This window comes from Holzapfeliella floricola DSM 23037 = JCM 16512, from assembly GCF_001436605.1.
Taxonomy (GTDB): Bacteria; Bacillota; Bacilli; order Lactobacillales; family Lactobacillaceae; genus Holzapfeliella; species Holzapfeliella floricola.
In genome coordinates this window covers 1-57671 of sequence record NZ_AYZL01000010.1, presented here as the reverse complement: position 1 = coordinate 57671, position 57671 = coordinate 1, and the positions used below count along the sequence as shown (strand labels likewise).

The 57671-nt window shown below is 34.5% G+C and carries 47 protein-coding genes, 6 tRNA genes, 1 rRNA gene and 1 CRISPR repeat array (1 of these 55 running past the window's edge); of the genes, 6 read left to right on the top strand and 48 right to left on the bottom strand.

Annotated elements, in window-relative coordinates:
- The 3 genes from FC86_RS01980 to recX form a co-directional block, all read right to left on the bottom strand.
- Positions 1-421: the 5' portion of a DNA/RNA non-specific endonuclease gene (locus FC86_RS01980; protein ID WP_056974353.1), read on the bottom strand. 398 nt of this gene lie to the left of the window's left edge; 421 of the gene's 819 nt are visible here — the first part of the coding sequence; its start codon is at positions 419-421; the stop codon falls past the left edge of the window.
- 71 nt (positions 422-492) lie between these two features.
- Positions 493-1062: a nucleoside tri-diphosphate phosphatase gene (gene ntdP, locus FC86_RS01975; RefSeq protein WP_082618826.1), complete on the bottom strand. Its 570-nt coding sequence runs from the start codon at positions 1060-1062 to the stop codon at positions 493-495.
- Between the two features lie 68 nt (positions 1063-1130).
- Positions 1131-1946, bottom strand: coding sequence for a recombination regulator RecX (gene recX, locus FC86_RS01970; RefSeq protein ID WP_056974351.1), 816 nt, complete (start codon positions 1944-1946; stop codon positions 1131-1133).
- Positions 1947-2024: 78 nt separating this feature from the next.
- Here recX and rlmD (FC86_RS01965) point away from each other — a divergent pair, with 78 nt between their 5' ends.
- A complete protein-coding gene (gene rlmD / locus FC86_RS01965; protein WP_056974350.1) occupies positions 2025-3401 on the top strand; it encodes a 23S rRNA (uracil(1939)-C(5))-methyltransferase RlmD in 1377 nt (458 codons plus the stop codon).
- A gap of 40 nt (positions 3402-3441) precedes the next feature.
- Here rlmD (FC86_RS01965) and FC86_RS01960 read toward each other — a convergent pair whose 3' ends face one another.
- The 3 genes from FC86_RS01960 to FC86_RS01950 are packed head-to-tail and all read right to left on the bottom strand — an operon-like array spanning position 3442 to position 6849.
- Positions 3442-4428 (bottom strand): D-2-hydroxyacid dehydrogenase, encoded by a 987-nt coding sequence (locus FC86_RS01960; RefSeq protein ID WP_056974349.1) that lies wholly within the window; start codon positions 4426-4428, stop codon positions 3442-3444.
- A gap of 2 nt (positions 4429-4430) precedes the next feature.
- On the bottom strand, positions 4431-5609 hold the full coding sequence (locus FC86_RS01955) for a hydroxymethylglutaryl-CoA synthase (RefSeq protein ID WP_056974348.1): 1179 nt from the start codon (positions 5607-5609) through the stop codon (positions 4431-4433).
- A gap of 1 nt (position 5610) precedes the next feature.
- Entirely contained in the window at positions 5611-6849 is a 1239-nt protein-coding gene (locus FC86_RS01950) for a hydroxymethylglutaryl-CoA reductase, degradative (protein ID WP_082618825.1), read from the bottom strand.
- A gap of 41 nt (positions 6850-6890) precedes the next feature.
- Here FC86_RS01950 and FC86_RS01945 point away from each other — a divergent pair, with 41 nt between their 5' ends.
- Complete coding sequence (locus tag FC86_RS01945; RefSeq protein WP_056974347.1) at positions 6891-7181, top strand: hypothetical protein; 291 nt, start codon at positions 6891-6893, stop codon at positions 7179-7181.
- Here FC86_RS01945 and galU read toward each other — a convergent pair.
- Genes galU through map form a run of 3 tightly spaced genes read right to left on the bottom strand, consistent with a single transcriptional unit; the run spans position 7178 to position 9887 of the window.
- Positions 7178-8077, bottom strand: a complete 900-nt coding sequence (galU, locus tag FC86_RS01940; RefSeq protein WP_056974346.1) for a UTP--glucose-1-phosphate uridylyltransferase GalU — start codon at positions 8075-8077, stop codon at positions 7178-7180. The two genes, FC86_RS01945 and galU, sit on opposite strands and share 4 nt — an antisense overlap.
- A gap of 11 nt (positions 8078-8088) precedes the next feature.
- Positions 8089-9084, bottom strand: coding sequence for a YihY/virulence factor BrkB family protein (locus FC86_RS01935; RefSeq protein ID WP_056974345.1), 996 nt, complete (start codon positions 9082-9084; stop codon positions 8089-8091).
- Positions 9084-9887, bottom strand: coding sequence for a type I methionyl aminopeptidase (gene map / locus FC86_RS01930; protein ID WP_056974344.1), 804 nt, complete (start codon positions 9885-9887; stop codon positions 9084-9086). Before map ends, FC86_RS01935 begins: the two co-directional genes overlap by 1 nt.
- Before the next feature lie 188 nt (positions 9888-10075).
- Between map and FC86_RS01925 the strand changes: the two genes are divergently transcribed.
- Entirely contained in the window at positions 10076-10534 is a 459-nt protein-coding gene (locus FC86_RS01925) for a flavodoxin (RefSeq protein ID WP_082618824.1), read from the top strand.
- Between the two features lie 33 nt (positions 10535-10567).
- On the opposite strand, the gene wecB is transcribed toward FC86_RS01925, so the two are convergent.
- Positions 10568-11698 (bottom strand): non-hydrolyzing UDP-N-acetylglucosamine 2-epimerase, encoded by a 1131-nt coding sequence (gene wecB, locus FC86_RS01920; RefSeq protein WP_056974406.1) that lies wholly within the window; start codon positions 11696-11698, stop codon positions 10568-10570.
- 151 nt (positions 11699-11849) lie between these two features.
- Here wecB and FC86_RS01915 point away from each other — a divergent pair, with 151 nt between their 5' ends.
- Complete coding sequence (locus FC86_RS01915) at positions 11850-13088, top strand: aminopeptidase (RefSeq protein ID WP_056974342.1); 1239 nt, start codon at positions 11850-11852, stop codon at positions 13086-13088.
- Positions 13089-13297: 209 nt separating this feature from the next.
- Here FC86_RS01915 and FC86_RS01910 read toward each other — a convergent pair.
- The 3 genes from FC86_RS01910 to FC86_RS01900 form a co-directional block, all read right to left on the bottom strand.
- Positions 13298-13371, bottom strand: a tRNA-Arg gene (locus FC86_RS01910).
- A gap of 42 nt (positions 13372-13413) precedes the next feature.
- Positions 13414-14709 carry a PTS transporter subunit EIIC gene (locus tag FC86_RS01905; protein WP_056974341.1) on the bottom strand — a complete coding sequence of 432 codons (1296 nt, stop codon included), beginning with the start codon at positions 14707-14709 and terminating at the stop codon, positions 13414-13416.
- Positions 14693-15997, bottom strand: coding sequence for a DEAD/DEAH box helicase (locus tag FC86_RS01900; RefSeq protein ID WP_056974340.1), 1305 nt, complete (start codon positions 15995-15997; stop codon positions 14693-14695). Before FC86_RS01900 ends, FC86_RS01905 begins: the two co-directional genes overlap by 17 nt.
- A 196-nt stretch (positions 15998-16193) precedes the next feature.
- On the opposite strand from FC86_RS01900, the gene FC86_RS01895 reads away from it, so the two are divergent.
- On the top strand, positions 16194-17516 hold the full coding sequence (locus FC86_RS01895) for an APC family permease (RefSeq protein ID WP_056974339.1): 1323 nt from the start codon (positions 16194-16196) through the stop codon (positions 17514-17516).
- A gap of 56 nt (positions 17517-17572) precedes the next feature.
- On the top strand, positions 17573-18877 hold the full coding sequence (locus FC86_RS01890; RefSeq protein WP_201779562.1) for an APC family permease: 1305 nt from the start codon (positions 17573-17575) through the stop codon (positions 18875-18877).
- 8 nt (positions 18878-18885) lie between these two features.
- Here FC86_RS01890 and FC86_RS01885 read toward each other — a convergent pair whose 3' ends face one another.
- The 35 genes from FC86_RS01885 to rrf all read right to left on the bottom strand — a co-directional run bounded on the left by FC86_RS01885 (position 18886) and on the right by rrf (position 57548).
- Positions 18886-19923: an endonuclease/exonuclease/phosphatase family protein gene (locus tag FC86_RS01885; RefSeq protein WP_056974337.1), complete on the bottom strand. Its 1038-nt coding sequence runs from the start codon at positions 19921-19923 to the stop codon at positions 18886-18888.
- Between the two features lie 166 nt (positions 19924-20089).
- Positions 20090-20456: a CRISPR direct-repeat array (repeat unit 36 nt; unit sequence GGTATTAACCTTATTGATTTGACATACTTCTAAAAC).
- Between the two features lie 176 nt (positions 20457-20632).
- Positions 20633-21301, bottom strand: a complete 669-nt coding sequence (csn2, locus tag FC86_RS01880; RefSeq protein WP_056974336.1) for a type II-A CRISPR-associated protein Csn2 — start codon at positions 21299-21301, stop codon at positions 20633-20635.
- The gene (gene cas2 / locus FC86_RS01875) at positions 21298-21603 is read right to left on the bottom strand and encodes a CRISPR-associated endonuclease Cas2 (RefSeq protein WP_056974405.1); all 306 of its coding nucleotides are present in this window, start codon (positions 21601-21603) and stop codon (positions 21298-21300) included. Before cas2 ends, csn2 begins: the two co-directional genes overlap by 4 nt.
- Positions 21604-21607: 4 nt before the next feature.
- Positions 21608-22489, bottom strand: a complete 882-nt coding sequence (cas1, locus tag FC86_RS01870) for a type II CRISPR-associated endonuclease Cas1 (protein ID WP_056974335.1) — start codon at positions 22487-22489, stop codon at positions 21608-21610.
- A 62-nt stretch (positions 22490-22551) separates the two neighbouring features.
- Entirely contained in the window at positions 22552-26760 is a 4209-nt protein-coding gene (gene cas9, locus FC86_RS01865; RefSeq protein ID WP_056974334.1) for a type II CRISPR RNA-guided endonuclease Cas9, read from the bottom strand.
- Positions 26761-27060: 300 nt separating this feature from the next.
- Positions 27061-28410, bottom strand: coding sequence for a 23S rRNA (uracil(1939)-C(5))-methyltransferase RlmD (gene rlmD / locus FC86_RS01860; protein WP_056974333.1), 1350 nt, complete (start codon positions 28408-28410; stop codon positions 27061-27063).
- A 61-nt stretch (positions 28411-28471) separates the two neighbouring features.
- Positions 28472-29395, bottom strand: coding sequence for a diacylglycerol kinase (locus tag FC86_RS01855; RefSeq protein ID WP_156403323.1), 924 nt, complete (start codon positions 29393-29395; stop codon positions 28472-28474).
- A 9-nt stretch (positions 29396-29404) separates the two neighbouring features.
- Positions 29405-30835: an Asp-tRNA(Asn)/Glu-tRNA(Gln) amidotransferase subunit GatB gene (gatB, locus tag FC86_RS01850; protein WP_056974331.1), complete on the bottom strand. Its 1431-nt coding sequence runs from the start codon at positions 30833-30835 to the stop codon at positions 29405-29407.
- Complete coding sequence (gatA, locus tag FC86_RS01845) at positions 30835-32286, bottom strand: Asp-tRNA(Asn)/Glu-tRNA(Gln) amidotransferase subunit GatA (RefSeq protein ID WP_056974330.1); 1452 nt, start codon at positions 32284-32286, stop codon at positions 30835-30837. The genes gatB and gatA overlap by 1 nt, the downstream gene beginning before the upstream one ends.
- Positions 32286-32588 carry an Asp-tRNA(Asn)/Glu-tRNA(Gln) amidotransferase subunit GatC gene (gene gatC, locus FC86_RS01840; protein WP_056974329.1) on the bottom strand — a complete coding sequence of 101 codons (303 nt, stop codon included), beginning with the start codon at positions 32586-32588 and terminating at the stop codon, positions 32286-32288. Before gatC ends, gatA begins: the two co-directional genes overlap by 1 nt.
- Before the next feature lie 12 nt (positions 32589-32600).
- Positions 32601-33749: a CamS family sex pheromone protein gene (locus tag FC86_RS01835; RefSeq protein WP_056974328.1), complete on the bottom strand. Its 1149-nt coding sequence runs from the start codon at positions 33747-33749 to the stop codon at positions 32601-32603.
- An 11-nt stretch (positions 33750-33760) separates the two neighbouring features.
- Positions 33761-35788: an NAD-dependent DNA ligase LigA gene (gene ligA, locus FC86_RS01830; RefSeq protein ID WP_056974327.1), complete on the bottom strand. Its 2028-nt coding sequence runs from the start codon at positions 35786-35788 to the stop codon at positions 33761-33763.
- 14 nt (positions 35789-35802) lie between these two features.
- Positions 35803-38025 (bottom strand): DNA helicase PcrA, encoded by a 2223-nt coding sequence (pcrA, locus tag FC86_RS01825; protein ID WP_056974326.1) that lies wholly within the window; start codon positions 38023-38025, stop codon positions 35803-35805.
- Positions 38026-38157: 132 nt separating this feature from the next.
- Positions 38158-38736, bottom strand: coding sequence for a xanthine phosphoribosyltransferase (locus FC86_RS01820; RefSeq protein WP_056974325.1), 579 nt, complete (start codon positions 38734-38736; stop codon positions 38158-38160).
- A gap of 107 nt (positions 38737-38843) precedes the next feature.
- Positions 38844-40322, bottom strand: coding sequence for an IMP dehydrogenase (gene guaB, locus FC86_RS01815; protein WP_056974324.1), 1479 nt, complete (start codon positions 40320-40322; stop codon positions 38844-38846).
- A gap of 133 nt (positions 40323-40455) precedes the next feature.
- Positions 40456-41784 carry a nucleobase:cation symporter-2 family protein gene (locus tag FC86_RS01810; RefSeq protein WP_056974323.1) on the bottom strand — a complete coding sequence of 443 codons (1329 nt, stop codon included), beginning with the start codon at positions 41782-41784 and terminating at the stop codon, positions 40456-40458.
- Positions 41785-41788: 4 nt separating this feature from the next.
- The gene (locus FC86_RS01805; RefSeq protein WP_056974404.1) at positions 41789-42367 is read right to left on the bottom strand and encodes a xanthine phosphoribosyltransferase; all 579 of its coding nucleotides are present in this window, start codon (positions 42365-42367) and stop codon (positions 41789-41791) included.
- A 78-nt stretch (positions 42368-42445) separates the two neighbouring features.
- Positions 42446-43003 (bottom strand): glycoside hydrolase family 73 protein, encoded by a 558-nt coding sequence (locus FC86_RS01800; RefSeq protein WP_056974322.1) that lies wholly within the window; start codon positions 43001-43003, stop codon positions 42446-42448.
- Between the two features lie 78 nt (positions 43004-43081).
- Positions 43082-43282: a cold-shock protein gene (locus FC86_RS01795; protein WP_056974321.1), complete on the bottom strand. Its 201-nt coding sequence runs from the start codon at positions 43280-43282 to the stop codon at positions 43082-43084.
- A 147-nt stretch (positions 43283-43429) separates the two neighbouring features.
- Entirely contained in the window at positions 43430-44041 is a 612-nt protein-coding gene (locus FC86_RS01790) for an ECF transporter S component (protein WP_056974320.1), read from the bottom strand.
- A gap of 75 nt (positions 44042-44116) precedes the next feature.
- A tRNA-Leu gene (locus FC86_RS01785) sits at positions 44117-44201 on the bottom strand.
- Positions 44202-44247: 46 nt separating this feature from the next.
- Complete coding sequence (locus tag FC86_RS01780; protein ID WP_056974319.1) at positions 44248-46926, bottom strand: calcium-translocating P-type ATPase, PMCA-type; 2679 nt, start codon at positions 46924-46926, stop codon at positions 44248-44250.
- Positions 46927-47146: 220 nt separating this feature from the next.
- Positions 47147-47983, bottom strand: coding sequence for an ammonia-dependent NAD(+) synthetase (gene nadE, locus FC86_RS01775; protein WP_056974318.1), 837 nt, complete (start codon positions 47981-47983; stop codon positions 47147-47149).
- 1 nt (position 47984) lies between these two features.
- The gene (locus FC86_RS01770) at positions 47985-49457 is read right to left on the bottom strand and encodes a nicotinate phosphoribosyltransferase (protein ID WP_056974317.1); all 1473 of its coding nucleotides are present in this window, start codon (positions 49455-49457) and stop codon (positions 47985-47987) included.
- A 12-nt stretch (positions 49458-49469) separates the two neighbouring features.
- Positions 49470-50168, bottom strand: a complete 699-nt coding sequence (locus FC86_RS01765; RefSeq protein ID WP_056974316.1) for a glycosyltransferase family 32 protein — start codon at positions 50166-50168, stop codon at positions 49470-49472.
- Positions 50165-52846 (bottom strand): O-antigen ligase family protein, encoded by a 2682-nt coding sequence (locus FC86_RS01760; protein ID WP_056974315.1) that lies wholly within the window; start codon positions 52844-52846, stop codon positions 50165-50167. The genes FC86_RS01765 and FC86_RS01760 overlap by 4 nt, the downstream gene beginning before the upstream one ends.
- Positions 52836-53945: a glycosyltransferase family 4 protein gene (locus FC86_RS01755; protein WP_056974314.1), complete on the bottom strand. Its 1110-nt coding sequence runs from the start codon at positions 53943-53945 to the stop codon at positions 52836-52838. The genes FC86_RS01760 and FC86_RS01755 overlap by 11 nt, the downstream gene beginning before the upstream one ends.
- Positions 53926-54666, bottom strand: a complete 741-nt coding sequence (locus FC86_RS01750; protein WP_056974313.1) for a WecB/TagA/CpsF family glycosyltransferase — start codon at positions 54664-54666, stop codon at positions 53926-53928. Before FC86_RS01750 ends, FC86_RS01755 begins: the two co-directional genes overlap by 20 nt.
- A gap of 1 nt (position 54667) precedes the next feature.
- The gene (locus tag FC86_RS01745; protein ID WP_056974312.1) at positions 54668-56107 is read right to left on the bottom strand and encodes an oligosaccharide flippase family protein; all 1440 of its coding nucleotides are present in this window, start codon (positions 56105-56107) and stop codon (positions 54668-54670) included.
- A 57-nt stretch (positions 56108-56164) separates the two neighbouring features.
- On the bottom strand, positions 56165-56866 hold the full coding sequence (locus FC86_RS01740; RefSeq protein ID WP_056974311.1) for a GntR family transcriptional regulator: 702 nt from the start codon (positions 56864-56866) through the stop codon (positions 56165-56167).
- A 97-nt stretch (positions 56867-56963) separates the two neighbouring features.
- Positions 56964-57035 (bottom strand) — tRNA-Gln (locus FC86_RS01735).
- A 5-nt stretch (positions 57036-57040) separates the two neighbouring features.
- Positions 57041-57123: transfer RNA gene (locus FC86_RS01730), tRNA-Tyr, on the bottom strand.
- Between the two features lie 74 nt (positions 57124-57197).
- Positions 57198-57270: transfer RNA gene (locus FC86_RS01725), tRNA-Thr, on the bottom strand.
- Positions 57271-57349: 79 nt separating this feature from the next.
- Positions 57350-57422: transfer RNA gene (locus FC86_RS01720), tRNA-Val, on the bottom strand.
- A 9-nt stretch (positions 57423-57431) separates the two neighbouring features.
- Positions 57432-57548, bottom strand: a 5S ribosomal RNA gene (gene rrf / locus FC86_RS01715).
- Between the last annotated feature and the right edge of the window lie 123 nt (positions 57549-57671).

Genomic DNA, 57671 nt, shown 5'->3' with positions numbered 1-57671 from the left:
CGGTTGGCATCAATGATTTATGTAGCATGGCTGTTGCGTATGTTGCACGTTTTAAATTGTCTAATGGTGCATAATACTGAAATGGTTTTTGGCCAAGTTCATCCGCTGTGAACCCTGGATTATTATCATCAACAGCAATAATTTGTGTGCCATTATAAGATAATTGCGCCAGTTCTTGCGCTTTTTGAGTAGTTGAAGCAGATTGTTGGGTCTGATACTGACTGTTTGCATTTTGTGACTCTGAAGAACTACTTGAGGATTGCTTAGAACTACTTTGTTTACTTGAAGATTGCAAACTAGAGTTTTGCTGATTTTGCTGATTTTGATTTTTATCTTTGTTTGTACCAAAGAAAGCAAAGAAAATAATAAGCACAGCAACAATTACAGTTACCAATACCTTTTGCTGATTTTGATTTTTCATAATGACATATAACATCCTTATCTATTTTTATTTTTAACGCAAAAAAGGCACCGAACAGGTGCCCCTAGCGACTATATCTTATTCTTTGAGTTACGTGACTTTTTATTGTTTTTTGGTACTAATTCATGATAACGCTTATACCAAATATCCACATAGTCTTTTGAAAAAGGACCTTTTTGTTCATTAATCCAGTCAATTAGCTCGTGTGTACTATGACGTAAAATACGGTCTATCTCTTCAGGATAGTTCCATTTTTCAGCATGTGCTGCATACTCATCAACGTCTAGTAAACGCTTTTCGCCATCTGGAAAAATCTTGATATCCAGGTCATAATCTATATATTTTAGGGCTTCTTTATCTAAAACAAATGGACTAGCCAAATTACAATAATAAGCAACACCTGTATCACGAATCATTGCCACAATGTTAAACCAGTAATGCTTATGAAAATAAACCAATGCAGGCTCGCGAGTTACCCAACGCCGACCATCAGATTCAGTCACTAGCGTATGGTCGTTACAGCCAATAATTGAATGTTCACTGGTTTTAAGTACCATTGTGTCTCGCCATGTTCGGTGAAAACTCCCATCATGTTTATAACTTTGAATTGCAATATAGTCACCTTCCTTAGGAAGCTGCATGTTCATCCCATCTTTCAAAGTTATTTTAACAGTTTAAGTATATCAAATAACAGCTCAAATGACGACAGTTAATATTGTGCAAGTTCGTTTAAATCAATGACTTCACCCGCTATAAACTGGTCGACTTGTTCAAACGTGAATCCTTTCGTCACTAGCAACCGTTTGATTTTTTGGTTACGTTCAGACTCTGGATAGCGACGAAATTTTTTATAAGCTTTAATCCCTTGACTTGTCAACGCACTTAACTGATCACTTTCACTACTTTTAACTTCTATTCTTTGCATCAGCTTTGCAATAATGTCGCCCGTAAACCCTCGTGCCATCAATTTTTGCCTAATCTTAGTCTCAATTTGGCGAACAGATTGTTTTTCAGTTTGACGCAATAAACTTGAGATTGTTCGCATTGCCACTTGTTCCCAATCTTCAAAGTTCACCTCAACTAATTGTTGATCACAAATTTCTGAGCTCACCCCTTTTTGGTTGAGCTTTTGCGTAATCTTATAGGGGCCATCTTTTTTCAGACGTAAGCTTTCGGTAATAAAAGCTTTTACATACAGTTCATCATTTAAGTAACCCATTTCTTGTAATCGTGTCACAACTTGTTGACTGACGTCTTCTGTATAGGCTTTTTTTGCTAAATATTGCTCGATTTCTGCAACACTTCGCATTTTATAACTTAAAAAATTCAGTGCTGCTTGCTCTGCTTTTGAGTAAACTTGAGCTGATTTTATTGTTTCAACTTGTTCTTTGGTTAATTCTTTATCTTTTGCTAATTCAAATTGAATTAAAACCTGTTCAGTTACAGAAAAGGCATAACTTTCATCTAAAAAAATGTTATAATATCCAGGTCGTTTTTGTGTTGAGATTTTGGTAATGGTTGGCATAAGTGTTTGTCCTTTCGTTAACTTTAATCCGACAATATAAAAATAGTCTATTGTAGAAAAGAAAGTTTTAGGTGAATTATGAAAACTATTAAAAATAATAATACCTTAGTTGGTAAAGAAGCAATGATTACCATTAAACGAATGGGAATCAATGGTGAAGGAATCGGCTTTTATAAGAAAAAAATTATTTTTGTTCCTCAAGCCATCACAGATGAAGTTGTTATCGTTGAAATTACAGAAGAACAACGTAATTACCTTCGTGGTGAATTAATTCGTGTTAAAGAAAAAAGCCCTAACCGTGTGTCGTTTCCAAAGGGAGTTAATCCGGCTGTCGGTGGTCTTGAGCTTGCCCATTTAAACTACGCAAGCCAACTTGACTTTAAACGAGATGTTTTTCGTCAAGCTCTTGAAAAATATAGTCCTCAAGATTATACCAATTACGACCTTAGACCCACAATTGGTTCAAAACAAGAATGGCATTATCGTACTAAAGCACAGTACCAGCTGGGCTTTGAAAAAGGAAAAGTTATAGCTGGCCTTTATCAATCAAATTCACATGATTTGGTTGACCTTCCTTTTATGCCAACTCAAAGTGAATTATCGCAAGATACCATTCGTAAAATAGTTAAATTAATTGAAGAACTTTCTATTTTTATTTTTAACCCTCGCAACAAAAAACCAGGAATCAAAACCTTAGCCGTTAGAAATTCTTATGCAACTAAAGAAATTCAAGTGACCTTTATCACCTCACAAGAAAAGATTAAAGGCCTAGATAAATTAGCTGATAAAGTTGCTAAACTACCTAATGTCGTCTCAGTTATGCAAAATATTAATGATCAAGATACTTCACTGATTTGGGGAAGAGAGACAAAGCTACTAGAAGGCAGACGTACAATTACCGAAAAAATTAAAGATAAAGAATTTATTTTATCGCCTCAAGCTTTCTTCCAGCTAAACCCTCCACAAACCGAAGTTCTCTATGATCATGCCTTGCAAGCACTTGATTTAAACGAAGACGATGTACTGGTTGATGCTTATAGTGGGGTTGGAACACTGGGAATTAGTGCTGCTGATAAAGTTAAGCGTGTTTATGGAATGGAAATTATCAAAGATGCCGTTAAAGATGCTAACTATAATGTTGAACTAAATAAATTAGATAATGTTAGTTACCAAACTGGTAAAGCTGAGGCCATTTTACCACATATGGTTAAACGTGGAACCTTCTTTAACAGCTTGATTGTTGACCCTCCTCGTAGTGGATTATCACAAAATGTTTTACAAGCCATCTTGAAAGTTAAACCTCAAAAATTTGTTTACATCTCATGTAACGCTTCAACACTAGCTAAAGACCTCATCACATTAACTCGTGAATATAAAGTGGAATTCATCCAATCTATTGACATGTTCCCACAAACACCTAAAGTGGAAGCAGTTGTTAAATTAGTTAAGAAATAAGAAAAAGCTTTCAGAATTATCTGAAAGCTTTTTTGTTTGTTTAAAATTTAACTTCGTTTTCTGGATTTTGACCTTGTGAAAATTGATAAGCACTATCTAGTGATTGATGTACCATATTATGAACAGCAATATCAGTATGGTAAGCAATATGGGGAGTTAAAATCACATTATCCATTGATTTAAGTGTTTGATAATCAGAATCTTGATTGTCGTGCCCCTGTGCCATAGCTTTACCCAATTCATCTTCGTTTTCAAAAGTATCTAAAGCTGCACCGGCTAAACGCCTCTCTTTTAAAGCATTAATTAAAGCACGTGTTTCAACAATCATTCCTCTAGCAGCATTGACTAAGTACGCACTTGGTTTCATTAAACTGATATTCTTTTCGTTGATTAGATGTTCAGTTGCGGGCATCCCTGGCAAATGAAGTGTCAAAACATCAGATTGTTTCAACAAGTCATTTAAATCATCAACATAGTCAATACCTGGCTGATGGAAAGCAGGATCATAAGCAACAACTTTTGCTCCCATACCTTGTAAGATATCAACAACACGTTTACCAATACGACCTGTCCCAACAACTCCAATCGTTTGAGCAGAGAGTTCTTTTCCAACTAGAGCAACCGCTTCTTTCAATTCACCGTCTTCGACATATTGAATAACTTTTCGAGTTTGTCTCAATAATTGCATCATACTTGAAACAGCAAATTCTGCAATGGCATTAGGTGAATAAGCAGGAACATTAGAAATGCGGATGTTATTAGCTTTAGCTGCTTCTTTATCAACATTATCAGTTCCAACGTTTCTCAATGATAAACTTTTAATTCCCATTTGACTCATTTTATCAAATACTTCTTTTGGATAGGCTTGAGTTTGTAAAGCGACAATGCCATCAGCACCTTGTGCTTGTTCAACGGTATCTGCTGTTAGTAATTCAGCTGTTGTTTTAACTTGAACATTGTTTTGTTGACTCCAAGAAATGACGTATTCTTTTTCTTCTGGACGCATCCCGTAAAACATAAACATCATAATTAAGCTCCTTTAACTTTATACTGTCTTAAATGATCTTTGACTCCTGCAAAATAAACTTCTCCATCAGAAACTACCGCTTCAGGCATTAGCTCATAATCGTCTGTTCGGATTTTGCCACATTCAGTGTAAATGGCTTCATACTCATCAATTGATAATAGTTGACGCGATGTTATAAAATCAGCCATTTGATTGGCTGATAATTGATTTTGATAACCATTTACTAAATGTCCTGCAAAAAACTCTGCTACAGAACCCGAACCATAACTGTACAAACCAATCAAATCACCCGATTTTAAGTTCTTATGGTGTAATAAGCTTACCAAACTTAAGTACAATGAACCAGTATAAAGATTACCAATTTGACGACAATATTTAGCGCTTTCTTCAAAATGACGTGATAATCTCGTTTGTGTTTTATCACTTTGCCCCTCTACTGCCAAACGTTGTGCTTTAATTCCCATTTTTGTAAATGGCAAATGATATGTTAATGCTTCAAAATCCGCAACTTTTAAGTTGGTTTGTTTTAAGTAATCATTGAAAGTATGCGTGAAAAACTCCAGATATTTCTCTGTAGAATATTTTCCATCCACAAAGGCTGTGGCACTATAGTTTGGACGCCAGAAATCATTGACATCATCACTGTATGAAGCAGATTGCGGCAAAAATTCAAGAATACGTGGATGCTCGCTAATTAACATTGCAACAGCCCCCGCACCCTGAGTCACTTCACCACCACTATTAAGACCATAACGGGAAATATCTGAGGCAATGACTAGAGCAGTTTTTCCAGGGTGAGACTTGACGTAGTCTTGTGCTGTCATAATACCAGCTGTAGCACCAAAACAAGCTTCTTTTATTTCAAACGCTCGCATTTCATTAGGTAAATTTAAAATTGACTTGATAAATAAAGCAGAGGCTTTTGATTGGTCAATGCCGCTTTCAGTTCCAACAATTAATAAACCTATTTTACTAGTATCAACTTTTGATAAAAATACTCGTGCGGCATTTGCTCCCATCGACACAATATCAGTTGTTGGATTAGGAACCGCCATTTGATCTTGCCCAATTCCAATCGTAAATTTATTTGGATCAACTTGTCGTCTTTTAGCTAATTCAGTTGTTTCTATATATTGTGCTGGCGTATAAACTCCGATTTGATCAATTCCTACTGCTGTCATTTCAGTTCCTCATTTCTTTCAGTAATTGCTTAGCGTAATCTTGCTGATAATTTTTATCTTGTTGCATTTTTTCAATTAGCTTTGGTATTTGAGACTCAGAAGCTCCCAAACTCAATAACATATTCTGCAGTTGTAACTTCATATGGCCTTTTTGAATGCCGTCTGTAGTCAAGGCATATAGTGCAGCTAAATTATTAGCTAAGCCAACACCGGCAATTATTTCGCTAAGTTGTTCAGCTGATGGATTGGCCATTAAGTCATAATTATTTTTGATAAGTTGACGACTGCTAATTGACCCTCCAACTACACCGATTGGCATTGGTAATGTTATCTGACCTACAAGTTGTTGATTAATTACTTGCCACTGACTTAAAGCACTATAGTAACCTGTAGACGCAGCGTGCATGTGAACACTTGCTTCGACTGCTCTAAAGTCATTTCCTGTTGCCAGTAAAACAGCATCTACGCCATTCATAATCCCTTTATTGTGTGTAACTGCACGGTAATTATTCACTTGAGCAAAATCACTCATTCTAGCAATTTTATGTGCAATTTTCTCTCCTGATATACTGCCTTTAGTAAGCGTCTCAAAATCAATCATAGCTTTTGCAGTAACAAATTGAGCTGGTGCATTACTTAAAATTGCAAACTCACTATCCAAACCAAATTGTGTTTTCAACCGCTGAGAATATGCTTCTAAAATTGCGTTAGCTTTGTTAGCTCCCATGGCTTGAGCTGGATTGACTTTGAATCTGATTTCTAAAAATGGTTTATTTTCAGTAATCAACTCAATGGTTTCAATACCTCCACCATAATTAACCAAACTAGAAAATTGTGTCATCAAATCTTTCTTTGCTTGGTTCAAGTCGTTATCAATTTGACTTGTTTGTTGCAAGCTAACACCATCTAACACAACTTGACCATAAATACCCGTTCGATAACTTGTTGCAGTTATCCCATTTTTTAGCATTAGCTTTGCTCCATGATTAGCTGCTGCAACAACAGAAGGCTCTTCTGTTGTCATAGGCACCATATAGCTATTATTATTAACTTTTATCTCTTTTAAAACGCCCAGTGGAAAAGCTAACTGACTAATGACATTTTCACTAAAATGACTTAATTGCGTATGTGTCAGGCTATAGTCTTTAGCATATTGTTCGCTTTGAACTTGTGATATTAACTGGTGATCAACTAACCATTTTCGCCGTTCTGGTATACTTAACTTATAAAAAGGTATCATTATTCAACCCTCCATTATTTATTTATTAAGGAGATAAACTTATGCGTATTATCGATTTTTTACAATTCATACAAGACTTAGCAACGTACTTTAGTCTATATTTCAAAAGCGATGAAATTATTCTCCCAATCACATCGATTGATTATACTAAAAAGATTTGTGTTTTTTATACAAAAGAAGCAACTCATCAACCTCTTAAAAAATCTGAAATTGAAAAGTTGCTTATTCATTTTGTTGATAAAAATGCAATCATTAAAGTTTGTGATTTAGACCAAAACGAACATATCATTTATGGTCTTCGTCTGGAGCAAAACAAACTTATATTAGTCTAATTTTTCTTATCTTCAGCTTCAAGTTCTTTTGCTAAATTTTTAATATATTGACGTAATTCATCTTTTGTTTCTGGATGAGTTAATCCATAAGTTATAGATGTTTGCAGATAACCAAACTTGTTACCTACATCAAAGCGTTGTCCTTCAAAAACGTGTGCAAAAACGCGTTGGGTTTTGTTCATTGTGTCAATTGCATCTGTTAATTGAATTTCATTACCACGTCCTGGTTTTTGATTTTCTAATATATTGAAAATTTCAGGTGTTAATAAGTAACGGCCAATAATCGCAAGATCTGATGGTGCTTCTTCTACTTTTGGTTTTTCTACAAAAGATTTAACGTTGAATAGTCCTGGTCTTGATTGAACATCTGGTTCAATCACACCATACTTGCTCACTTCTTCGTGAGGAACTTTCATAACTGCAATTGTTGCCGCATGTGTTTCATTGTAGCAGTCAATCAGTTGCTTAGTTAACGGTGTATGGTCTGTCATCAAATCATCACCTAATAAAACAACAAAAGGTTCATCAGCAATAAATGACTTGGCACGGTAAATCGCATCCCCTAATCCTTTTGGGTGAGGTTGTCTAGTAAAGTAAATATTAACTCCTAGTGTTGTCACATCAGTTACAACTTTCAAAAGATCAGTCTTATGATCTTTTTCAAGTGTCAACTCTAATTCAGGAGCTGAATCAAAATGATCTTCGATTGGACGCTTGGTTTTCCCTGTCACAATCAAAATATCTTCAATACCGGAAGCCTTTGCTTCTTCAACAATAAACTGAATAGTTGGTTTGTCCACAATTGGCATCATTTCTTTGGCAATTGCTTTGGTTGCTGGTAGAAATCTTGTTCCTAAACCGGCAGCAGGAATAACCGCTTTTCTTACTTTCTTCATAAGATACCGCCTTATTTTGTTTTTTTATTCTTAAATAATTCAATTACACGGCTCGACTTATAATCGACATTACCGTGTAGTGTATGATCAATGGTTGAGTTCAATACTGCCCCCACTAAAAACACTAATGCACTAAAGTTTAACCACAACATAAAAATAATAAATGTTCCAATGATACCGTAGTTGGTTAAACTTCGACTAAAATGCTCCAAGTAAAAACTAAACCCTTGAGATAAAATACCCCAGCCAATAATTGTCAAAAATACGCCAGGCCAAATACTGCGCTTTTTGATTGAAATATTGGGTAAAAAGTAATAAAGATAACCAACAATTATCCCTAAGATAACGATAATAATCGGCCAACGATAACTGCTTATCTGATAAATTGGAGCCATTGAAAAGTTAAAAATAGGCGCCAGTAATTCTAAAATTTGTTGACCAAAAATCAACGTAAATAAAATTAAAACTAACCCTAAAATTAATGTCGCTGTTAAAGCAAATGACACAATCCTATTCACAATAGAAACCCAAAATGACTGTTCTTTAACAACATCTTGAACACGATAAACTTTATTCAAAGCAACTTTAATCGAATCAATCAATCCACTAAACGCCCATAAAGCAACCACAATCCCAAATGATAGAAACCCACCACTTGGTGGTTGAATCACTTGCTTAATAATTGGGTTTATATAAGGAACTACTTCATTTGGTAGAATTAGACTAATATATTCAACGATTGGTTCGACTGTGGCGTTAATATTAAACAAGCTTAACGTATATGCTGCTAACAATAATAATGGAAATAATGAAAATAAGGCAAAATAAGCAATCACAATCGCATTTTGATTAATTTCACCACTAGCCAGCACTTCTGATAACGTATTAAACAAGTAACTAATACGAGAATGCTTCGGTTTTTTAACACCACGTTTAATAGGTGGGCGCTTTTTTGGCTTTTGATGTGTTAAGTGTTCTTTTCGATACCCGTAAAATTCTTTTTTCATTATTTAAATAAATAATTTTTATCAAATTCTGGATCTTGTGAAGTTAAAATCTTAGGACCGTCTGCTGTAATTGCGATTGTGTGTTCATATTGTGCACATTTTGAACCATCTTCTGTAACGTAGTATACCCAATCGTCATCTGGATCATCAACAACACGACTTACCATTTCCCATGAACCTTGTGTAATCATTGGTTCGATTGTAATTGTCATACCTTCTTTTAGACGTAAACCGCGACCCTTTTTACCAAAGTGAGGAACTTCTGGTTCTTCATGCATAGTTGGTTGAATACCGTGACCAATTAATTCACGAACGTCACCATAGTTGTTTTCAACTTCGGTAAATTGTTCAATGACATGACCAATGTCGCCAATGCGGTTTCCTACTTGTGCTTGGTCAATTCCAAGATAAAGTGCTTTGTGTGCAATATCCATTAAATCTTGATCTTCTTTTGAAATTTTACCAACAGCATATGTCCAGCATGAATCACTTTCATAACCATCAAGGTTGATTGTCATATCAACAGAGACAACGTCCCCTTCTTTTAGAAAAACATCTTTACGAGGTGTTGCATGAGCAATTTCATCGTTTACACTGACACAAGTTGCGTACTTGTACCCTTCAAACCCTTTTTCAGATGGAACACCACCATTTTCAGTAATAAAATTGTCCGCAAATTCTTCGATTTCATACAATGAAATACCAGGTTTAATTAATTTTTTGATTCCTAAGTGTGTTTGTGCTAGTAATTGTCCAGATTTAGCCATTCCTTCTAATTCTCGACGTGATTTTAATGTAATCAAAATAAAACTCCTTTATATTTTAATCTTTACTATATTGAATCATATCACAATTATTATAACGTTTTTTGTTCAGTAAAAAAATACCTGTACCAAAACCTATCATAATTATCAGTTAATTAAGCCGATATTCTGTTATAATGAACTTGTCTATCCCCAGCTATTTTGACTACAAAAAGGAGGATTTTACTTTGACAACTGCTAAAATTGTCTATGCTAGCATGACCGGTAATAATGAAGAAGTTGCTTCTATTATCGATGAAAAACTTCAAGACATGGGTATCCAAACTGATATGTCTGATATTACATTTAGTGATGTGAATGAATTTTCTGAATATGATATTGCATTTATGGTCCCTTATTCTTATGGTGAAGGCGAATTACCTGATGAAGCCTTAGACTTTTACGAAGATTTACTTGAAATTGATTTAACCGATAAAATCTTTGCGGTCGCAGGTTCAGGTGATGTTTTCTACGAAGATGCTTACTGCATTACCGTTGACGACTTTACTAAAGCCTTTTTGAAAATCGGTGGTATTCAAGCTGCTGAAAGTCTAAAAATTAATTTAGCACCTGACTTAGAAGATATTGAAAATATTGAACAATTTACTGAAAAAGCGGTTAACTTCTATGAAGCTAACCACAAGTAAAAAAGCAATCAACTTAAGTTGATTGCTTTTTTGTTAGGCTTTAAAATCTTCTGGACGTTCAATTGTCTCTTTATTGAAATGATAAGTAATTGCATCAGCAATACGTTTTGAAGCAGTTCCATCGCCATATGGGTTTTGAGCTTCAGCCATTGCTTGATAAATTTCTGTGTCATTTAATAAAGTCATCATTGCAGATTTAACTTCCGTTTCGTTTGTTCCAACAAGTTTTAACGTACCTGCATCAACACCTTCTGGACGTTCTGTTGTATCACGTAAAACTAAAACGGGTTTTTGAAGAGAAGGTGCTTCTTCTTGAACCCCACCAGAATCTGTCATGATAAAATAACTTCTTTTGGCTAGATTATGAAAATCGACGACATCAAGCGGTTGAATCAAGTGAATACGATCATCATTACCCAATACTTCTTGAGCAACTTTTTGAACAGCTGGACTCAAGTGAACTGGATAAACAATTTCAACATCATCGTGTTGATCAACAACATCTTTCATGACTTTAAATACTCGACGCATAGGTTCACCTTGATTTTCACGACGGTGCATAGTTACCAAAATCATGCGTTTATCTTCGGCAATTTCGTCTAGCACACTATGATGATAATCACGTTGAACTGTTTGTTTTAATGCATCAATTGCTGTATTTCCTGTGACGAATACGTCTTCTTCTGGATGATTTTCTTGCAATAAGTTAGCTTTACTTTTGAATGTTGGCGCAAAATACATATCAGTTAACACGTCAGTTAGTTGACGGTTCATTTCTTCTGGAAATGGTGAGTATTTATTCCAAGTTCTAAGACCTGCTTCAACATGCCCCAGTACTTTTTGCTGATAAAAAGCAGATAAACTAGCTGCAAATGATGTGGTCGTATCACCGTGAACCAACACAATATCAGGCTGTTCTTCAATAATTACCTTTTCAAGATCTAGCATCACACGACTGGTAATTTGACTTAGTGTTTGCCCTGCCTTCATAATATTAAAATCGTAGTCAGGTTTTATTTTGAAAATTTCAAGCACTTGATCTAGCATTTCACGATGCTGTGCCGTCACCACTGTAATTTCTTCAAATTCTTCTGGTCTATTTTTTAATTCTAAAACAAGTGGTGCCATTTTAATTGCTTCTGGTCTTGTACCAAAAACTGTCATCACTTTTACTTTATTTCCCAATGAAATACCTCCATCAATTATCAACTTTTTTTATTGTAAGTTTTAAGTTCATTATAAGCAAAAAACAATCACAATAACACCCAAAAAACATGATAAACTTAAAGTACTATATTTTAATAAGGAGCTTTTTATGACACTTAAAAATTTTGATACTTTATTAAGCAAATACGCCGACTTAACAATTCAAACAGGTGTAGCTGTTAAACCTGGTGATACTATTGTTTTGCAAATTGCAACAAATCAACGTCAATTTGCTTATTTACTAACAGAAAAAGCCTATCAACAAGGTGCTTCAGAAGTTATTGTGAAGTGGCAAGATGAAACCCTAAACCGTTTAAACTTACTTCATGCTGATGAAGAAAGATTAACAACCTTTAGCTCTTCACAAGAAGCACAAATTAATGAATGGTTAGATAAAAAGGTTAAACGTATTTCTGTTATTTCAAATAATCCTGACGCTCTAAGTGATGTAGATCAAAATCGTCTGGCTCAGATGCAATCAACTATGACTAAAGGGATGCTTCCTATCCGTCGTGCAACTCAAAATAACGATTTGAGTTGGACAATCGTTGGTGCTGCTAGTGAAGGTTGGGCAAAACACGTTTTCCCTGATGTCTCACTCACTGAAGCTGTTGATAAACTGTGGGATGAAATTTTTAAAGCCACACGTATTTATGCTAATAATCCTATCAAAGCTTGGCAAGAACACAAAATAAACCTACGTCAAAAAGGGCAAGTCCTAAATGATAAGCAGTTTACTGCGCTCCATTACACAAGCGACATAACTGATATTACAATTGGTCTTCCTAAGAATCATATTTGGCATAGTGCTGGTGCGGTCAATCGTAACGGCGAAGAATTTATGCCGAACATGCCGACTGAAGAAGTCTTTACAGCACCTGACTTTCGTCACATTGATGGTGTTATCGCTTCAACTAAACCATTATCTTATAGCGGTCAGCTTATTGAAGGAATCAAGGTAACTTTTAAAAACGGTCAAATTACTGAAATCACAGCAGACAAAGGACAAGAAACCTTAGAACATCTCATTCAAACTGATGATGGCGCTAAATCACTAGGTGAAGTTGCTTTAGTTCCTTACTCATCACCAATTTCACAATCAAAAATCATCTTCTTCAATACTTTATTTGATGAAAATGCTTCAAATCACGTTGCGATTGGTGCAGCTTATCCATTTTCAATTGAAAATGGAACTAAAATGAGTCCAATTGAACTTCGTAAAAACGGATTAAATGTCAGTCAAACTCACGTTGATTTCATGGTAGGGTCAGATAAAATGAACATTGAAGGAATTTCAGCAGACGGCTCCCGTTTTCAAATATTCCAAAATGGAGAATGGGCATTTTAATGTGGTCATTTCCTCTATTAGTGATTACTAGCTTTTTAATTTCGCTAAGTGTATTTTGTTTTGTTTTTGCCTTTGCGACTCGAAAACATTTCAATTATGCTAAAGTTTTATTTCCACTAGCAATTATTTTCATAGTCTTAGCAATTATTGCCAGTTACTTTTTATTCAACTAAAAAATCCGTGCGGCTTAAACCGCACGGATTTTTTGATGACCCCGATCAGAATTGAACTGATGACCTACTGCTTAGGAGGCAGTTGCTCTATCCTGCTGAGCTACGAGGCCAATACTTTTTTATTATACCATTTTAAGTAAAAGTTAAAAGTATCAGATCGCACTTTTATGGTCATCATTTTCTTTTTTTATATAACTCATCCAAATTATAAAAGAAATTAAAAAATTAACTAGTATTAATGCTAATGAATTCAAATCCAAATTGGTTGCTAAAAATCCATTTAAAAATGGGGGGATAAAATTCGGCAATGCAATTTGAATAGGATCAATCCATCTTAAAGACAAAGCAAGGTAAGTTGTTATTAAACTAATAATTGGGGTTATCATAAATGGCACAAAATATCTTTTATTCAAGATTATAGGAATACCAAATAGTGTTGAACTATTAAAATTAAAAATACCTGGTGCCAATGAATATTTAGCCACACGACGCATTTCAGGTATCTTAGAAAAAAACAAGACCCCCAAAACAAAAGCTAAGGTACTACCTACACCACCAATAAATACATAAACATCTAATGTCGATTTCGTAAATAAATATTGAGGTAATTGATGATAATTAACTGCTTCAACATTAAAATTTTGAGAGGTTAGATAAAAAAATTCAGCGATAGTAATCATTAAGTTATTACCTTGAAAATTAAAATAACAATACAGCTGAATCAACACCAATATAACTAAAATCACAATAAAATTCTGACTAATTACAGCTAAATTTAATTGCAGCTCATTAAATAATTTTCTCAAACTAAGATGCAAGATTTTAGGTGTCTCTCTAAAATAAACAAACATTACAATCAGCGTTACCAAAAAAGATGTTAAATGACTCAACTTCTTATAAAACCAGGTAAACCTACCCGGCATTATACTAAGTTGAAACTGCAGTCTTGTCATCATGTTGTAAATCACGACAAAAATTGTGCTTATAAAAACAGCAAAAAACAAATTTTCAGTAGATAGATTTTGCCAGGTCACTTTAAAATTAAATGCTAAAAAGCCACTTGCTAATAAGTAAGATGATACAGCGATAATTGACCCTAGTACTGCATCATTATCGTAAAATAAAGCTAAAAAATATCCCCAAACCAAAATAAACCAAAAACTATAAATTGGAAATGTTAAAACCCACATAGCCTGATTAATTGGTCCTAGCCAAGATAAAAAATCTCTCAAAAAAGGCAAGTGAAAATAACTCAAAAATACGTTTGAAAAGTTTTGCAGCAAAATGGTCAAAGAACCTAACACTGCAACAACCATCAACACATCAAGCGTTTGTTTAAGTGCTATCAACCATCTTAAATGCTTTAAATGATCAACTAATTTAAGACTATATTTGGTGATAAAGTCTAGCTTTTTTTGAGTGGCATTACTACTAGGCTTTCTTGCCATGATAACCTTTATTTTTTTGTTGACGTTTACGATTTTTCTTAACTTTTTTCTTTGGCTTGAGCTGTTTTGATTCTGTTGGAATCTTATCTACTTTAGTTTTTAAACTCTCACGTGTTTCCTCAATATACGCATTTTTTTCTTTTGTAGATTGTTCTTCCTGCTCTTTTTTAGGTTTAGAAAAAGGTTTATCAATTGTTAAGTGGTGTCCAACTAAGTAAATTTTTTGCAATTGATCGCCTAAATTAGCCTGTTTCTTTAAATCTCGGAAATCATGATTATTTCCCATTGAAATAACCGTACCTTCTGCATCCATTCGACCAGTTCGTCCAGCTCTATGAATATACGACTCTTGAGTCTTAGGCAAATCATAGTTCACTACATATTTCAGATTTTTGATGTCCATTCCTCTAGAAGCAATGTCTGTCGCAAAAATAGCATCAATATTACCTTTTTGTAAATCAGAGATAGCGCGTTGTCTTTGCATTTTATTTTCTTTATTCGCTAAAACACCAAATTTTAATGACCGATGCGACATAGTTTGCGCAACTCTTTCTAGTGAGTCAGTACTGCTGAAAAAGACAATCGCTGAAAAATCATCTACCGATGACAGTCGTGTTAAGACATCTAACTTGTTATCGTTGCTGACTTTTAAAAAGCGATGATGAATATTATTTTTAGTAATATCAGGTCTAACGTCAACTAAAATAAAAGCATTCCCAAACACTTCCTCTGGGTTGCGCGTTGTTTCCGAATCTGTTGCTCCAAATAATAAAATTTGTGAGTCTTCTGGCATATCATCTGAGAATGATCCAATCATATCAATTGAATCAAGCACCAACAAATCATCGGCCTCATCTAGAACCAAGGCAGTTGCTTTTTCAGGTTTAATTTTATTTTCAGTTACCATATCAAACAAGCGACCTAAAGTTGCAATAACAATTTCAGGCTTTTTCTTTTTCAAGTTTTCAATTTGTCGCTTACGATTTCCACTACCAACTAAAGCCATTGTCTGAAGTCCTTGGGCCTTAGCAAAAGGTTGCAGTGCATCCCTTACTTGAACAGCCAATTCATTAGTTGGCTCTAAAATAATAATAGATTGATAATCACCAGGTGTGGCTTTTTCAATCAAAGGCAACCCGTAAGCATAAGTTTTTCCTGTCCCTGTTGGAGATAAACCGATAACAGATGCACCGTCTTTAATTGATTGATAGCTGCGACTTTGAATTTCGGTAGTTTCTGTGATTTCTTGTTCTTTTAAAATAGTTTGTATATTTTCATTATAGTTCATAGAATTAATCATCCTAATCTTTTGATTTTTTTATTGTTTTATAAGCGTTATTATATTTTCTCATATTTTTACTTGTTTGGTAAACTTTCGCTAAGATATTATCACTTTTTTATTGATTAATCATCTATCTTCCTATTTTATTTTTCTGTATAATGGAGAATTGAAAAATATTTAAATAAGAAGGTGGAATCGTTAGATGTCTAATAATTTAAAAAAGACTATGAATTTCTCACAAGCGCTCTCAACTGTGATGGGGATTGTGATTGGTGCAGGGGTATTTTTCAAAATATCTAGTGTCGCCAGTTCAACACAGTCTGCCAGTTTAACCGTATTTGTGTGGGTATTGGCTGGACTTTTGTCTATTGCAAGTGGATTGACTGTTTCAGAACTTGCAACCGCACTCCCTGTTACAGGTGGCGCAACTAAATACATTGAATATACTTACGGTAAGCCCGCTGGATTTTTATTTGGTTGGTCACAAATGGCCATTTACTTTCCAGCTAACATCGCCGCTTTAAGTATTATATTTGGTGAACAATTTGCAAGTTTGTTTGGCATTGATAAAGTATTAATAGTGCCTGTTGCATTAATTGTTTCAACATCAATAATGCTTCTTAATTTTGTTGGTAATAAAGTCTCAGGTAAATTACAAACAATTACAATGATTGCTAAACTAATTCCTATTATACTTATTATTGTCTTTGGTTTATTTAAACCGAGTCCTGTTAGTCCATCGTTATTTCCAATTACATCAGGCGAAGGTACACCTTTCTTTACTGCTTTAAGTGGCGGATTACTAGCGACAATGTTTGCTTATGATGGTTGGATTAACGTTGGTAATATGGCTGGTGAAATGAAGAATCCTAAAAAAGACCTACCTAAAGCTATTATTTTGGGACTAAGTTTAGTAACCTTGATTTATGTTTTAATTAACTATGCTTTTGTTTCAGCACTTCCTATTGATCAACTAGCCGGTAATGGGAATGCCGCCTTTGATAGTTCACGACTATTCTTTGGTGACTTTGGTGGCCGTTTGGTAACACTCGGTATCTTAGTTTCAGTATATGGCACAATTAATGGTTATACAATGACTGGTATTCGTGTTCCTTATACATTAGCTTCAACAGGTAGTCTGCCTTTTAGCGGCTATTTCAAGAAAATAAACAAATCCGGTGCACCTTATATTTCAGGATTGTTCATTTTAGCAATTACATTCATTATGATTTTCCTAGGAAGCTTTAATCTACTAACAGACATGTTAGTCTTTGTTATTTGGAGCTTTACAACGCTACTATCAATAGGTGTTATCGTTTTAAGAAAACGTGAACCAGAACTTGAACGTCCTTATAAAGTTCTGTTTTATCCTGTAATTCCAATCATTTCAATCCTTGGTGGACTATTCATTGTTGTTTCAACTTTAATCACACAATTTCAACTGTCTATTATCGGAATATTAGTTACTTTAATTGGACTACCCATTTATTTTTATCAAAAAAGAAAAAATGAAAAGTCTTCTTAATTAAGAAGACTTTTTTTAATGATTAATTTTAGGAGTTTTGTCTTATGTCACAAGAAATGAAAAAAAATCTCAAATTTTCACAAGCATTATCAACAGTTATGGGAATTGTGATTGGATCAGGTATCTTCTTTAAAATTGCCTCTATTACACAGCTAACTCAATCTACTAGCATGACCATCTTTGTATGGCTATTTGCTGGGGTTTTATCAATTGCTAGTGGCTTAACAGTAGCTGAATTAGCAACTGCACTACCTGTTACTGGGGGGCCTATTAAATATATTGAGTATACTTATGGTAAACCGCTTAGTTTTTTATATGGTTGGGCACAAATTTTAATTTATTTTCCTGCCTCTATTGCTTCATTAATGCTCGTTTTTTCCCAACAACTTACTGCACTACTAGGAATTAACCATCAATGGATTATTCCTTTGGCTGTACTTTGTTTACTTTCAGTTGCTTTGATTAACTTTATTGGTAATAAAGCATCGGGGATTTTACAAGTAGTGTCTTTGGTCATTAAGTTGATTCCTGTTGCATTAATCGTAATTGTTGGACTAATTCATGATCCAAAAGTACCCGTTGACTTGTTCCCTATTACAGCGGGTGAGAATGTGCCCTTTTTTGTAGCATTAAGTGGGGGACTACTTTCGGCAATGTATGCTTATGAAGGGTGGATTAATGTTGGTAATATTGCTGGAGAATTAAAACGACCTAGCAAAGACTTACCTAAGGCTATTATATTAGGACTAAGTTTAGTTACTGTTATCTACGTACTTATCAACTTTGCGTTTTTATCAAGTCTACCGATTGAGCAACTAGCAGGTAATCCAAATGCTGCTTTTGATAGCTCTCGTGTACTGTTTGGTAATTTAGGTGGTCGCTTGGTGACAATTGGTATTTTAGTTTCTGTTTATGGCACAATTAATGGGTTTGTAATGACAGGGATGCGTTTGCCTTATACACTCGCTCAAAGCAACCAACTACCATTCAGTCAGCATTTAAAGAAACTAAACCGTTTTGGTGTTCCTATGATTTCTGGCCTATTAATTTGTGGTATTTCTATCTTATTACTATTCTTAGGTAATTTTGACAACTTAACCAACATGTTGGTCTTTGTGATGTGGACCTTTACCACTTTAATTTCAATTGCCGTTTTAATATTGAGAAAACGCGAGCCTGAACTTGAACGCCCTTACAAGGTACTGTTCTACCCTATCATTCCGATTATTTCCATCTTGGGTGGTGGCTTCATCGTGATTGCAACCTTTATCACACAATTCCAATTATCAATTATTGGTGTCTTAGTGACTTTAACAGGTCTTCCTGTTTACTATTACTATCATCATAAAAATAAAGCTTAGGCAGTTGCCTAGGCTTTATTTTTTTGCACTTCCATAAAGATTGCCATATGGTCTGAGGTTTTTAAATCTTGAAGCTTAATATCTTTAATAGTGTACTGGTTTTTAGGTAATAAAACATGGTCTATTGGTGTTCTAAAATAACTTGGTAACTTTGAAACCGGCCACGTCCCTCTTTCAAAAACAGGTAGTGCATTGAGTCCATCTTCATGTGTGGTTATATTGGTCAACTGGCCATGCTTCATGTTGGCATTAAAATCACCAATCAAGATACTATCTGGATTTTGGTTGGCTAGTTGATTGCTGATTGTTCGTAAATCTTTTTGCCAGTAATTCATTAAATAGCCTGGAATCGGTGGTGCAGCATGTAACCCAATAATACTTGGAACATTTGCAGTTTGAGATTTCAAATTAACACTTTTAAAAGTTGGTTGTGGCATATTTTTTTGTTGCGTGAATTGAGCAAATGACTTTTTGACGATTGTCGTCACTCCTGCGACTCCTGTTGGATGATCTGAAATAAACACGTCGTACTGATTATAATTCACGTTAGCTGCCTTAAATAGTTGTTGAATTCGCTCACGAGAATCCGAACTTGACGGACGTTCATCAAACTCAGGAAGAACTGCAATATCAGTGTTATATTCGCCAAAAATAGTTTGAATATTAGCAGAACTGAGTTGATTAGCTGAATTGTATGACACTATTTTGAACGATGACTGGTTTGAATCAACCAACTGATTAGTAAAGCTCCTCTCACAACTACCCACGACTAAGACGCCTGATAATACTATCATCATTAACCACATGATAAGTGAGGGCTTTCGATTATCTTTCTTGTAGCTATTCACGCCAATCATTAATAATGCGAAGATTATGATCACAATACCAAAAAACAGTGAAAATGCATAAACCTGTGCTAGCCCTAATTGTGTTGATAAAAATTGATTCAACTCAGCTTTAGGAAAAAGTGCATAAGATAATACGATAATACTGTACAATAAGACAACTAACCCCAATAAAAGCTGTCTTTTCTTAATAGATTTCATCGTTTCTCCTCCAAAGAGAATTCATTTGAATACTAACCCTATCATGTCGGCTTTAATTTATCTTGATATGATGATGAACTTAATTGATTTTTAAATAAAAAAGAGTCAAACTTTTTTTCATAGCTCAACTCTTCTATACTCATATTCTCAATTTACTTCAATTATTCAATCTAACCTTATTGATTTGACATACTTCTAAAACCAGATTGGGTCCACATGTTAAAGCTTTTAAGGTATTAACCTTATTGATTTGACATACTTCTAAAACCGAAGGGACAAACAGCGGTGTAAGTAGCTTGGTATTAACCTTATTGATTTGACATACTTCTAAAACCCAATTAAGTTTACTGTGTTCATAATTTTAGGTATTAACCTTATTGATTTGACATACTTCTAAAACAAGTAGCCAGTAGTTCTATACTGCTTCAACGGTATTAACCTTATTGATTTGACATACTTCTAAAACGTGGTTGATCATTGACGTAGTCTTGACCTGTGGTATTAACCTTATTGATTTGACATACTTCTAAAACCATCATTTTATCATAAACATGTCATTAACCAATAAAGTTGACCTTAATCAATTACTACTAAATAAGCCTCCAAAGCTTTCTTTTTTCACAATTGAGATATTTCATTATATTTTAATAATACAAGTATGTTAGTGGCTAACTAACTTTGATTTGACCTCTTAATTATATAAATAATACTAGAAATAATCAATAAAGTCTTCATCAATATAATATTTTAGGCAGTGAGAATAGTTCATAAAATCTACTTGATGTAAATAATCAATCATCAACAAAGAAACTTGTGTTTCCTGACATAATCGCTCTACAACTATCATATCTTCCACGGTTAAAAAATGACTGGGGTTAATAACTGTAACAATTCGTTCGTCTTGACACTCAGCATGAATTTTAATATAAGTTAGCAATAATTCCAAAGGGTTAAGAAAAATAGTTGAATCAAATTTTACTTCGGCATATTTAAATAGCTTGGCATTAGTATAATCAAAATTAACTACCAAGGGTAAATCTGTCATAAATAATTTTTGCTGGATCAATTTAGTCATTTGACGATGTATCTGTTGCATCTGATTGATTTCCTCATTTGTCAGATTATCAGTAATTGTTGTAATAACTTTTTTAGTAATCTTACTCGGTATCGTCTCATAATCTATCAAGCTTCCTAACCAATCAATTTCTTTTCTGACTGTCAGCTTATCATACTCATCCGTAAACAATTTGATTTTTTCATTGCTATCTTTAAATCCTTGCACAAAATCTAAATAAACTTGGCGATTACCTGTTCCAACATACGTTATCTTCCCTTTTTTCACCTCTACTTTGTGATGAGATAAATAAGAAATAATCATAGAATAATCGTCCTTTCCGCAGAATTCCGCACATCTTTAACTGGTTGCCCTGTTATAAAATGCATATCATTATATTGCTTTTCAGTTAACATTAAGCTTTGAATCTGCCCATTTTCAGGTGCTGCTTTGGCTAATTTTTGCTCTAAATAAGTAGCCGATTTTTTATTAACACAAACACGACTATAAATAGAATACTGAATCATAATAAACCCTTCGGTTATTAACTTCTTTCTAAACTTTCGATACAGCCTTTTTTCTTCGCTTGTTTCTGTTGGCAAATCAAACATAATCATTAATCTCATAACTCTATACCTCATAACCAATCAACTCCAATTCAATAGTTGTCATCTCTTTTTTACCATTCAAAAATTTCACACAATCCATTACATATTGCGTAACTGCATTGTTCAAATACATTGAGCGGCCTTGATAACGAACTTCGGCACTTAATAACCGTACTAAGCCAAATTTAATATCTGACGTAAATTCATAGAATTTTTGATTGGATATCCAATCATCGATAATCGGTCTAAAGGGTTCAATTAAATCTGATCCAAAATTAAAATGATTATCTTCCCTATGATGATGAATACCTATTGTGGGAGTATAGCCATTTGCAACAATATTTCGATTTATCTCAGCTAGTATAATAGAATACCCGTAATTCAGTGCTGCATTGATTGGTGTCTCTTGTTTTCTTACAAAGGTTTCACCAAACAAACGAACAAAGTAAGACCGTGCTACAACAGCCTCTCTATTAGTACTATCATTACTTTTAACTGCATCAAGTTGCTTATTTAAATCTTTATATTCTAAATCGTGTGTTTTCAAATTGGTAATTTGGTTTTGAATTTTAGTTTTGACTAGTTGTGTCCATAAAGTTTCTTTTTGCCCAGTATCCCAATTAACTTGTGATGTTAACGTTGAGACCGTTTGATTGTTCGAATAATAATTGACTGTTTCGCATATTGGTTGTCCAGATGAATCAGTAAAAACTAATTTAATTTGATGCTGACTAATTTGATTAATCAATTCTGTCGTCAAAACCGCTCTTGTCGTTTGTACAATAATTAGGTAAATATCATCTATTGGAACATAATTAATATCCATCATTGTTTGGACAACCATTGAATTAGCTGAGTAAGATAACTTAGCATGTTGCGTAATAATAACACTTCTTTGTTTCATTTTTGCATCCCCCTTTAGGTATAAAAAAACCAGCTGAAAAAAGATCAACTGGTTTTCATTAATTATAGATTTTTAACTTGTTTAAAGTGACTAAAAATTCCAGTCGGTGATGAGTAATATATTTTAGCTTCGGGTGAAATTTTTATACCACCTTTTGTTTGCATCTTATTTAACGGAGATTTTAAGCCAAGTTCTGGAACCTCGCTTGTTTGATTTTTAATACCACTCAAAATTCTCATAATAACAGCATACTTAGTCTTAATTGACTTAGAAATATCAAATCTATTTTTTGATGTTTCATCATAATTTGGCAATTGGCTAAATTTAATTAATCCGTCATTTAATTTTTTTCGAACATTATTTATATCATATAAAGCAAAATGCTTATTTAATACGTCTACAATCTCTTGATAAACTGTCATTAATTTGTTGTGAGCCTCTTGTTCAGGTAAGTCTGCAGTTGCTTTATCAGCCAATATTTTAACCGATTCAGGACTAATCACTAACTGTTTTGCATTCTTTTTATAGTAAGGACTTCCTAGATAGTATTTCTCTCCTTGATCAACCACCACTTGGTTATATTTAACGTTATCCAATATAACTTCAAATTCTTTTTGCTTTTTAGTTTTTTGACTAGCTAATACAGATTTAATCACTCGATTGAGTTCAGTTTGATAAACTGTTTTACTATTGGCTTTTGCTTGCTTTAATTTAGCAATAGAGCGAATTGGAATACCAATAAACTGATAATTATCAGTATTCTTTTCCTTTATCAAAGCAATCTTAGAAACGTTACTACTTGAATATCCACCATAGACTTCACTTGGCTTGTTGTCTTTCAAAGGTATCATTTTAGCTGTATTAGGTTTTGCTGGATAAATCGTCTCGTTATAGAATTGTCCTTGTTTAGTAAATACTTCACGAGAGATTAACATATATTTGTATCGATAAATTTTGTTTAATCTTTTGATCGTTTCATTTCTGTCTAACACAACTTGTTGTGAGCCAGATGCAGTAATTAACCCGTCTGAACCAGACTTTGGATTAGTCAAGCCATGTAAGAAGTTAAAGTTTTTAAGTTCAGAAAGTTGTGCTTTATCTAAACGCTTATGATCACCATAAACAAAATAGCTTCTTAACTTAGGATAACGATTATATAAGTAACCACCAACAAGTGTTGTCAAATAAGCATCGAATCCGTGATGATAGTCATTAAGTTCTCGAAGTTTATAGAACTCAAAAGTCTTACGAATTTCAGAGTTTAAATGGGCTTTAACTTCAATAATTTCAGTATCATCATTTTGATACTTAGTTCCCAAAATATTAGCAACCAATTTGATAACTTGGCTAGTTTCTACCAACTGACGATTAATGAAGCCCTGTTTAACGTAAGGACTAACCGTATTCTTAATACTACTGCTTAATTTATAATATTTTTGTTTGGTAATTAAGCCACTATCTAATAATTTTTTCCACAACTGACGTGTTTCACTTGTTATCTTCAATGAACTATCGATAGGTGCATTATTTTTTTTGATTTGGTTAATGCTTTTCGCTACTAGTACTCGATTGTTTAAAGAATCATTCATTTCAACTGAACGTGGCACAATATGATCAATGTCATAATAAGGAATTTCATTAAATGGAATGGGTTGATTTGTGTAAATATCGCGTCCTAATTGTGTAAAGTACAGATAGTATTTATCTGACAGATTCTTTTTAAGACTGCTCTTGTTCTTATTTAGATTATCCTTCACCTCTTTTTCAATATCTTTAGAAAGTGATTGATAAATTGAGGTAATTGTTTCATATCTAGACTTGCTAATTTCACTATTTTCTTCAGGTTTTCGAGTAAATTCAATTGAAATCGAGGTTGGTGCCTGTCCATTCATTGCTAATTGAATGTCATCGACAACTTTCATTACTTGTCGAATGGCTTTTTTATTTTGCGGTGAAGTATAAGCATTAGCCAAAACACTTTCCATCCCAAGTTCTTGAACTTCGTGGCTATTGATTCGTGCAATTTGCTGTTGAAACTCATCTTGCGAGACAATACTCATCAAATTGCTCCCTTTGTTATTCCACAAAATATCAATAATTCTTTCACCATTGTCATTTACTAACTCTGCGAGTAGTCGATAAGATAATCTGCCCCAGCCACTATATCTCTTAGCTACCAGTGCCTTAATCTGTTCTTCTGTCAACCAGTTCACTTCTTGCAATTTTGCTTTAAAAATAGCTCTATCTTCAAATACTGTTGACCATTCTATTATTTGCTCAAATTCTTTTTGCTTCGTTGTATCTTCGACTAAATCACCAAAAATATTTTTGAAATCAATATATGTAGTTAAGCCATTATTAAATTTGTCTGGATTTGATAAGCCTGATATCTCGATATTATCCCCATATCCTTGTTCGCTTTGAAGATAACTTTGCAATTTTTTAGTGCTTACTGTTTTTTGTTTTTCGAATAAATCATGATAAATAGCTTGTTTCTCACCAATTGACAACAATTGGTTATTAACTTTGACTAAATTTAATTCATTTAAAACTTTAAATCTTTGGTATAAGAGACTTCTATCTGGTAAAACATCTTCATTAATTAAATAAGTATCTTTAACAGTCATTCTTTTAATAAAGTTTGTAGCAGATTGCATGCGATCAACTTTATCATCAAAATTCCAAGGTGTAATTGCACCTTGTTCTTTTCGCTTCATCCAAGCAAAATTAGCAGCTGATGACTTTTGTTGGTCTTCAGGCGTAATTAATGGGCCAATATAATAAGGAACACGAAATGTTACTAGTTTTTCTATTGGCTTTTGCTCATTGATTTTATCCATTTCTGGATAATGTGGCAGTTGATTTTGAAGAATTTGCCTTAATTCAATTTGATGCAGTTGATGCGGAATATTACCATTTTGATCTGTTCTTTGCTTAGGTAAATAATTATCCCCAGTAATTGCTTTTTTAATTTGTTCAACTTCTTTTATCATATCTTCGTCTGCTGACAATTCTGATTCAAATGTCGCAAACAGTTCAGTTAGTATATTGTAGAAGTCATCAGTTGTTAATTTCGTTTTTGTATTTTTGGGTGCCTCTTTAACACTAGATGCTGATTTTGCATTAGCTTTTAAACTCGCAAAGTCATCACTTGTAAATCGAGCTTTTTTAGGTTCAAAAACTTCTTGTTTTGTCTGAGCGTTCCCAACATATAAAGCATAAGCTAATTCTAAATTTCGTCTAACTGCAGTATTTCTTCGTAACTTTAATAAAATGTTTTCTTTGAATGATTTTAATTGTGTATGATGCAACTCATATTTTTCAATCATAGACTTAGATAAACTAGTTCCTGAAGGAATAATTTGGTTAAGTCTGACTCTTGAATAAAGTGTTTTTAATTGGAGTAAAATACCTATTTGGTCTTCATTTAATTCTGCACTTAGTTCCATCAAAGCATCGTCACTATTGGCAGCTGATAATTCTAATTTAGGTGTTTGAAGTTTTTCAGTAATTCCAAATAATTTGGCTATGTCAGCTTTATAACCTAAAACCAATTTCGCAATCTGAGCAGTCCTATCTTTATCAATCTTAATTGCTTCTTTATGTAGTAGTAGTTTTTGAATAACTTTTTCTTTATCTTTATTACTTTCAGTATTGGAAAGTAAAGTTTGTTCGATGTCTGTTACATATTGAGTATTAAGTCGTAAATCGTCTGTTAAATTATCCAATAATAAATTAATTTGTGTAAGAATTTCGTCTACCTTTAAGTTAGATGCTTCAAATGAATCTACAGGCGAAGCATCTAAAAAATTGCCTCGATACTTAACAATATGATGAACTGCTAAATAAATAAGCCTAATATCTGCTTTTTCTGTGCTTTTCATCAAATAATCTCTTAAATGATAAATTGTTGGGAATTGCTGATGCAACTTATCATCTGATTGATTATTTAATAAGCTAAAAGATTCTGATTTATCATAATTAACTAGGTTTGACTGTTCTAGCCTTTTAAAGAATGTTGGATCATTTACTTCAATTAATGGTTTGAAAATTTGATTTAATAAATTTAAACGCCATTTTCTTCTGTTATATCTTCTACGTGCTCCCCTATTAAGACGTCTTTCTTCGGCTGTTTCCCCTTCTTTGAATAATCTAGCCCCAACTAAGTTGCTTCCTTTTTTATGAACTAATTCACCATTGTCATATCTTACAGCAAATCCAACTGACGATGTTCCAATATCTAGTCCAATATGATAGTTTCTATATGTCATTTTTAGTCCTCCTTCTAAGTACTAGCTATAATAAAACAGATTATTTATTTTTACAAATTAATATTTGCATAAGTAATTTTTTTGTTGTATTATAAAAGCGGTAAGAGTTGGGTAGCTCCCAATTCATTAACCTTATTGATTTGACATACTGAGTTAAAATAAAACAATGCGTAAGCAAAGTTTACACTTATTAGCCATTTATAGTTGGCAATACATAAAGAAAGACCTAGGTCATATGACCTAGGTCTTTTTCTTATACTTATTTATAAATTGTTATCAGGTTTTCTCCTGCAACGTTTTTTAGTTTTTCTCAAGCACCGTCACACATTCCACATGTTGTGTCATTGGGAACATATCAACTGGTTGAATTGTTTTGGTTGTATAACCGTATTCTTCAAATTCTTTAATATCACGCATCAAAGTAGCTGGATTACATGAAATGTAAATCACCTTACGAGGTGCAATTTTAGCAGTAGATTGAATGAATTCACTAGTTACACCTTTTCTTGGTGGATCAGCAATTACAACTGTCGCTTTTTTGCCTTCTTCTGCCCAGTGATTCATATATTCTTCTGACTTACCTAAGAAGAATTCTGAGTTGGTAATGTGGTTTAAAGTCGCATTATTTTTGGCATCATCTACCGCTGATTTCACGACTTCAACACCGGTTACACTTTTGACTTTTTTAGCCACAGAAAGACCAATTGTCCCAATCCCTGAATAAGTATCTAATACTTCATCATCTTCATTTAATTGTGCCATTTCAACTGCTTTTTGATAAAGGGTTGGCGTTTGGCTTGAGTTAATTTGGAAAAATGATTGTGGTGAAATCATAAAAGTTTGATCACCGATTTTGTCTGTAATATAAGAATTACCTGCTAATAAGCGATTCTTTTTACCCATAATCACATTAGTTTTTTGAGGATTGTGATTTAGGTAAACACTTTTAACTTCTTCTAATTGTTCAATTTCATCTGCAATTTTTTGTAAATATTTGAATTTTTTATCCAAACAAACTAAAATCACCATGATTTCACCGGTAAAATAACCACGACGAACAATTACATTTTTCACTTGACCACGATGATTTTTTTCATCGTATCCAGCAATATCATATCGACGTAAGATATCACGAACACCTTTAATTGTATTATCAATCTTAGTATCTTGAATTAAAAAGTCTTCCATCTCAACCAAATCATGTGACCGTTTACGGAAGAACCCTACTTCAAGTTGACCATTAACTTGACGAGCGGGAATTTGCGCTTTATTACGATAAGCTAATTCATTAGGTGATGCTATGGTATCTAGCACATCCACATCTAACTTATTCTTTTCAACTAATGTTTTGACTTGCTTAGTTTTGAATTCCAGTTGTTTATCATAAGTTAAATGGGCAAGTGGCGCAATCCCTGTTTGTGCCCACTTATTTGAGACCATTTCTACACGTTCTGGACTTTTTGTTTCAATTGACATGGTTTTTGCAAAACCAAATCCTTTTTTTAGTTTCATGATTTTAGCAATCACTACTTCACCTGGTAATGCGTTATCAACAAACAGTGTCATACCTTCTTCTGTATGTGCAACACCCATTCCTTCATAACTCAAATCAGTAATTGTCAATTGTATTTCTTGATTCTTATTTAGCATATTATCTCCTAGGCTTTAAAAAACTGTACCCAAAAATTTAGGTACAGTTTTTTAGTACATTTTAAAAGTTTACATAAAACTCGATATGTTGCGTCAAATTTTCAAATGATAGCGGAAAGGCTGTTCCTTTTTCACCATCAATATTGACATCATTGCCATGACTATTTTGATCTAGCAATTCAACTTCGAGCGTCTTAGTTTTTACAAAAATCACATCATCATCCGTTAAATGTTGGCGATTTTTGACTGCCAACTTAATCAATCGAAATAGTCGATTAAGTTGTGTTGGTTTTACAATCAGTAAGCCAAAATTACCATCTGAAAATTCAGGAATCGGTAATATCTTTTCAAATCCACCAATTGAATTGGTTAATCCCAACAAGAACAATACCGTTTCTCCTTCATAAACACCTGTGTCATACGTCAGACGCATTTTTCTAGACTGTAATCCAGCTAATAGTTTAATAGCATTAAGCAAGTAAGCACTATAACCGAAAATAGACTTTTGCTGCCAAGTAGGTGCATAGGTTACTTCTGTAACATGGCCACCGCCGGCATTATTCACAAAGTATTGACTATTTGTACTTGAGTAAGCACGTCCAATATCTAACTTTTGTGTTTGTCCTTTTAAAATAACTTCAGCTGCTTCTTTGAAGTTATTTCTAGGAATATTCAACGCTCTGGCAAAATCATTAGCGGTTCCTGCTGGAATAACAGCCACTTTAGGCCTTGTTACCAACGGGGCAATTCCATTGATGACTTGATCTAATGTTCCATCTCCACCGGCTGAAACGATTAAGTCAAACCCTGCTTTAGCCGCACGGGTTGCCTCATTTTTCGCCGAATCTACTTCTACAGTCGTTTGAAACGAACTAGCTTCAAATCCCGCGTCCTCAAGTACTTTTAAAATATCAACAACACTTTTAGTAACAGGATAATGTCCAGAAGTCGGGTTATAAATCAATCTGGCTTTTGGCACTAAAATCGCCCACCCTTACTTCTTGTCTAATTCTTCTAACAAAATTTTATTCACAACTTTAGGGTTAGCTTGACCTCTAGTTGCTTTCATAATTTGACCAACTAAGAACCCAATGGCACGGTCTTTACCGTTTTTGTAGTCTTCAATAGATTGTTCATTATTATCCAAGATATCATTAATCAATGGTACTAAAACTGCTGGATCAGATTGTTGAACTAGTCCTTTTTCTTCGACCCAAGCTTTAGGTTCTGTACCATTTTTAATTGTTTCTTGGAAAACTTTTTTCGCAATTTTTGAAGAAATTGTACCATCTTTAATTAATTTGATCATTGTTGCTAAGTTTTCAGGTGTTAGGTTTGATTCTAACAAGTCAATTTTGTTGGTGTTCAAGTATGCATTCACTTCACCCATTAACCAGTTAGAAGCTAGTTTTGCATCCCCACCATTTTCAACTGTTTCATTAAAGAAGTCAGACATTTCTTTAGTTTGAGTCAAAATATTAGCATCATATTCAGGAATACCTAATTCAGAAACATAACGTTTACGGCGAACATCTGGCATTTCTGGAATTTGTGATTTAATTTCTTCAACCCATGAATCAGCTACATGGAATCCTGGAATATCAGGCTCTGGGAAGTAACGGTAATCGTCTTTCCCTTCTTTCACACGTAGTAAGTAAGTTTGACCTGTTGTTTCATCAAAACGACGGGTTTCAGGTTTGATTTCGCCACCTGCAAGTAAAATTTCAGTTTGGCGTTTTTCTTCATAAGCAAGACCTAAACGAACGTGGTTAAATGAGTTTAAGTTTTTAAGCTCAGCTTTTTCACCTAGTTCTTCTTGACCAATTGGACGTAGTGAAATATTAGTATCCACACGCATTGATCCTTCTTCCATCTTAACGTCTGAAGCACCTGTAAATTGAACGATTTGACGTAGCTTTTCAAGGTAAGCTTGTGCTTCATCTGGTGTTGCAATATCAGGTTTTGACACAATTTCGATTAGAGCCGTTCCTTGACGGTTCAAGTCAACAGATGAATAGCCATCCGTACCGTGAGTATTCTTACCAGCATCTTCTTCTACGTGCATTTCTTCTAAGCGGATTTTTTTAGTGTAACCATTCACTTCAATTTCAATATAACCATCAGTAGCTAATGGAAATTCTGATTGTGTAATTTGGTAAGCTTTTGGATTATCTGGATAGAAGTAATTCTTACGGTCAAAATGTGTGTAAGGTGACACGTTTGAGTGCATAGCTGAAGCCACCATAATTCCTAGACGGTAAGCTTCTTTATTCACAGTTGGCAATACACCAGGGTAACCAAAGTCAATCACGTTTGTGTTGGTGTTAGGTTCTGCTCCGTATTGCACTGGACTTGGACTGAACATTTTAGTGTTCGTTTTTAATTCAACGTGGACTTCAAGCCCAATAGTTGTTTCAAAATTCATTATTTGTCCTCCATTTCACTAGGAACTTTTTCATAGAATTTACTGTAATCTTCATAGAAGCTTGCAGCATTAAAGATTGCTTCTTCGTCAAAGCGTTGTGCCATGATTTGAAGACCTACAGGCATGTTATCTGAAGCAAGTCCTGCTGGAATACTTGCTGCTGGGATACCTGCCATGTTTGCTGAGATTGTTAGAATATCGTTAGCATACATAGTCATTGGATCATCATTTTTAGCATCAATACCAAAAGCAGTTGTTGGTGCAGTTGGTCCCATTACTAAGTCATATTTTTCAAATAAACGGTCGAAGTCTTGTTTGATTAATGTTCTCAATTGCGCAGCTTTTTTGAAGTAAGCATCGTATGTTCCTGCTGAAAGTGAGAATGTACCAAGCATAATACGACGTTTAACTTCGTCTCCGAATCCTTCAGAACGAGTTTTGACATAAACATCAGCTAAACTCTTCACATCACTTGCACGGAATCCATAACGGATACCATCAAAACGTTGTAAGTTTGATGAAGCTTCACTAGAAGCAATCAAGTAGTAAGTTGGAATCACATATTTAGTATGTGGCAAGCTTACTTCTTCAACGATTGCACCGTTTTCTTCGTAAACCTTAATCGCTTCATTTACCACGCGTTTAACTTCGTCAGAAACACCAATTTCAAAGTATTCCTTAGGAACAGCAATTTTTAGACCTTTAACGTCTTTGTTAAGTGCTTTTGTAAAGTCAGGAACTTCACGCATTGAACTTGTTGAATCACGTTCATCATGACCACTAATTGCATTTAAAACGTAAGCAGCATCTTTAACACGTTTAGTCATCACACCGATTTGGTCTAAACTTGAAGAAAAAGCGATTAATCCCCAACGTGACACACGACCATAAGTTGGTTTGATTCCAAAAATACCAGTAAAGGCACTTGGCTGACGAATTGAACCACCAGTGTCTGAACCCAATGCAGCCACAACTTGACCACTAGCTACAGCTGTTGCTGAACCACCAGAAGAACCACCTGGAACTTTAGTGTGATCCCATGGGTTTTTTGAAACGCCAAAGTATGATGTTTCAGTAGATGAACCCATTGCGAATTCATCCAAGTTTGGTTTACCAATGATGACAGCTTTTTGGTCTTTTAGTTTTGAAACAACTGTTGCATCATACACAGATACAAAATTTTCAAGCATACGACTAGCCGCTGTTGTTTTCATTTCTGTTGTGACAATATTATCTTTAACAGCGATTGGAATTCCTGCCAAAGGTGTGTCGAATTCTGTGATAGCTTCAGCTTCTTTAGGTGCATTTTCGTTTAGTGAAATAAAAGAATTGAATTTGTCATCTGTTTTTTTGATGTTATCAAGTGTGTTAGTTGCAAGTTCTTTAGCTGACAATTTTTGATGGACCAAATTTTGATGTAATTGGTCGATTGATTCGTTTAAATAATTCATTATTGATTGTCATCCTCCTTGTCAATAATTGAAGGCACTCTGATTAAACCGTCTTTTGTTTCAGGTACATTCTTAAGTAGTTCTTCACGTGTTTGCATTTTTTCAACTTCATCATTTCTGAAGACGTTTACTTCATCAACAATTAAGTTAGTTGGCACAACATCAGTTGTATCCACTTCTTGCAATTGTCCAGCCATGGCGATGATATCGTCCATTTGGGGTGTGAACATTTCTAGCTCTTCTTCGCTAAATTTTAATCTTGAAAGCGCCGCAACGTGCGCAATTTCTTCTTTAGAAATCATTGAATACCTCCGTTAATTTTCATTACTAAATACATGACTATAGAAATTATAATTACTGCTGTCTCGAATCACAACTGATTGAACTTCACCAACAGCTTGAACTTTAATTTCAATTGGCACATTTTTAGGCAAATATTTTTCAGCACTGTTAGAAATTAATTTAGTAAAACTATTTATCTGCTGATAACCATAAAATTGTGTATTCACAGTTATAGTCATTGAATTAAGTTTACCATTTTCATAGTTACTTTTGGCAATAACCCCACTTAAGTTGGGGAAATAACCTTGTACAATAGATTTGAAGTTTTGAAAACCTTCAAGGTCTGAGCTATTAATGGCCTTTTCAGAACCAGAAACGATTGGAAACACTTGCGTTTGATTGTCAATCGTTTGCCAATTACCAATTGAACCACTATCACCGTTAACTGTTGTTGTTGCAAAATATGCGCCACCAGTCAAGCTGTCAACGCTTGGCCGTGAATACAACGCAATTACAATTGGAATATTCTTAAGCCCTTCTTTTTGTCGCAACCGTTCAACAACTTTTTGAGCCATTTCTTTTCCATGCTTTTCTTGGTCTTCACGAGAAATTTTAGTGCTGTATGTTGCGCCATCTTTTTCTTTTTGGTAGTAGTCAACAGAATTCATTGCTAGCGTTAAACTTATACCTTGAACATTGTAATTATTGCCTGAACCTGTCATATAATTTTGTTCAAGTAATTGCTCTAGATAAACAGGTGTGCGTTTGTCAGCATCTGTTTCAGAATTAGCAGCTGGGTTTAAGCCATCTGGATTACTTTTTTCGTCATAACGACCTAACCAATTATACGCATCACTTTGACTAATTTGTTGGCCCTCTTGGAAGATATATTTTTCTGTTGAAAAGGCTTGTTTTGAAATTTGAACCAAGCCTGATTCCATCCCTGTTACATCAACTGAATTTAACATGGTCGCTGTCGCACCACGAGAAGGACTAGATTTATAACGCCCATCTTGAAGCAAAACATTATAAGTATTGTCATTAGTCGTTCCCGTAATTTGGAACGTGTTTTGAACCTGAGCAGAATTATTATTCGCCAAGTTAGAATTTTGCAGATTGCCACAACCTGTCAAAATAATCATTAAAATTATAAGCTGTATAAGATATGCGATTTTCTTCAAAATACAGCCTCCTACTCTTGTAAATTAGCAATCAAGGTTGCTTCACCCATCACCGAAACACCCAATTCTTGTGCTTTGGTGTATTTTGATCCCGCATTTTCACCATAAATTAATAAATCGGTATTTTTTGAAACAGAAGATGTCACGTTAGCACCATATGATTGCAATAGTGTTGAAAGCTCTTTACGCTTATAGTGAGAAAGTGTTCCTGTTATCACAATGGTTTTTTGATCAAAAAACTCATTATTACTATCAGGGGCTTTAGGTTTAAGAAAAACCATATTAACATCTGATTCTTTTAACTCTTCAATCAATTTTTTAGCTTGATCTTGTTTGAAATATAAAGTAATAGCGTCCGCAATCACTTGTCCAACCGTATCAATCTGTTGTAGTTCTTCGGAAGTAGCTTGCATCAAATTATCAATATTTTCATATTTTTCACAAATGATTTGAGCTACTTTTGCACCAACATTACGAATACCCAATCCAAAAAGCAGTTTTTCAAGAGAGTTATTACGACTTTGACTAATTGATTCAACTAAATTATGTGCTGATTTTTCACCAAATTTATCTAAGACTAATAACTCATCTTCTTTAAGCTGATAAAGTCCTGCGACATCCTTAATGAGATTTTTCTCAAATAATTGTTTAATAATGCGAGGACCAAGTCCTGTAATATCCATCGCATTACGAGAAGCAAAGTGCGTTAGCTTTTCAGTAATTTGTGCTTCACACATTGGATTAACACATCTTAAAGCAACCTCATCATTCAAATTAACGAGTTCTGCTCCACATGATGGACAATGTGTTGGCACTTGGTAAGGTCGTGAATTTGCATCCCTATCTTCTTTTACAACACGTGAAATCTCAGGAATGATATCGCCAGCTTTGTGAATAAATACAGTATCTAACAACCTAACATCTTTTTGATGAAGTAATGTTGGATTATGCAATGTCGCTTTTGAAACAGTTGTTCCGGCTAATTGTACAGTATCCATAATTGCAGTCGGTGTCACAACACCTGTTCTTCCAACTGTCCATTGAATATCCCGTACAATAGTTTTCGATTCTTCAGGTGCAAACTTATAGGCAATTTGCCACCTTGGTACTTTAACAGTGTTACCAAGGTGTTGTTGGTAATCAAACCGATTGACTTTAACGACTACACCATCAATCCCGTAAGGTAAGCTATCACGCTTTTGTTCGTATTCTTCGACAAACTTCAAAACTTCACTAATCGATTGAACTTCAATAGAGTCTGGATTGGTACTTAATCCCAACTCAGACATTTTATCTAGTGCTTTTACTTGAGTTGTGACTGCTCCATCAGTGGCTACCCAGTGATAGAAAAATGTACTCAAGTTACGACTTTTAGTGACAGCTGAATCAAGTTGTCTTAATGAACCTGCGGCAGCATTTCTTGGATTAGCAAATATCTGCTGTCCTTCTTGTTCGCGCTTTTTATTTAAGTCAGCAAACGCTTTTTTTGGCATATAACATTCACCGCGAAATTCCATTGATAATGGTTCAGGTAATATTTTAGGAACATCTGCAATGGTTTTTACATTTTCGGTAACGTTTTCACCAATTAATCCATCCCCACGTGTTGAAGCTTGAACTAATTTTCCGTCTTCATAAACAACTGAAAGTGCTAATCCGTCAATTTTTAACTCAACGTTATAAGTGAAATCACTAGTTTGCAACTGCTTTTTAACTCGCTTATCAAATTCAACCAACTCATCCATTGAAAAAACATCACTCATGGAAAGCATCGGTGGTGTGTGTTCAATTTTTTCAAGCTTAGTTGAGGCAGATGCTCCTACTCTTTGCGTAATTGAATCTTGTGAGATTAGTTCTGGAAAATACTTTTCGATATCTTGTAAACGATGATAATTTTGATCATAAATATAATCTTCGACAGACGGATTATCATCATCATAATATTCTTGTGCCCATTGGTCGAGCGTTTTACGTAACTGAATAACTTCTTCTTGTGCTTGTTGGTGTGTTAGCTCATATACTGGATGTTCAATTGTCATTATGTCATCCCTTTTTATTTCTTAGTAATTGGTGCAAACTCAGCAAGTAATCGCTTAACACCTTGACTTTCAAATGCAATATCTAATTCTGTATCGGCACCTTTACCTGTTATTTTAACAACAGTTCCCTCACCCCATGCTTTATGAGCGACTTTATCACCGACTTGCCAAGGTTGTTTTTCAGCTCCTACAGCGCCTTTACTCTTTGGTGCAACATGGCTATGATATACCGGTGAATAAGCTTTTCTATGATAATCTTTAAGTGGATTATCTGGTTGTTCTTGCACTTTTGGTTCGATTTTTTCGAGGTGGTCAAATGAAATTTCTTGTACAAAACGTGAAGGCATATTAGATTGACGTCTACCGTATAGTAAACGAGAATGTGAATTAGTTAAGAACAGTTGCTCTCTTGCACGAGTTACGCCAACATAAGCCAAACGACGTTCTTCTTCAAGAGAATCTTCGTCTCCCATACTTCTTGAAGATGGAAACAATCCTTCTTCCATTCCCACTAAAAAGACTACTGGAAATTCTAAACCTTTAGCGGCATGAAGTGTCATTAAAGTCACAACATCATCATCTTCCTCGCCTTCATCTTGATCAGATAATAAAGAAACATCGGCTAAGAAATCGGTTAAGCGAGATTGTTCAGTTTGACTTTCATCGTAACCTTCATCAAATTTGTTAGTCACTGATAAAAATTCATCAATATTTTCAAGTCTAGTTTGTGCTTCTAAAGTGTTTTGTTCTTTTAAGTCTTCAGTGTAACCACTTTGCTGCAGCATTTTTTCAACAATTGAAGTGATAGAGTGATTATCATGGTAATCGATGAAATCTTGCATCATAGCTGAAAAAGCTTGCATCGCTTTTTGTGCTTTACTTCCAATTGATGAAAGTGCTACGTTCTTAGCGGCTTCTAGTAAGGTCCAATTATTTGCTACCGCAAACTCATTTAATTTGGCTAAGGTACCTGGACCAATACCACGTTTGGGCGTATTAATAATTCGATTCAAGCTCATCGTATCATTTGGATTATCAATCAATCTTAAATAGGCTAATAAATCTTTAATTTCTTTACGATCATAAAATTTATGACCACCCACAATCTTGTAAGGAATTGATGCTTTCAAAAATCCTTCTTCAATCGTTCTTGATTGCGCGTTTGTTCGATACAAAATCGCGTGATCACTGTAATGACGTTTTTTAGATTTAACACCTTCATTAATGTTTTCTACAATAAACAGTGACTCATCTAAATCATTTTGTGCACGATAGTATTTAACTTTTTCGCCGTCACCTTGGTCAGTCCAAAGGTTTTTAGGCTTACGATTATTATTATTTTCAATCACGCTGTTAGCCGCACTTAAGATATGTGAGGTGCTACGGTAATTTTGTTCTAACAAAATAGTTTTAGTATCAATATAATCTTGTTCAAAATTCAAAATATTTTCCATGTTAGCACCACGCCAACCATAAATACTTTGATCAGAATCACCAACTACACAAATGTTTTGGTGTTTTGCACTTAACAGTTTGACAATTTGATACTGTGCCTCATTAGTATCTTGATATTCATCCACATGAACATATTGGAACTTTTCTTGGTAAAAGTGCAGTGTTTCAGGTGAAGTCTTGAACAATTCAATAGTCTTCATTATTAGATCATCAAAGTCCATTGCTTGATTATTAACCAATGTTTTTTGGTATTGATCGTAAACTTCTGAAACCACTTTTGAAAAGCTGCTATTTACTGATTCTGTGAATTTTTCAGGTGTTAACAAATCATTTTTAGCATTACTAATTGTCCCTAAAATTGCTTTTGGATTATATAGTTTAGGGTCATAGTTGCGTTCTTTTAGAATCTGTTTAACTAACGTTTGTTGTTCTGCAGGATCTGAAATTGTAAAAGAAGTTGTGTAATTGATTTTAGGTGCTTCATTTCTCAAGATACGGACACAAAGTGCATGGAAAGTTGAAATCCAAATACTCTGACCTTTTTCTCCTAATAAGTCTAGAACACGCTCTTTCATTTCTCTGGCTGCTTTATTTGTAAAGGTAATAGCTAAGATATGAGAAGGATTGATATTTTTTTCATCAACTAAATATGCAATCCGACGTGTTAGTACACTTGTTTTACCACTACCGGCTCCAGCCATTACGAGCAAAGGACCTTCTGTATGTTGGACAGCTTCTTTTTGCTTGTCATTTAGTCCAGTTAAAATATCGTTTTGATTCACAATTTTGCCTACTCTCATCTTGTATTTGTAACGTTGCTAATACATACCAGTATAGCAAAAATCGATTATTAAATGTAGTTTTTATCACACAAAAAAAGATCACAGCCTAAAAGCGTGTGACCTTTTTTGGTTTTATTCTCCACCTAAAAAGTGAACTTTTCCACCTTCAAAAGATGAAATACGTGCAAGTGATTCCACTTGGTAACCTTGTTCATCTAACATTTTGCGACCCTTTTGGAAACTCTTTTCAACGGAAATTCCCACGCCCGCTACTGTTGCTTCTGCTTGATTGACAATATCTAGTAACCCTTCAACAGCTTGTCCATTAGCCAAGAAGTCATCAATGATTAGGACATGGTCATCAGCTGATAAGAAATCACGCGAAATAACAATTTCATTTGAGGTTTGATGTGTGTATGAAAACACGGTTGCTGAGTACATGTTATCGTTCAATGTTACTGATTTTTGTTTTCTACCGAAAACAACAGGAACGTTGAAGTTGTAACCAACCATAATAGCTGGTGCAATTCCTGAAGCTTCAACTGTCAAAATTTTTGTCACTTTCTTTTCTTTAAAGCGTTCGTAAAATTCATCAGCCATTTGCTTCATCAAAACAGGGTCTAATTGTTGTTTTAAAAATGAGTCAACTTCTAAAACATCATCCCCGATAACTTTTCCGTCTTTAAGTAATCTGTCTTTTAAAATTTTCAATGTTATTTCCTACCTTTTGAAGATCTGTCTTTTAAAATAAGTCTAACACAACACGAATAATAACACCACGACCGGTTTTATTGGTCGTTATTTTATATGGAGATGGCTTATAAGCTGTAGTTAGGAGCTTCTTTTGTAATTTGAACATCATGTGGGTGAGATTCTTTTAGACCTGCACCAGTAATACGAACAAATTGTGCGTTATCATGTAGTGATTGAATGCTTTCAGCACCTACATAACCCATACCTGAACGAATTCCACCTTCCATTTGGTAAATGATGTCTGCAAGAGGTCCCTTGTAAGCAACGCGCCCTTCGATACCTTCAGGAACTAACTTGTTAGCTTCATTTACACTACTTTGGAAGTAACGGTCTGATGAACCGTGTGTCATTGAAGCAAGACTACCCATACCACGGTATGTTTTGAAGCGACGACCTTGGTAAATTTCAAAATCACCAGGAGATTCTTCAGTACCAGCTAACATACTACCCAACATAACAGCGTTTCCACCTGCCGCTAGCGCTTTAATAATATCACCTGAGTATTTAATACCACCATCGGCAATAATTGTCTTGTTATATTTTTTAGCAATGTTTGCAGCATCGTAGATAGCTGTAATTTGAGGAACACCTACACCAGCAACCACACGAGTTGTACAAATTGAACCAGGTCCAATACCAACTTTAACAACATCGACACCTGCTTGGTATAAAGCTTCTGTACCTTCAGCTGTTGCAACATTTCCAGCAATTAAAGTAGCTTTAGGAAATTCTTTTCTGATTTCAGCAATTTTACGTAGAACACCAGCAGAATGTCCATGAGCAGTGTCAATAATAATGGCATCCGCACCGGCATCAAGTAAAGCTTGTGCACGTTCGAACGTATCACTTGTGACACCAACAGCTGCTGCAACTAATAAACGTCCTTGTGCATCTTTTGCAGCATTTGGAAATTGTTTAACATTTTCAATATCTTTGATTGTGATTAATCCGCTTAAACGACCATCTTTATCAATTAATGGTAATTTTTCGATACGGTGATCTTGCAAGATTTTTTCAGCCTCAGTTAAAGAAGTTCCTACAGGAGCCGTTACTAACCCTTCTTTTGTCATAACGTTATCGATTTTTTGGTTCATGTCGGTAATAAATCTTAAGTCACGATTAGTTACAATACCAGTTAACTTACGATTTTTATCATTATCAACAATTGGAACACCGCTAATACGGTAACGACTCATCAATGCTTCAGCTTCGTTGATTGTACGATCAGCTGTTAGGAAAAATGGGGCACTGATAACGCCACTTTCAGAACGTTTAACTTGCAAAACGTTATCGGCTTGAGCTTCAATACTCATATTTTTGTGAATAACACCTAGTCCACCTTGGCGAGCCATAGCTACAGCCATTTTTGATTCAGTAACTGTATCCATGCTGGCACTTAAAATTGGAACATTCAGTTTCAAATTATCCGCTAATTGTACAGATAAATCTGCATCATTTGGTAGTACGTGGCTTTCCCTAGGAATTAATAAAACATCATCGAAGGTAAGCCCTTCTTTTTTAAATTTTGTGTCCCAATTTGACATTGAATAAAACCTCCATAAAATTATATTACTTTCAAATGTAATAAAAAAAAGCCCACCTGTCAACAGTAGGCTCCTTATTATGAGATAAAAAGAACTATCTTTATTTTATTATCATATTTATTTAAAGTCGTGGTTACACTTCATCCACCGGTGGATTTTTGGCTTCAGTTGTTTCGTAGTCTAACCCTTTTCTGCCATTAAATAACAAATTCAAAATAACAGAAGAAAAAATTGCAATCACAATCCCATTACTCAATAACATTTTAAATGTTTGAGGCAATGCATTAAAGAAGTGTGGGAAAGAAGTTACACCTAATCCCAATCCTAGTGACACAGCAACAATTAATAAATTCTTTTCGTTATTGAAATCGACTAGTTTTAGCATTTTGATTCCTTGAACAGCAACCATACCAAACATCACAAGCATTGCACCACCTAAAACAGGTGATGGAATAATTGTTGCTAGCGCACCAAATTTAGGTAAGAATCCTAATAGAATTAAGAATCCTGCGGCGTAGTAAATAGGACGTCTTGTTCTAATTCCTGATAATTGCAACAAGCCAACGTTTTGTGAAAAGGTTGTGTAAGGGAATGTGTTGAACAATCCACCCAAAATAACAGACAATCCTTCAGCACGATAACCGCGTTTCAAATCATCTTGGGATAGTTTTTGTTTGGTTACATCACTTAAAGCAAAATACACCCCAGTTGTCTCAACCATTGTGGTTAGCAATACTAAAATCATTGTAATAGTTGAAGACCATTCAAATTTTGGTGCACCAAAGTAGAACAATTGAGGGAAATGGAACCAACTCGCTTCAGCTACCGGCTGTAAAGAAACTTGACCCATAATACCTGCAAGTACAGTTCCAACTACTAAACCAACTAAAACAGCGACTGATTTGAAGAAACCCTTTCCCCATACATTAATAATCAAAATAATTGCGACAGTTAAAAATCCTAACAACAGGTGTGTGGGACTTGCAAAATCTGCAGCAGAAGAATTCCCGCCACCCATATTTTGAAAAGCAACTGGCATTAAGGACAATCCAATCATTGTAATTAAAGTCCCCGTAACAATCGGTGGAAACAATCTTCTGATTTTTGAAAAGACTCCCGCAATTAAAAATACAAAAATCCCGGCCAAAATAATTGCCCCATACATATATTGGATACCGTATTCTGAGCCAATCATTTTTAAGGGTTCAACAGCTTGAATAGCACATCCTAAAACAACAGGTAATCCAATTCCAAAAAATCGATTCATTTGAAGTTGTAGTAACGTTGCTAATCCACACATCAAAATATCAATCGAAACCAAATAGGTCATCTGTGTTGAGTTGAAATTTAGAGCTGTCCCAACTAATAACGGTACCAAAATCGATCCCGAATACATCGCTAGTAAATGCTGAATCCCTAAAAGTGCAGCCTTTAAGTTAGCGTTAAATTTGTGAGAATCCATTCTCTTAATCCTCCTCTACAAATTTAACTTCGCCGTTTTCAAATGCCGCAATACGAGCTAATGACTCCACATGAATTCCTTGGTCATCTAACATTTTGCGACCCTTTTGGAATGCCTTTTCGATCACAATTCCGACACCACCAAGTGAAGCATTTGCTTGTTCTAAAATTTCAAGCATCCCTTTAACGGCTTGACCATTAGCCAAGAAGTCATCGATTAGTAGAACGTTGTCATCTTCACTTAAGAATTTTTGTGAAATTGCAATTTCATTAGATGTTTGTTTTGTAAAAGAGTAAACAGTTGCTGAATATAAATGATCTTTTAAAGTTAGCGATTTGTGTTTTCTAGCAAAAACAACCGGTACACCAAATTCATAACCAGCCATCAATGCAGGCGCAATTCCTGATGACTCAACCGTCAGAATTTTAGTAATATTATTATCTTTGAATAATCGGTAAAATTCTTTACCCATTTCTTTCATTAGTTCTGGATCTATTTGTTGGTTTAAAAAGCTATCGACTTTTAGTACTTCTTCCCCTAAAAGTTGACCATCTTTTTTAATTCTTTCTTCAAGCAATTTCAAAACTGTCATCCTACCTTCAATAAATTTTTTCACAATAATTTTAACATGTTCTGAACATTTTAGCTATTTTTTAACAAATCAATCGTAATTATACAAATCATACGCTTCGATTATTGAAACGATTTTATCAGCATACTCTGGGTCAGTGGCATAACCACTTTTTTGCAGTGCAAGTGACGCTTCTTTATAATTTTTCGACTTCAGAACACTCTCATATTGCTTACTATTCCAAGTTGTACCATATAGTAATAGCTTTTGGTGTGCTTGAATGGCTGTCTTATCTGAATCATAAACTTGAAAATCTAAATTATAAGTTTTAAATTCACCATTGACGTATTCTTGTGTTGGTAACGTCACTTTATTTTGTGATTGGCTGCCTGCCTTAACACCAAATAAGTTATGATAATTTTGAGCAAGTTCGCTTCTACCATAGTTACTTTCTAATGCTGCTTGCGCAATAACAAAACTATTTAAAATAGTTGTATTTTGATTAACTTCCACGACGTCTTTTGCGATACGGTCAATAAAGTCTTGCTTAACCTGTGCAGAATGATTTGTATAATCATTTAAATAGGCACATCCTGTCAGTATACTTAATGACAAAATAAGTACGATTATTCTTATGAACTTTTTCATAACATATTCTCCTTGTAGTTAATTAACGCCACGAAAAAGAGATAAAAAAAAAGCCCCGTCAGGGCTTTTTTCTAGCTATTAAAGTTTGTTAACGTTAACTGCTTGTGGTCCACGGTCACTTTCTTCGATATCGAAAGAAACTGATTGACCATCTTCTAGAGTTTTGTAACCTTCACTTTGGATAGCTGAGAAGTGAACGAATACGTCACTACCATCTTCACGAGTTACGAAACCGTAACCTTTTTCTGGGTTAAACCATTTTACTGTTCCATTTTCCATAATAAGAACTTCCTCCTGAAATGTAATAATGTATTTAATGCTTGGTACTGGTAGAAGAAAGTCTTACTAAAAACAATCGAACCTAATTACCACTCAAAAACTACATCTATTATACTAACACGCTCATATTGATAAAACAAGTGGATTTCACTTGATGGAACCGAATGCTTTGCTTAATGCGCGACCCACAATTGAAGTCACAAACATTGATACAACAGCTTCCGTCACAGCATTCATTCCTAATACAGCTATTAAAATCAAGAACAGCGACTGACTACCTTGGGTGTTACCCAAGTACTGTGTTAGCGCTTGAGGATTGCTCATAAATACAATAGCTGCGATAGTAATAACACCTAATGTATTAATCAAAGCTCCTAATAATCCCGCTGCACCATAGGAAATAAATTTATTGGTTTTGACTTTATTTAATACTACAACAATAATACCACTCACTAACCCGGTTAAAATTCGAGGCACAATTGCTATAAAAGGATTCTGAAAAAGTAATAAACTAACTGGACTTCCTGGTTGCGTGTAAGCCATGATTAACGCAATAACACCCCAAATCAGTCCGATAATTGCGCCAATTCGAGGTCCCAATACCGCACCTGCAATGGATACAGTTAAAACAACCGTTGTAATCGCAGGTAATCCTGGAATAACCGTAATATAACCAAACTGTGGTACATAAGATTGAATCAAAATCAAAGCTGTAAATACGGCAATCAATGTTAAATTTAGTACATTATTTTTTTTCATTTTTTAAATGGATATCCTTCTTATTATTTAAAAAGCATCGCGATTAACTATAGTTAATCGAGATGCTTTTTAGTATGCGGGCGAGAAGACTCGAACTTCCACGACCATAATTGGTCACAAGATCCTTAATCTTGCGCGTCTGCCATTCCGCCACGCCCGCTTACCAAAAAAGTATATCAGAATACTTTTTTTTAGGCAATATATTATTATTGACGTCCCATACGACGTTGAACAAATTTTACAGCTTCCACAATGATAATCATTGCAAAACCAGCAGCAAACACAACAGCCCATTGCACTAGGTCTAGTGGTGTTACGTGGAATAGTTGATTGAATCCAGGTACAAAAATTGTAACAGCTAACATTACAAATGATACTAAGATACCTAAGTTCAACATTTTATTTGCAAATGGATTAGATTGTGCAAGTGATTGATGCACAGATTTCACGTTAAAAGCATGGAATAATTGAATTAATCCAAGTGTTACGTAAGCCATTGTTAACGCATCAGCATGCAACATATCATAATCATTAACATGAGGACCAACATGTAGTCCGATTAGGTAAACACCTAATGTTAAGGCACCTTCTAAAACACCTTGATAGAAGATAGCAGATGAAACACCACCAGAGAAGAAAGTAGACTTACGTCCACGAGGTTTTTGTTTCATCACACCGGGTTCACTTGGTTCAACACCCAAAGCAATCGCTGGGAATGTATCCGTTACCAAGTTAATCCATAATAATTGAACAGGTTTTAGAATGTCCCATCCTAGAATTGTCATAAAGAACAAGGTCAATACTTCCCCTAAGTTAGCTGAAAGCAAGTATTGAATTGATTTTTGAATATTTGAGAAGACTTTACGTCCTTCACGTACAGCATGAACGATTGTTGCAAAGTTATCATCAGCAAGCACCATATCACTAGCACCTTTTGATACTTCAGTACCTGTGATACCCATACCAATACCAATATCAGCAGTCTTAAGTGATGGGGCATCGTTGACACCATCACCGGTCATGGCTACGACTTTGCCACGACTTTGCCATGCTTTAACAATACGTACTTTATGTTCAGGTGATACACGCGCATAAACAGAAAATTCTGGTACACGCTCTTTGAATTCTTCAGGTGTCATTTGATCTAATTGTGCACCTGTAATAACTCGACTATCATCACCTGGATTGATAATTCCTAAACGACCTGCAATTGCTTCCGCTGTATCTTGGTGGTCACCTGTAATCATAATGGGTGTAATACCAGCATCTTTTGCTTCGGCAATTGCTTGTTTTGCTTCTGGTCTTTCTGGGTCAATCATTCCCACAAGTCCAGCAAATACTAAGTCATTTTCAACTGTTTCAGTTGAAGGGTCAGCCGGAATTTGGTCAACTGTTTTGTAAGCCATAGCCAATACACGAAGTGCTTGTTTAGCCATTGATGTATTTGTTGCTAGAATTTCTTGTTTTTGTTCTTCAGTAATGTCGGTTACTTTACCATTTAATTCAATCTTAGTTACACGTTTTAATAATTCATCTGGTGCACCTTTAACGGCAACAAAATAAGGGTTACCTTGAACCTTGTGAATCGTTGACATTAATTTACGGTCTGAATCAAATGGCACTTCTTCAACACGAGGTTCTGATTTCAAAACAGAATCTAGATTAAATTTATGATTTAATCCAAATTGAACTAAAGCTGTTTCAGTTGGATCCCCAATTAACTCGGATTCGCCACCAATTTTCGTATCATTGGCCATATTCATAACGCGAAGCATTGAATTATTAGCATCAATATCGTCTTTAGCGCTATGAGTTTCACCATTGTAGTAAACTTTTTCAACAGTCATTTGATTCATTGTTAGCGTACCTGTTTTATCTGAAGCGATAATATCTGTACTTCCCAATGTTTCAACAGCTGGTAATTTACGAACTAAAGCATTACGTTTTGCCATTTTTTGAGTTCCTAAAGCCAAAATAATAGTTACAATAGCTGGCAACCCTTCTGGAATAGCCGCAACAGCAAGTGAAATAGCTGTTAGGAACATATTAGTTGCAACTGTTTGTAATGGTAATCCTTCATGGTTAGTGAAAAGACCAATGACAAAAATCAAAGCTGCAATAATTAAAATTAAAAAGGTTAGAACTTTACCTAATGAATTTAGATTTTCTTGAAGAGGTGTGGTTGTTTCATCAGTGTCATTTAACATACCAGCAATACGTCCAACTTCTGTTTGCATCCCAATAGCACTTACAACACCAAGTCCACGACCAGAAGTGACGTTACTATTCATAAATCCTAAGTTTATGCGATCCCCGATTGGAACATCTTTATCTTCAAGGACTTTATCATTTTTATCAACAGGAACTGATTCACCAGTCAAAGCAGATTCTTCAATTTGAAGTGAAGCTGTTGATAACCAGCGAATATCTGCTGGAATAACGTCTCCTGCTTCAACTGAAACAATATCTCCCAAAACGACTTCGTCACTTGGAACTGAAACCATTTTACCGTCACGATAAACATTAGCGTTTGGGGTGGACATTTCTTTTAGTGCTTCAATGGCCTCTTCAGCTTTTGATTCTTGGAAAACACCAAGCACAGCATTAATTAGCACAACCGCTAAAATAATGATAGCATCGGCCCATTCTTGTGCGACAACACCAGAAACCACAGCAGCTACAAGTAAAACAACAATCATAAAGTCTTTAAACTGGTCAAAGAACTTTTGAAGCATTGACTTACTTTGTTTAGATTGAAGGGTATTTAACCCATCTCTTTCTAAACGAGCTTTGGCTTCAGCACTTGATAACCCCTCTTTTGAGGTGTTAAGCTTTTTTTCAACTTCAGAAGCTGTTAGTGCATAAATTCGTTTTGCATTTTCCATAATAACCCTCCATTTTTTCTATAGGAAAATAATCGCAGGTCTATAAACAATAAAAGACCTATGCGCGAATAAACACGCATAAGTCTCACCATTCAAGATAAGTCCAGAAACAATCGTTTCGGTTGATGAACTTATCACAGAATACTTCTGCCAGTTACTCCCTTATGTCATTAATATTATAGCGTTAAATGAGTTGTTCTGACAAGTATTAACTATTAAATTATCTATCCTTGTACCAAAAGCTATCGAAAATGCTAATTGGCATGTGGCGTTTATGTTCCGTTTTTTGATACCAGTTTTCGATAATCTTGGCATCGTGTTCGCTCACTTCTTTACCTTCTAAGTAATCATCAATCGCATCATAAGTCACACCAAGTGCCACTTCATCCGCTAATGCCGGACGGGCTTCTTCAAGGTCTGCAGTCGGTTCTTTCAAATAAAGATGCTTAGGTGCATTGAGTTCCTTCAATAATAACTTTCCTTGACGCTTATTCAAGCGAAAAATTGGTGTAATATCAGCAGCTCCATCACCATACTTCGTATAAAAACCAGTAATGTTTTCAGCAGAATGGTCAGTCCCAACAACTGCTCCTTGATTTTGACCCGCAATTGCATACTGAGTTGTCATCCTAACACGCGCTTTAATATTACCCTTGTTAAAGTCAGAGATAGTCGTCTCGTTTGCTTCGACAGCTTTAACTAACGCATCAACGCTTTCTTTAATATCCACACGATAAACTCGATCTGCATTCATAAAGGCAATCGCGTCCATAGCATCTTGTTCATCTGCTTGAGTTCCATAAGGCAGTCTAACTGCAATAAACTGATAAGCATTGTCACCAGTTTCTTCGCGCATTTCAGAAATTGCCATCTGTGTTAATTTTCCTGTTAAAGTTGAATCTTGACCACCAGAAATTCCCAAAACGTAAGTTTTTAAGAAGGAGTGCGCTTTTAGATAATCCTTTAAAAATTTGATTGACTTTCTAATTTCTCCTTTAACATCAATACTTGGATTAACTCGTTCGAATGCCACAATTTCACGTTGCTTTTCTCTCATTTTATTTCATCGCCTTTGAATTATTTTCTTCACGTAATTGGTTGATTAAATCCATTTTATGATTATACAATTTTTCAGATAAGTCAACTGGGTACTCTTGTGGATTCAAATCACGCTTATATTCTTCCCATAAAGCAGCCAATGATTGCTTCGCATACTCTCTAATTTGTCTAATATCAGGTTGTGTATAAACGAGTTGACCACTTTCATAAATGGGTTGTAGCAATGGGCGGGCTTTGAAATCTTCAACAATCTTATTAATATAAGTGTATTTAGGATGAAACATATAAAGTGAGTTGAATTTTTCGGGATTTTCATCATAAACACTTATCCAATCACCCTCTGACTTTTCATGTTTCAAGTTATTAGTAATACGCCATACTTGTTTCTTCCCCGGTGTACTAACTTTTTCAGCATTACTTGATAACTTCAGCGTGTCTCGCATATTGCCATTTTGATCTTCGATTGACACAATCTTGTAAACAGCTCCTAGTGCAGGTTGGTCAAAAGCTGTAATTAATTTAGTGCCTACACCCCACGCATCAATTTTGGCACCTTGCATTTTTAAGTTTAAAATTGTTTTTTCATCTAAGTCATTTGAAGCAAATATTTTAGCATCATAAAAACCAGCTTCATCTAATTGTTGGCGAACTTTTTTAGAGATGTAAGCCATATCACCCGAATCAATTCGAACACCTTGGAAGTTAATTTTATCTCCCATTTCTTTAGCAACACGAATAGCACTTGGAACGCCACTTCTCAAAGTATTGTAAGTATCAACTAGAAAGACACAATCATGATGTGTCTGTGCATAAGCCATAAAAGCCTCATAATCATTTTGGTAAGTTTGAACTAGTGCATGCGCGTGAGTTCCGCTGATTGGAATGTCAAATAACTTTCCTGCACGAACATTACTTGTCGCATCGAATCCAGCAATATAAGCAGCACGTGCTCCCCAAATTGCAGCATCTGCTTCTTGTGCACGGCGTGTTCCAAATTCCAGTACAATATCACCTTCGGCTGCCGACTTTATTCTAGAAGCTTTTGTTGCAACTAAAGTTTGAAAATTCACAAAGTTCAAAATAGCAGTTTCAATTAATTGACATTGTGCAAGCGGCCCTTCTACTTGAAGCAATGGTTCGTTATTAAACACTATTTCACCTTCGACAACTGAATTGACCGAACACTTAAATTGAAAATGTCTTAAGTAATCAATAAAATCCTCATCATAGTTTTCGTTTTGTCTTAGAAATTCCAAATCAGACTCATCGAATTTTAATTGCTCAAGATAAGAAACAATGTGCTCTAATCCTGCAAATACTGCATAACCGCTATCAAATGGCATGTTTCTAAAGTAACATTCAAAAACCGCATTTTTTTCATGCAACCCCATTTTGAAGTAGGTATACATCATATTAATTTGATATAAGTCTGTGTGTAAAGTCAACGAATCGTTTTTGCTTGCAAAAGCCATACTTGCTTCTCCTTATTTAAACAAACGTGTATAAAGTTCAGCACGTTTTTTTGTTGTGGCATTTAACTTCATCCATTTAACTAGTTTGCGTTTCCAACTTTTTTGACCTTCCATCCATGTGCCTGTGAATACGTGAATTGTTTTTGATGCGCGGCTTGGATTGCATAAAACATAATCAGGATAAACGTGGATATCTTCTTTGAGAATTTGTTCTTGATTATTTGGACGACAGTGATATTTATCAATTAAAATATCAGAAACACTGACGGTATTGACACCAGCCATTTGATCACTAGAGTCAAAATCAAAATCCAAATTATCGTAGTAATCTAACATATCTTTAATTAACGGGTGATTTTTTTCAGCTCCAAAAGCGGCCGTAAATGGATATTCTGGATTTTCAAATCCCACAAACGCACGATTTTCACGTAACTCATTTAAATTATCCAAAACCAACACGTCAGTATCTAAATAAATACCCCCGTATTTGTAGATAACACTTGCTCGAATATAATCACTCACAAAAGCCCATTTTTTAGCTTCATAAGCTTGCTTTAAGTAACGATTTTGATTGATATCAAAGTTATCTTCGTTCCACTCAATAATTTCATAATCGCTCAAATGTTTTTTCCAAGTTTGTAAACACTTTTGAATATCTTTGGGTTTTTCGTTTCCACCGACCCAAACATAATGGATTTTTTTCGGTATCATAAAATGACCTCAATTCTAACATATTCTTTAATCATCAAAAACTCTAACAAACGTTGCACATCAGATAAATCTGTCGATTTAATTTGGACACAATTAAAACCAATTTTCATTTCTTTGAATAGTTGATAGTACAACTCATGTAGTTCGTTTTCATGCAACTTCTTGTTGAATTCTCGAATATCAGAACCATCATAAACTTTAAAATCTTCTGGTATTTTCAATTCAATACATCGATTATTTGATGCTTCAAAAAATCCTTGAATGGCACGATATAATTCTGTTGGCTCTTTTAGTCTTAAAGAAATGGCTTGTTTTGTGATAGCTGATACTGCTTTGGTTTTTGTTTTAGTACGTAAAACAATTGGATAGTATAAAGTATTCAAACCTAATTTGTTAATAATTCTAAATAGTTGTCTTTGAATATTGAATAACGGAATAGAGCCAAATGCTAAAATATTGGTTAATGTTCGCAATTCACCATTCAACACATTTTCTTGTCCATCGCTGCTATCTAAATAATTATCACCGTGAACTTGGTATTTCAACGTATAATAATTCGCGTTTCCTAAATTCAAACGATCATTTGTTAAAGAACGCCAAGCACAAGTATTATTTATAATATAGGACTCATAACTTATTTTGAAAAAAGCTTCTCTCCTGAAGAAAACAAAATCAACATAAGGGTTGCGACCTAATCCAAGTGCTGCTTTTGCACTAGTTAAATATCCCGGATAAAAACTCTTAGTTCGATGCTTTTTGATTTTATTAGTTGTCGTATTTTCTTCAACAATATTAGCAAATAAGCCATCATAATCTGTTTCATTAAGTTCTGAAACGACATGAGTTAAAACTCTTTTATCATAAAAGCGGTCATCAGAATGCAAGATATAAATAATATCACCTGTTATAAATGGAACGGCGCGATTAATGGCATTTAACTGATCACCATTTTTATTTTTGATATATTTAATTTTCAATCCTTGGTGATAGTCACTGAAGTTTTCAACAACACCTTGGGTATTATCGACTGATCCATCGTCAGAAATAATAACTTGCACATTTTGATAATCTTGTGAAGCAATTGATTCAAGCATACCTTCAATCATATCAGCACGATTATAAGTTGGCACAATAATCGAAATTTGGGGTTCTTTTTCTTTATTCAACTGACAATTCAAATCTTTTAACCAGTAACCTAGAACAAAAGCCAAAATCAAAGTATCAATTAAAAAGTCTAAAATATTACCACTGTAAAGTGAAATGAAAAAAATCATTCCAAGTCCAAAAGTGATTGACGCATTCTTCAGGTTAAAGAGTCGGTGAAAATGTTTTAAAATTCGCAAACCACCAAATATAACTAAGAATACTAATGGCAAAATAAATACCATCAATCCTAAGATACCAATTGTATAATATTGAGCTAAGAAGTCTCGTTCTAATACATAGATGTTACTCATACGGGAATAAGTAATACCAAACCAATTATCTAGGCTTTTATTATTAGTTGATTTAACCCTTTTTAGCATTAGTTGTTCCATTTGTCGATTATCATAGTAACCTGTTCGATTGTGATTCATCACATCAATCCAAAAATCAGGATCTTGTTCGTAGGGTAGCGAATGTGTAATTAACTGTGGAATAATTGAATATAATGGATATTTTTCACCAATAAAGTTTAGCTTGATCTTTTGTTTTTCGTCAGGTGTTTGCGCTTCAGTCATTGCACGATCATAGGCCTCAAAACTCAAATCTTTCACTGAACGCATTGATTCTCGATTGATCACTTGCTGGCCATCCATTGACTCCCTAGAACTAGAAGGCGAAAATGGCATAATAGCTATTACCGCGATTAATGCCAAACTTAAAAACGCAAAGTTTGATTTACTAAATTGCATTTTATTCTGAATTAAACTTGTAAATAAGTACAAAACAAACATTCCAGCCAAAACAATTATTAAACTATAAATTGCTGATTTAGTTCCAATCATAACTGAAGCTAAGAAATATAAAACAAACGACAAACCATTTTTGGCGTTTCGTTTTGTTAACAAGAAATAAATCACAATCGGACCAATTAGCGCTAAAACACCTGATATTGCATTTGCGAAATTAAACCAACCACGAGTCGCTGCATAGTAATAATCCATATTAGGGTTATTAAACCATTCGAAGATGTTGTATGTAATTGTTACATCTGAATAAGATGAGATTCCTAACTTAAATAAGTTTGAAAAGACGATTGAACCAGAAATCAAAAAATTCAAGATTGTAATGATTTTTTCAAATTTATAATCTGATAATTTAATTTTATAAGCGATTACAACCATTAAAATTGGCAGTATTAATCGAATTAGATAGAATATTTCTGACGTAACAGAATAACCAAAACTAGTTGGTGATACTGAACTAAACTTAGTTGCATTATATAAATGTAAAGCCGTGTAAGCAGTAACGACAACACCATATCCAATTAGAAATAACCGTTCTTTATTTTTCATTAATGTTACAAATGTTGCTAAAAATAAAATACCAATACCTATAATCCTAACTATAGTTGGTATTGCAAATGGTAGTACATTTAGTAAAGGCGGCTGATAAAAGTACTTAATATCCAAAAATGGTTGAATGGATAAAAAAGCAATAAATAAACCTAAAAGCCAGTTCTTTTTATAAGTCATTTTTACACCCTTCTAATATCTGATGGTAAATTTTCATAATTGAGTTGAATTGATTTTCAATCGAAAAGTTTGTTGATAAATAATCGCGTTCTCGTTGAGCAATTGCTGGCAATGTTTGATTCAAGTACATTTGATAAGCTTTTTTGAGTTGACTTATAATCATTTCAACGCTGCCAACATCTGCTACAAACCCCTGTTCTTGGTTTGGAATCATCACTTGATAATCGCCAACTTTTGTCATTAATAAAGCAACATTAGCATCTGAAGCTTCTAACATTACTAATGGGAAGCTTTCTGAGTAAGAGGTTAACACCGCTAAATCTGTTATTTGATAAAGTTGATTAATTTGTGATTGCTTCAAATAGCCATGGAACTCTACCTGATTAGATAGCTGATGTTCACTCACATATTGTTTAAGCTCATCTTCTAGTGGACCATCACCTACTAAATGTAATTTTAAGTTGGGGATATTCGCATTTTTAATTGCTTGCAATAATAATTTGTGACCTTTTATCGGAACTAATCGCGCAACATTGACAATATTAAACCCTTCATGCTCTATCTTAGATAGTGGCTTTTGAGTAAATGAGATTCCATTATAAATAGTCGATACTTTTTGAGGATTTAACTTAATGTCTTTAATTAGTTGATTTTTGAATCTATCTGTTACCGCTAAAACCCCATCCGCTTTTTTTAGTGAATGACAATTTAACTTAGTAAACACCTTGCCAATAGCACCGTGAGATTCAAAGTCCTTTAAAGGATCACTATGAACCGTCACTACCCACTTTGCAGAAATTTGACGATGTATCATGCTCAAAAACAAGTTGGCACGCGCACCATGCGTGTGCACGATATCATATTGACCTTCATTAATGTAATTCTTGAGATCTTTTAGGATGCTCAATTGATACCTTGATGATTTCGAAAATGTTTCAGTCTTAATACCTGCTTCTCTAGCCGCTTGCGATACAGGACCTTCGGCTAGTGTTAATAGTGTAAAAGGGGCATTTTTTACTCTGGCTTCTTTTAGAAGTTGAATGATGTGATAAAGTCCACCACCATTTTCTAGTCCTGCATTAATGTGAAGTATTTTCATTGGCTTTTACCTGCTTTTTAACTGCTTTGAGAAATCTTGGGATAATCAGTAATCGTTTGAATCGACTAGGATTTCTAAGTGCCCGGTACAACCATTCAAGGTGCAACTTTTGGAATAGTTTCGGTGCGCGTTTAATTTGTCCTGAAAAAACATCAAAACTGCCACCGACTCCCATCATTACAGCAGGGAGTTCTAACTTTTTGAGTAAGTTTAATAGCTGTTCTTGTTTTGGAAATCCTAAGGCCGCAAATACAAAATCAGGTTTTGCTTGATAAATTTCCTCAGCAACAACTTCTATAGACTCTTCAAAGTAACCATCTTTTAGTCCAACTAAATGAATATGCGGATATTTTGTTTGAACTTTTTTGTTAACCGCTGTGATAACTTCTGGTTTGGCACCTACTAAGTAGACACGATATTCTTTACGATTAGCTTGCTTCATAAAAAACTCAAACAAATCATAACCAGTAACACGTTCTGAAAGTGGCGTTTGCAACATATTAGCTGCTTTAATCACTCCAATTCCATCAGGCGTTACAAAATCTGCTTCATTAATCATCTGCAATAACTTTTGATTTTCGCGTGCTTTCATAACTATTTCAGGATTAGCTGTCACAACAAAAGTTGGCTTTTTTTCAGAAAATTGCGCCAAAATCTTTTGTCTAAATTCTTCTTCTGAATAGTTATCAAACTGAACTCCTAATACATCTACTTTTGACATGTTATGACTCTCTTCTTTTTATAATTTTTTCAATTAGAAACTTGAGATCATTAGCAATTTCAAACTTCATTAACACAAAAATGACTAAGTATACCACTGATATAATCAATGACTTAATCGTCATATTAATATAAGGTTGTGGTACAAAATTAGGTAGCAAACTTCCAATAACGAAAGTAACAATTGCTAAAATACCAAATTTCGGAAAATCTTTGAATACGTATTTAGCGTCGTAGGCATCACGAACAATGTAAATTCTTAACAAACAAACGACAAACTCAACCGTTAATAAACTAATCATTGCACCTACAGCACCATACGGTTTATCTAAAATAAGATTCAAAATTAAACTTAAACCAGCACCAATAATAACTGGGATGGCATAATCTTTATCTCGTCTATTGGCTAACGCAAATTGATTTGAAAATACTTCTCCAATTGGTAAAAAGATAATTCTAAGTGTTGCAAAATAAGAAATTGCAGTCATTGGTTCAAATTGCGAACTGAAAAACACAGGCACGAACTCCTTAGTGTTGATCATGACTATAATTGTAAAAATAATAGCTAAAAAAGTCGTGATTTCAAGTGATTTCTTTAAAAATAGCCGCTGAGATTCTTTTGAAGCACTGGCCATTTTGGGCATCATTACAATGGTAATGGATGTGATGACACCTAGTAAAATAGTAGAAATTCTTTGCGAATAATCATAATAACCAACCTGAGTAGCCGAACCATTTAAAAAGTTAAGTATCGGTTTATCCAAGGAATTATAAATTTGCGTTGCAGCTTGTGGAACAATTAAAGTAACTACAGCAATAATGACACTTCTAAATTGATAAAATTGTTTAACTGGACGATCAACGTATCTTTTTATTGATAACCAAAAAGCAAAACTACCAAACATTGTTGTTATAGACATAATTAACATATAAATCCATAAGTCCTGTTGTGATTTTACGAAAGCAAAAATCAAAACAACGGATGATAACTTAACTACAGTATTTCGTAAAACAACCTTACCAAACTCTTCAAGTCCTTGGTAAAACCAGGAAATATCAAACATGGCTGAAATCAAAAATGGTATTTGAAGATAAAAATAAATTTGATATTCTACTTTAAATACAGTAACTGCTAATAAAGTCAAGATAATAATTGCGATACTTGATAGCGCTTGGACATACCATAACCCCCAAAAAGCTTTTGTCAGTTTTTGATGATCATTTTCGGCTCTTATTTTGGCAACGGCACGTGTTCCTATTTGACTCATTGCAATGGCACAAAACACCATTAGAAATTGAATCGTAAAATTAACAGAACTATATACACCGTTTTGTGTAGGTCCTAAAGTTCTTGACAAGTATGGTACCGTTATCATTGGTATCAATACTAAAAACACTTGGTACACCGCATTGTAAAATATGTTAACTAAAGTTTTTTTCAAATTAATCCCTCATTCGAGTATACTAATATTCATTATACCAAAAATCACTCGCTTTTTTTATCGTTCAAAGTAAAATTCGAAACGTTCTGCTACATATTGTGAACGAACATATTCAAAAGGACGATAATCATCGAGTCTAGTAATTTGACGCAATAACACTAATGGGTCACCTTTTTTAATATCTAACATTTTAGCTATTTGTTCGTTAGCAGTTGTTGCTCCAATCGTCTGTTCAACATGATTTAATTCAAACTTATTTTTATGCTTAACTGCATGATATAAAGAAGTTGTGATTTCAGACTTATGTAAATCTCCGATTAAGTTTTCCGGAATAGAAGCAACTTCAAAGCTAATCGGGATTCCGTCTGCAAAACGGATGCGTTCCATTCTTAAAACATTTTGGTCACTATTTAACTGTAATTTTTCCTTTTCACTAAGAGATGGTTTTGTTAGCCGATAAGTAATAGTTTGACTCGATGGCTCTTTACCTTGTTTTTTCATCATATCCGTAAAAGAAGTAATTCCTGTCATTTTTTCTTGCACTTTTTGACTTGAAACATACGTTCCTGATCCAGGACGACGCTCTAGTATACCTTCTTCTGCTAATGTTGAAATAGCTTGACGTAATGTCATTCTACTAACACCAAATGTCTCTGATAAATTTCTTTCAGACGGCAACCGTTGACCTAATTGCCATTGACCTGTCTCAATTTTTTGCTTAATATGATTATGTATTTGAATATAGATTGGATCTTGCATGTTCAAATCCTCCTAAATGGTTAGTCATTTATATAATTGAAATCAAATTCTAGATAAATAAAAAACGCCCGGAGAATAATCCGGACGTTTTCTTATATTGGGTTAGCTGGATTCGAACCAGCGCATGACGGAGTCAAAGTCCGTTGCCTTACCGCTTGGCTATAACCCAGTAAATGGAGGAGAGTGGATTCGAACCACCGAACCAATAATGGGGCGGATTTACAGTCCGCTGCGTTTAGCCACTTCGCTACTCCTCCATAACATTACATTTAACATGATAACTAACTTATAAATAAAAATCAACAGTTTATTTATAAAAAATAATTATCAATGCCGGTTGCAGGATTTGAACCTGTGACCCTCGGTTTACGATACCGATGCTCTACCAGCTGAGCTAAACCGGCTTAACATATTTATGTTATCAGAAAATAATAATGAATACAATAAAAAAAGTCATAAATTTAAATTTATGACTTTTAATTATGGAGGATACAGGGATCGAACCTGTGACCCCCTGCTTGTAAGGCAGATGCTCTCCCAGCTGAGCTAATCCTCCAATGAACTAGCGTGGCAACGTCTTATCCTCGCAGGTAGTTACCCACCAACTACTTTCAGCGCTAAGAAGCTTAACTTCTGTGTTCGGCATGAGAACAGGTGTAACCTTCTTGCTATCGCCACCACACTAAAACAATTAAAATATTTTGCCAAAAAAATACATGAGTACCACGGATGATACTCACGTGTTTTAATTAGCTCCGGTTGTCAGACTCGAACTGACGACAGCTTGATTAACAGTCAAGTGCTC

Bases quoted from the DNA above. Each gene is read 5' to 3' on its own strand.
- FC86_RS01905 (WP_056974341.1), bottom strand. From the start codon at position 14,709: ATGGCAAGAAAGCCTAGTAGTAATGCCACTCAAAAAAAGCTAGACTTT.
- recX (WP_056974351.1), bottom strand. From the start codon at position 1,946: ATGCCAACCATTACCAAAATCTCAACACAAAAACGACCTGGATATTAT.
- FC86_RS01760 (WP_056974315.1), bottom strand. From the start codon at position 52,846: ATGACTTATAAAAAGAACTGGCTTTTAGGTTTATTTATTGCTTTTTTA.
- FC86_RS01960 (WP_056974349.1), bottom strand. From the start codon at position 4,428: ATGATGTTTATGTTTTACGGGATGCGTCCAGAAGAAAAAGAATACGTC.
- nadE (WP_056974318.1), bottom strand. From the start codon at position 47,983: ATGAGAGAAAAGCAACGTGAAATTGTGGCATTCGAACGAGTTAATCCA.
- FC86_RS01950 (WP_082618825.1), bottom strand. From the start codon at position 6,849: ATGATACCTTTTTATAAGTTAAGTATACCAGAACGGCGAAAATGGTTA.
- FC86_RS01885 (WP_056974337.1), bottom strand. From the start codon at position 19,923: ATGAAATCTATTAAGAAAAGACAGCTTTTATTGGGGTTAGTTGTCTTA.
- FC86_RS01955 (WP_056974348.1), bottom strand. From the start codon at position 5,609: ATGACAGCAGTAGGAATTGATCAAATCGGAGTTTATACGCCAGCACAA.
- FC86_RS01780 (WP_056974319.1), bottom strand. From the start codon at position 46,926: ATGGAAAATGCAAAACGAATTTATGCACTAACAGCTTCTGAAGTTGAA.
- csn2 (WP_056974336.1), bottom strand. From the start codon at position 21,301: ATGATTATTTCTTATTTATCTCATCACAAAGTAGAGGTGAAAAAAGGG.
- cas2 (WP_056974405.1), bottom strand. From the start codon at position 21,603: ATGAGATTAATGATTATGTTTGATTTGCCAACAGAAACAAGCGAAGAA.
- FC86_RS01895 (WP_056974339.1), top strand. From the start codon at position 16,194: ATGTCTAATAATTTAAAAAAGACTATGAATTTCTCACAAGCGCTCTCA.
- FC86_RS01900 (WP_056974340.1), bottom strand. From the start codon at position 15,997: ATGAACTATAATGAAAATATACAAACTATTTTAAAAGAACAAGAAATC.
- FC86_RS01935 (WP_056974345.1), bottom strand. From the start codon at position 9,084: ATGAAAAAAGAATTTTACGGGTATCGAAAAGAACACTTAACACATCAA.
- gatB (WP_056974331.1), bottom strand. From the start codon at position 30,835: ATGAATTTTGAAACAACTATTGGGCTTGAAGTCCACGTTGAATTAAAA.
- galU (WP_056974346.1), bottom strand. From the start codon at position 8,077: ATGAAGAAAGTAAGAAAAGCGGTTATTCCTGCTGCCGGTTTAGGAACA.
- FC86_RS01770 (WP_056974317.1), bottom strand. From the start codon at position 49,457: ATGGCTTTTGCAAGCAAAAACGATTCGTTGACTTTACACACAGACTTA.
- FC86_RS01795 (WP_056974321.1), bottom strand. From the start codon at position 43,282: ATGGAAAATGGAACAGTAAAATGGTTTAACCCAGAAAAAGGTTACGGT.
- gatA (WP_056974330.1), bottom strand. From the start codon at position 32,286: ATGAATTATTTAAACGAATCAATCGACCAATTACATCAAAATTTGGTC.
- FC86_RS01915 (WP_056974342.1), top strand. From the start codon at position 11,850: ATGACACTTAAAAATTTTGATACTTTATTAAGCAAATACGCCGACTTA.
- FC86_RS01750 (WP_056974313.1), bottom strand. From the start codon at position 54,666: ATGTCAAAAGTAGATGTATTAGGAGTTCAGTTTGATAACTATTCAGAA.
- FC86_RS01890 (WP_201779562.1), top strand. From the start codon at position 17,573: ATGAAAAAAAATCTCAAATTTTCACAAGCATTATCAACAGTTATGGGA.
- guaB (WP_056974324.1), bottom strand. From the start codon at position 40,322: ATGTCAAATTGGGACACAAAATTTAAAAAAGAAGGGCTTACCTTCGAT.
- FC86_RS01765 (WP_056974316.1), bottom strand. From the start codon at position 50,168: ATGATACCGAAAAAAATCCATTATGTTTGGGTCGGTGGAAACGAAAAA.
- wecB (WP_056974406.1), bottom strand. From the start codon at position 11,698: ATGACAGTTTTTGGTACAAGACCAGAAGCAATTAAAATGGCACCACTT.
- gatC (WP_056974329.1), bottom strand. From the start codon at position 32,588: ATGATTTCTAAAGAAGAAATTGCGCACGTTGCGGCGCTTTCAAGATTA.
- ntdP (WP_082618826.1), bottom strand. From the start codon at position 1,062: ATGCAGCTTCCTAAGGAAGGTGACTATATTGCAATTCAAAGTTATAAA.
- FC86_RS01945 (WP_056974347.1), top strand. From the start codon at position 6,891: ATGCGTATTATCGATTTTTTACAATTCATACAAGACTTAGCAACGTAC.
- FC86_RS01790 (WP_056974320.1), bottom strand. From the start codon at position 44,041: ATGAAAAAAAATAATGTACTAAATTTAACATTGATTGCCGTATTTACA.
- FC86_RS01800 (WP_056974322.1), bottom strand. From the start codon at position 43,003: ATGAAAAAGTTCATAAGAATAATCGTACTTATTTTGTCATTAAGTATA.
- FC86_RS01755 (WP_056974314.1), bottom strand. From the start codon at position 53,945: ATGAAAATACTTCACATTAATGCAGGACTAGAAAATGGTGGTGGACTT.
- cas9 (WP_056974334.1), bottom strand. From the start codon at position 26,760: ATGACATATAGAAACTATCATATTGGACTAGATATTGGAACATCGTCA.
- ligA (WP_056974327.1), bottom strand. From the start codon at position 35,788: ATGACAATTGAACATCCAGTATATGAGCTAACACACCAACAAGCACAA.
- cas1 (WP_056974335.1), bottom strand. From the start codon at position 22,489: ATGAAACAAAGAAGTGTTATTATTACGCAACATGCTAAGTTATCTTAC.
- rlmD (WP_056974333.1), bottom strand. From the start codon at position 28,410: ATGCTAAATAAGAATCAAGAAATACAATTGACAATTACTGATTTGAGT.
- FC86_RS01810 (WP_056974323.1), bottom strand. From the start codon at position 41,784: ATGGATTCTCACAAATTTAACGCTAACTTAAAGGCTGCACTTTTAGGG.
- FC86_RS01740 (WP_056974311.1), bottom strand. From the start codon at position 56,866: ATGCAAGATCCAATCTATATTCAAATACATAATCATATTAAGCAAAAA.
- rlmD (WP_056974350.1), top strand. From the start codon at position 2,025: ATGAAAACTATTAAAAATAATAATACCTTAGTTGGTAAAGAAGCAATG.